This is a genomic window from Terriglobus saanensis SP1PR4 (assembly GCF_000179915.2).
Taxonomy (GTDB): domain Bacteria; phylum Acidobacteriota; class Terriglobia; order Terriglobales; family Acidobacteriaceae; genus Terriglobus; species Terriglobus saanensis.
Map to the genome: position 1 here is coordinate 4,361,897 of NC_014963.1, position 57,671 is coordinate 4,419,567.

The 57,671-nt window shown below is 56.1% G+C and carries 46 protein-coding genes and 1 tRNA gene (2 of these 47 running past the window's edge); 26 read left to right on the plus strand and 21 right to left on the minus strand.

Annotated elements, in window-relative coordinates; translation table 11 throughout:
* The 3 genes from ACIPR4_RS17980 to ACIPR4_RS17990 all read right to left on the minus strand — a co-directional run.
* Positions 1 to 416, minus strand: the 5' end (the start) of a protein-coding gene (locus ACIPR4_RS17980; RefSeq protein ID WP_013570093.1) for a hypothetical protein. It extends 772 nt beyond the left edge of the window; 416 of the gene's 1,188 nt are visible here — the first part of the coding sequence; the start codon lies at positions 414 to 416; its stop codon lies off the left edge, out of view.
* A gap of 253 nt (positions 417 to 669) precedes the next feature.
* Positions 670 to 1,248 (minus strand): TetR/AcrR family transcriptional regulator, encoded by a 579-nt coding sequence (locus ACIPR4_RS22280; protein WP_013570094.1) that lies wholly within the window; start codon positions 1,246 to 1,248, stop codon positions 670 to 672.
* 194 nt (positions 1,249 to 1,442) lie between these two features.
* Complete coding sequence (locus ACIPR4_RS17990; protein ID WP_049781156.1) at positions 1,443 to 2,357, minus strand: AraC family transcriptional regulator; 915 nt, start codon at positions 2,355 to 2,357, stop codon at positions 1,443 to 1,445.
* Positions 2,358 to 2,552: 195 nt separating this feature from the next.
* Here ACIPR4_RS17990 and ACIPR4_RS17995 point away from each other — a divergent pair, with 195 nt between their 5' ends.
* The 3 genes from ACIPR4_RS17995 to ACIPR4_RS18005 all read left to right on the plus strand — a co-directional run bounded on the left by ACIPR4_RS17995 (position 2,553) and on the right by ACIPR4_RS18005 (position 5,490).
* Positions 2,553 to 3,299 (plus strand): SDR family oxidoreductase, encoded by a 747-nt coding sequence (locus ACIPR4_RS17995; protein ID WP_013570096.1) that lies wholly within the window; start codon positions 2,553 to 2,555, stop codon positions 3,297 to 3,299.
* A gap of 324 nt (positions 3,300 to 3,623) precedes the next feature.
* The gene (locus ACIPR4_RS18000; protein WP_013570098.1) at positions 3,624 to 3,863 is read left to right on the plus strand and encodes a TetR/AcrR family transcriptional regulator; all 240 of its coding nucleotides are present in this window, start codon (positions 3,624 to 3,626) and stop codon (positions 3,861 to 3,863) included.
* A 211-nt stretch (positions 3,864 to 4,074) separates the two neighbouring features.
* On the plus strand, positions 4,075 to 5,490 hold the full coding sequence (locus ACIPR4_RS18005) for a flavin monoamine oxidase family protein (RefSeq protein ID WP_013570099.1): 1,416 nt from the start codon (positions 4,075 to 4,077) through the stop codon (positions 5,488 to 5,490).
* A 524-nt stretch (positions 5,491 to 6,014) separates the two neighbouring features.
* On the opposite strand, the gene ACIPR4_RS18010 is transcribed toward ACIPR4_RS18005, so the two are convergent.
* Together ACIPR4_RS18010 and ACIPR4_RS18015 are read right to left on the minus strand one after the other, a co-directional pair.
* Positions 6,015 to 6,407, minus strand: a complete 393-nt coding sequence (locus ACIPR4_RS18010; protein ID WP_013570100.1) for a YciI family protein — start codon at positions 6,405 to 6,407, stop codon at positions 6,015 to 6,017.
* 85 nt (positions 6,408 to 6,492) lie between these two features.
* A complete protein-coding gene (locus tag ACIPR4_RS18015) occupies positions 6,493 to 6,741 on the minus strand; it encodes a hypothetical protein (RefSeq protein ID WP_041586184.1) in 249 nt (82 codons plus the stop codon).
* Between the two features lie 144 nt (positions 6,742 to 6,885).
* Here ACIPR4_RS18015 and ACIPR4_RS18020 point away from each other — a divergent pair, with 144 nt between their 5' ends.
* Together ACIPR4_RS18020 and ACIPR4_RS18025 are read left to right on the plus strand one after the other, a co-directional pair.
* Complete coding sequence (locus ACIPR4_RS18020) at positions 6,886 to 8,190, plus strand: glycosyltransferase (RefSeq protein WP_013570101.1); 1,305 nt, start codon at positions 6,886 to 6,888, stop codon at positions 8,188 to 8,190.
* A 128-nt stretch (positions 8,191 to 8,318) separates the two neighbouring features.
* On the plus strand, positions 8,319 to 9,632 hold the full coding sequence (locus ACIPR4_RS18025) for a glycosyltransferase (RefSeq protein WP_013570102.1): 1,314 nt from the start codon (positions 8,319 to 8,321) through the stop codon (positions 9,630 to 9,632).
* Between the two features lie 512 nt (positions 9,633 to 10,144).
* Here ACIPR4_RS18025 and ACIPR4_RS18030 read toward each other — a convergent pair.
* From ACIPR4_RS18030 to ACIPR4_RS21885, 8 genes are all read right to left on the minus strand, one after another.
* Positions 10,145 to 12,505, minus strand: coding sequence for a prolyl oligopeptidase family serine peptidase (locus ACIPR4_RS18030; RefSeq protein WP_013570103.1), 2,361 nt, complete (start codon positions 12,503 to 12,505; stop codon positions 10,145 to 10,147).
* Between the two features lie 57 nt (positions 12,506 to 12,562).
* On the minus strand, positions 12,563 to 15,679 hold the full coding sequence (locus ACIPR4_RS18035; protein ID WP_013570104.1) for a TonB-dependent receptor: 3,117 nt from the start codon (positions 15,677 to 15,679) through the stop codon (positions 12,563 to 12,565).
* An 89-nt stretch (positions 15,680 to 15,768) separates the two neighbouring features.
* Positions 15,769 to 17,058 carry an anti-sigma factor gene (locus ACIPR4_RS18040; RefSeq protein ID WP_013570105.1) on the minus strand — a complete coding sequence of 430 codons (1,290 nt, stop codon included), beginning with the start codon at positions 17,056 to 17,058 and terminating at the stop codon, positions 15,769 to 15,771.
* The gene (locus ACIPR4_RS18045; RefSeq protein WP_013570106.1) at positions 17,055 to 17,717 is read right to left on the minus strand and encodes an RNA polymerase sigma factor; all 663 of its coding nucleotides are present in this window, start codon (positions 17,715 to 17,717) and stop codon (positions 17,055 to 17,057) included. The genes ACIPR4_RS18040 and ACIPR4_RS18045 overlap by 4 nt, the downstream gene beginning before the upstream one ends.
* Positions 17,718 to 18,129: 412 nt before the next feature.
* Positions 18,130 to 20,448 carry a prolyl oligopeptidase family serine peptidase gene (locus tag ACIPR4_RS18050; RefSeq protein WP_013570107.1) on the minus strand — a complete coding sequence of 773 codons (2,319 nt, stop codon included), beginning with the start codon at positions 20,446 to 20,448 and terminating at the stop codon, positions 18,130 to 18,132.
* Between the two features lie 16 nt (positions 20,449 to 20,464).
* Positions 20,465 to 23,566, minus strand: coding sequence for a TonB-dependent receptor (locus ACIPR4_RS18055; protein WP_013570108.1), 3,102 nt, complete (start codon positions 23,564 to 23,566; stop codon positions 20,465 to 20,467).
* Positions 23,567 to 23,664: 98 nt separating this feature from the next.
* Positions 23,665 to 24,777, minus strand: a complete 1,113-nt coding sequence (locus tag ACIPR4_RS18060; protein ID WP_144312481.1) for a hypothetical protein — start codon at positions 24,775 to 24,777, stop codon at positions 23,665 to 23,667.
* Positions 24,778 to 24,944: 167 nt separating this feature from the next.
* Positions 24,945 to 25,496 (minus strand): RNA polymerase sigma factor, encoded by a 552-nt coding sequence (locus tag ACIPR4_RS21885; RefSeq protein WP_049781011.1) that lies wholly within the window; start codon positions 25,494 to 25,496, stop codon positions 24,945 to 24,947.
* Positions 25,497 to 26,019: 523 nt separating this feature from the next.
* Between ACIPR4_RS21885 and ACIPR4_RS18070 the strand changes: the two genes are divergently transcribed.
* Positions 26,020 to 26,355, plus strand: coding sequence for a hypothetical protein (locus ACIPR4_RS18070; protein WP_013570111.1), 336 nt, complete (start codon positions 26,020 to 26,022; stop codon positions 26,353 to 26,355).
* 100 nt (positions 26,356 to 26,455) lie between these two features.
* Here the strand turns inward: ACIPR4_RS18070 and ACIPR4_RS18075 are convergent, their stop codons facing one another.
* The 4 genes from ACIPR4_RS18075 to ACIPR4_RS18090 form a co-directional block, all read right to left on the minus strand.
* Positions 26,456 to 26,890, minus strand: a complete 435-nt coding sequence (locus tag ACIPR4_RS18075) for a GNAT family N-acetyltransferase (RefSeq protein WP_013570112.1) — start codon at positions 26,888 to 26,890, stop codon at positions 26,456 to 26,458.
* A gap of 136 nt (positions 26,891 to 27,026) precedes the next feature.
* Positions 27,027 to 27,971: a DMT family transporter gene (locus ACIPR4_RS18080; RefSeq protein WP_245536379.1), complete on the minus strand. Its 945-nt coding sequence runs from the start codon at positions 27,969 to 27,971 to the stop codon at positions 27,027 to 27,029.
* Entirely contained in the window at positions 27,968 to 29,398 is a 1,431-nt protein-coding gene (locus tag ACIPR4_RS18085; RefSeq protein WP_013570114.1) for a GHMP family kinase ATP-binding protein, read from the minus strand. The genes ACIPR4_RS18080 and ACIPR4_RS18085 overlap by 4 nt, the downstream gene beginning before the upstream one ends.
* Before the next feature lie 58 nt (positions 29,399 to 29,456).
* Positions 29,457 to 30,356, minus strand: a complete 900-nt coding sequence (locus ACIPR4_RS18090; RefSeq protein WP_013570115.1) for a DeoR/GlpR family DNA-binding transcription regulator — start codon at positions 30,354 to 30,356, stop codon at positions 29,457 to 29,459.
* A gap of 151 nt (positions 30,357 to 30,507) precedes the next feature.
* Here ACIPR4_RS18090 and ACIPR4_RS18095 point away from each other — a divergent pair, with 151 nt between their 5' ends.
* From ACIPR4_RS18095 to ACIPR4_RS23560, 3 genes are all read left to right on the plus strand, one after another.
* On the plus strand, positions 30,508 to 33,891 hold the full coding sequence (locus ACIPR4_RS18095; protein ID WP_013570116.1) for a TonB-dependent receptor: 3,384 nt from the start codon (positions 30,508 to 30,510) through the stop codon (positions 33,889 to 33,891).
* A 47-nt stretch (positions 33,892 to 33,938) separates the two neighbouring features.
* Positions 33,939 to 34,778 (plus strand): glycerophosphodiester phosphodiesterase, encoded by an 840-nt coding sequence (locus ACIPR4_RS18100; RefSeq protein WP_013570117.1) that lies wholly within the window; start codon positions 33,939 to 33,941, stop codon positions 34,776 to 34,778.
* Positions 34,779 to 34,877: 99 nt separating this feature from the next.
* A complete protein-coding gene (locus ACIPR4_RS23560) occupies positions 34,878 to 35,024 on the plus strand; it encodes a hypothetical protein (RefSeq protein WP_083812006.1) in 147 nt (48 codons plus the stop codon).
* A 963-nt stretch (positions 35,025 to 35,987) separates the two neighbouring features.
* Here the strand turns inward: ACIPR4_RS23560 and ACIPR4_RS18105 are convergent.
* Positions 35,988 to 36,063: transfer RNA gene (locus ACIPR4_RS18105), tRNA-Ala, on the minus strand.
* 80 nt (positions 36,064 to 36,143) lie between these two features.
* Between ACIPR4_RS18105 and ACIPR4_RS18110 the strand changes: the two genes are divergently transcribed.
* The 8 genes from ACIPR4_RS18110 to ACIPR4_RS18145 all read left to right on the plus strand — a co-directional run bounded on the left by ACIPR4_RS18110 (position 36,144) and on the right by ACIPR4_RS18145 (position 44,834).
* Positions 36,144 to 36,641 carry a hypothetical protein gene (locus ACIPR4_RS18110; protein WP_013570118.1) on the plus strand — a complete coding sequence of 166 codons (498 nt, stop codon included), beginning with the start codon at positions 36,144 to 36,146 and terminating at the stop codon, positions 36,639 to 36,641.
* On the plus strand, positions 36,638 to 37,867 hold the full coding sequence (locus ACIPR4_RS18115) for a cation:proton antiporter (protein ID WP_013570119.1): 1,230 nt from the start codon (positions 36,638 to 36,640) through the stop codon (positions 37,865 to 37,867). Before ACIPR4_RS18110 ends, ACIPR4_RS18115 begins: the two co-directional genes overlap by 4 nt.
* 170 nt (positions 37,868 to 38,037) lie before the next feature.
* Positions 38,038 to 38,997 carry a sulfate adenylyltransferase subunit CysD gene (gene cysD / locus ACIPR4_RS18120; protein ID WP_013570120.1) on the plus strand — a complete coding sequence of 320 codons (960 nt, stop codon included), beginning with the start codon at positions 38,038 to 38,040 and terminating at the stop codon, positions 38,995 to 38,997.
* Positions 38,998 to 40,632 carry a sulfate adenylyltransferase subunit CysN gene (cysN, locus tag ACIPR4_RS18125; protein ID WP_013570121.1) on the plus strand — a complete coding sequence of 545 codons (1,635 nt, stop codon included), beginning with the start codon at positions 38,998 to 39,000 and terminating at the stop codon, positions 40,630 to 40,632.
* The gene (locus ACIPR4_RS18130; protein WP_013570122.1) at positions 40,629 to 41,396 is read left to right on the plus strand and encodes a phosphoadenylyl-sulfate reductase; all 768 of its coding nucleotides are present in this window, start codon (positions 40,629 to 40,631) and stop codon (positions 41,394 to 41,396) included. Before cysN ends, ACIPR4_RS18130 begins: the two co-directional genes overlap by 4 nt.
* Before the next feature lie 337 nt (positions 41,397 to 41,733).
* Entirely contained in the window at positions 41,734 to 43,149 is a 1,416-nt protein-coding gene (locus tag ACIPR4_RS18135; RefSeq protein ID WP_013570123.1) for a pyridoxal phosphate-dependent decarboxylase family protein, read from the plus strand.
* Positions 43,150 to 43,194: 45 nt separating this feature from the next.
* The gene (locus tag ACIPR4_RS18140; RefSeq protein ID WP_013570124.1) at positions 43,195 to 44,271 is read left to right on the plus strand and encodes an XdhC family protein; all 1,077 of its coding nucleotides are present in this window, start codon (positions 43,195 to 43,197) and stop codon (positions 44,269 to 44,271) included.
* Positions 44,268 to 44,834, plus strand: coding sequence for a nucleotidyltransferase family protein (locus ACIPR4_RS18145; RefSeq protein WP_013570125.1), 567 nt, complete (start codon positions 44,268 to 44,270; stop codon positions 44,832 to 44,834). Before ACIPR4_RS18140 ends, ACIPR4_RS18145 begins: the two co-directional genes overlap by 4 nt.
* On the opposite strand, the gene ACIPR4_RS18150 is transcribed toward ACIPR4_RS18145, so the two are convergent.
* A complete protein-coding gene (locus ACIPR4_RS18150) occupies positions 44,831 to 46,264 on the minus strand; it encodes an MFS transporter (RefSeq protein ID WP_013570126.1) in 1,434 nt (477 codons plus the stop codon). The genes ACIPR4_RS18145 and ACIPR4_RS18150 overlap by 4 nt on opposite strands.
* A gap of 55 nt (positions 46,265 to 46,319) precedes the next feature.
* Between ACIPR4_RS18150 and ACIPR4_RS18155 the strand changes: the two genes are divergently transcribed.
* The 6 genes from ACIPR4_RS18155 to ACIPR4_RS18180 all read left to right on the plus strand — a co-directional run bounded on the left by ACIPR4_RS18155 (position 46,320) and on the right by ACIPR4_RS18180 (position 52,250).
* The gene (locus ACIPR4_RS18155) at positions 46,320 to 46,931 is read left to right on the plus strand and encodes a TetR/AcrR family transcriptional regulator (RefSeq protein ID WP_013570127.1); all 612 of its coding nucleotides are present in this window, start codon (positions 46,320 to 46,322) and stop codon (positions 46,929 to 46,931) included.
* A gap of 169 nt (positions 46,932 to 47,100) precedes the next feature.
* Entirely contained in the window at positions 47,101 to 48,651 is a 1,551-nt protein-coding gene (gene crtI / locus ACIPR4_RS18160; protein ID WP_245536380.1) for a phytoene desaturase family protein, read from the plus strand.
* 104 nt (positions 48,652 to 48,755) lie between these two features.
* Positions 48,756 to 50,258, plus strand: coding sequence for a phytoene desaturase family protein (locus ACIPR4_RS18165; protein WP_013570129.1), 1,503 nt, complete (start codon positions 48,756 to 48,758; stop codon positions 50,256 to 50,258).
* 83 nt (positions 50,259 to 50,341) lie between these two features.
* A complete protein-coding gene (locus ACIPR4_RS18170; protein ID WP_245536381.1) occupies positions 50,342 to 50,869 on the plus strand; it encodes an RNA polymerase sigma factor in 528 nt (175 codons plus the stop codon).
* Complete coding sequence (locus ACIPR4_RS18175; RefSeq protein WP_013570131.1) at positions 50,866 to 51,471, plus strand: hypothetical protein; 606 nt, start codon at positions 50,866 to 50,868, stop codon at positions 51,469 to 51,471. The genes ACIPR4_RS18170 and ACIPR4_RS18175 overlap by 4 nt, the downstream gene beginning before the upstream one ends.
* A gap of 32 nt (positions 51,472 to 51,503) precedes the next feature.
* Entirely contained in the window at positions 51,504 to 52,250 is a 747-nt protein-coding gene (locus ACIPR4_RS18180; protein ID WP_013570132.1) for a hypothetical protein, read from the plus strand.
* Here the strand turns inward: ACIPR4_RS18180 and ACIPR4_RS18185 are convergent.
* Positions 52,214 to 53,200 carry an acyltransferase family protein gene (locus ACIPR4_RS18185; protein ID WP_013570133.1) on the minus strand — a complete coding sequence of 329 codons (987 nt, stop codon included), beginning with the start codon at positions 53,198 to 53,200 and terminating at the stop codon, positions 52,214 to 52,216. The genes ACIPR4_RS18180 and ACIPR4_RS18185 overlap by 37 nt on opposite strands.
* Before the next feature lie 101 nt (positions 53,201 to 53,301).
* Here ACIPR4_RS18185 and ACIPR4_RS18190 point away from each other — a divergent pair, with 101 nt between their 5' ends.
* Positions 53,302 to 54,426 (plus strand): SGNH/GDSL hydrolase family protein, encoded by a 1,125-nt coding sequence (locus tag ACIPR4_RS18190; RefSeq protein WP_013570134.1) that lies wholly within the window; start codon positions 53,302 to 53,304, stop codon positions 54,424 to 54,426.
* Between the two features lie 16 nt (positions 54,427 to 54,442).
* Here ACIPR4_RS18190 and ACIPR4_RS21890 read toward each other — a convergent pair whose 3' ends face one another.
* On the minus strand, positions 54,443 to 56,419 hold the full coding sequence (locus ACIPR4_RS21890) for a putative bifunctional diguanylate cyclase/phosphodiesterase (protein WP_013570135.1): 1,977 nt from the start codon (positions 56,417 to 56,419) through the stop codon (positions 54,443 to 54,445).
* A gap of 303 nt (positions 56,420 to 56,722) precedes the next feature.
* Between ACIPR4_RS21890 and ACIPR4_RS18200 the strand changes: the two genes are divergently transcribed.
* Positions 56,723 to 57,052 (plus strand): PadR family transcriptional regulator, encoded by a 330-nt coding sequence (locus tag ACIPR4_RS18200; protein WP_013570136.1) that lies wholly within the window; start codon positions 56,723 to 56,725, stop codon positions 57,050 to 57,052.
* Positions 57,053 to 57,063: 11 nt separating this feature from the next.
* Positions 57,064 to 57,671: the start of an ABC transporter permease gene (locus ACIPR4_RS18205; protein ID WP_013570137.1), read on the plus strand. It continues 2,110 nt past the right edge of the window; only the first 608 of its 2,718 coding nucleotides appear in the window; it begins with the start codon at positions 57,064 to 57,066; its stop codon lies off the right edge, out of view.

Consider the following 57,671-nt stretch of genomic DNA (forward strand, 5'->3'; position numbering starts at 1 on the left):
CCGGCCCGCGACTTAAAGGTAGCGCTCTCGTCGGGAACGTCGGAGAGTTGGTGCACTGTCACCTTCGATGATGAAAGGTCAAATGGGTGGATCTCGCCGGTAAGCGAGACGCGCACAATCGCGGGCTCCAGGCGGTCGCCATTGCGCACGCCGACTGACAAGTAAGGCTCGCGCGTTACGGGATGGACGGCCATGCCGTTCATCAAAAGGCTTTTCGCCGTTACGCCCAGCGCCGCTGCGATCTTTTCGTCAATCGACTCGAAGAGGAAGGGGTCTAGCGAGGCTGGAGCCTGGCCGCGTTCCGTCTCGAAGGCAAAGACGGCTCCGAGCTTGCTGTCGCCTACGAAGAGGACCCCGTCGGGGTTGAAGGTAAGAGCCCCCGCCGATTGTGGGATGACTTGGTTGCTGGTGTTCATGATAGTCTCCATCGATCCGTCCGCTCACGGCGGGAGTGAGATTGAATTAGAAGAGATCGCTCCTGATTGGGAGTCAGGCCGCGACGGTGGTCATGCCGGAGGAAAGTAAGCCGGGTATTGAAGAACCGACTTGTGTCAACACTTCGATCCCCGGCCACATGTGTCGCAACGATAATGACTGGAATCTTGCTATCTAATTTTTCCAATGTTTTCGCCCTTTCTAGAACGAACGTTCAAGTTTAGAACAAATGAATTAACTCAGTGCGGCCAGCGTGACTGACACCACGTTATCGATCATTGCTTTAGAGGGTCGCGTCTTCGCCATGAGCCGAAGACCGAAAAAGGCATTGACCAGGAACTGCGCCAGCGCAGAAACAGAAGATGAATTCTTGAGTTCGCGAGCGTCCCTCGCTTGCACCAAACAGAGCTCGAACACTTCTTCCAGCCCATCGCGCCCAATCCGAACTCTCTCTGCGACGGCCTCGTCCGAACTCCCCAGCTCCGCAGCGGAGTTCGCGGCAAAGCATCCGCGCGCATCACAGACCGTCTGGGAAGCACAACTTTTAAAAATCGCTCGGATAAGCGGTAAGCCGCCTTTGGGGTGCTTCTTTGTGAGCTCGCTTAGATGGTGCCCGCCCAACGACTGATACCGCATGAGGCTTTGCAGAAACAGCTCATGCTTCGATCCAAAGGTGTCATAGAGGCTTTGGCGCTGGACACCGGTTGCTTCAACCAGCTCTTGAATGGAAGTCGCTTCGTAGCCGTGCTCCCAGAACAGGTGCATGGCGGCATCCAGAGCCTCTTCTTGATCGAACTCCTTTGTGCGTGCCATTGCACCATTATACCTTTTTTCTGGAACGGACGGTCAAGTAAGAGGTAAATGAACCACATTCTTGCCGGTATTAATACGGGTCGATGAGCGTATTAGCGATTTTTCGTCGATCCAGGCTCGTTCCTGCCGAATAGCATGTTGACGGAGACCAATTCCAAATCTCACTCGCAGAATGGAAAAAATCGTCGACGGCCCTAAGCCTGTGCCGTCCGGAAAGTTGAGGCATCCCGCCGCGGTGATCTTCCGAAGGTGCGGGAGTACTCGCGGCTAAACTGTGACGGACTTGCGTATCCCACATCAAAGGCGGCTGTTTCAACATTCGCGTCACCGAACATCATCATCCGTCGTGCTTCCAGAAGTCGAAGCTGCTTCTGATACTGAAGCGGAGCCATCGATGTAGCGGCTTTGAACTGCCGAAAGAAAGTCGTCGGACTCATGTGCGCGGCTCGGGCCAGATCTTCGATGCGGAGTGATTCGCGAAAGCGGTCGCGGAGCAGATGAATGGTCTGCATGAGGTTGCGATCGTGCTCCCCCCCGCCCAGCAAGAGCGTCTGCGCCCCGCACGGACTGTTCAGCAGCCAGTAGCATAGCTCGCGCATGATGGCCGGATACAGAGCCTTGATGGCCTTGGGTCTGTTCAGGAGCTGGACCGCGCGCAGAGCACAATCTACGAGTTCGTCATTCATCTCCAGAACGAACGCAACGCACGCCTTATCCTTTATTCGTGCCGGCTGCTCCAACTGAATGTCGTCCGCTACCGTTTGCAACATTTCCAGATCAAGCTCGAGCACAAGCCCCAGATAAGGCTGGGTGCTGCTCGCGGCAAATGCTGTGCCACGGGCCGGCATATCGACTGTTACCACCAGGGCCTGTCCGGCGCTGAAGTCGTAGCGCTTCTTACCGAAGGTCGCGAACTTGCTTCCCTGAACCGTTATGCAGAGGGCTGGCTTAATCAAGCACTGCATAGGTTGCTTCATTGGGTCGGAACGACGAATAAAAAGACCCTCGATCGGAGTGGTCGTCTGGTTTCTCGCAGCGGCTGTTTCGGTATACCGATGCAGGCAGGTTGCGAGCTCTGACAGCTTCGCGGACTGGGTATGTAGCTTCATCTCTACCACCGTATTGTATCTGGAAGGATTAGGCATGTTTCTGGAAGTGCCAGGCATTCACGTAGCCCGGTGCAGAGACGTACCTTTCTCCATAGAGATGAACTACTCGAAGTAGCGCACCTTCAAGAGGTCGGTTTGGGATTTTTACAGACACCGGCTCGACCTCAACATGAGCGGACATAAAGGAATAGAACAATGAAGCTGACAGGCAATACGGTTTTCATCACAGGCGGGGGATCAGGCATCGGACGCGGTATTGCGGAGGCTCTCCACAATCTCGGCAACAAGGTCATCATCTCTGGCCGGCGGAAAAACCTTCTAGAGGAAGTGACTAAGGCCAACCCAGGCATGCGGTCGCTGGAACTCGATCTTGAGAACCCCTCCAGCATCGCGTTCGTTTCACAGACACTCATCGAACGGTATCCAGACCTGAACGTTGTCTTCAACAACGCTGGCATCATGGAGTTTGATGATGCAGCGGCCATCCTCGACGAAAACTTGCTGACTTCCACAATCACAACGAATCTACTTGGTCCAATTCGGATGACGTCGGCGTTGATCGAACACCTCAAGAAGCAGAACGAAGCAGCGGTTCTCTACACAACCTCATGGTTGGCCTTCACTCCGTTCGCTCTTACTGCGGTGTATTGCGCGACAAAGGCTGCGATGCACTCCTATGCGTTATCCCAGCGCTACATGCTGCGCGGAACCTCGGTGCGAGTCATCGAAATTGTTCCGCCCTGGACCCAGACCGACATGTTGAACAGCACGAAAGAACCTCGTGCGATGCCGCTGCAAGAGTTCCTCAACGAAACCATGCGGCTTCTGGGCACCGACACCGACGAAGTTGTGGTCGAAGGGGCAAAGAGAGTGCGCAATAATGCAGGCCCGAACGAACACCCCTATGTCATCGAGTTCAACAACTGGCTGTCTGGAGTGTAGGAGTTCGGCGTTCTCTCGCCATACTTCGTGAAGCGGTTTTGTCCCACTGGAATCAGGCACAATGCCAGAAATCCCAACACGCACGCGACGAGCAGATAAAGCATCCGCAACTCCATCCCCTCAACCAAAGAGGAGAACCCAAGAACCGCATAACTCCTTCCGGGCACTTTAGCCCGATACAAAACCCTGTCTCAAGGACAGTGCGATTCGGATGCAAGAGACACGCGAAGCGAGTTATCTTCGGGGTGGGTGTGCAGCGTGAAGAATGTGGTTCATTTACCTCTTACTTGACCGTCCGTTCCAGAAAAAAGGTATAATGGTGCAATGGCACGCACAAAGGAGTTCGATCAAGAAGAGGCTCTGGATGCCGCCATGCACCTGTTCTGGGAGCACGGCTACGAAGCGACTTCCATTCAAGAGCTGGTTGAAGCAACCGGTGTCCAGCGCCAAAGCCTCTATGACACCTTTGGATCGAAGCATGAGCTGTTTCTGCAAAGCCTCATGCGGTATCAGTCGTTGGGCGGGCACCATCTAAGCGAGCTTGTCGATTACCGCCACGCATGATCGGATCGTTCCCCAACTTTACTCACAGCAACTCGCCGATCTGACACGCGGCGCTCAACGGGCCGAGATTGATTCTGGCCCTCTCTCATTCCTGGAACAGCCGGCTCAATTGGCTACTACCATCGCGACTTTCTTGGATTCTTCTCGAATCTGATCGCAATAACCCAACGATGATCTTGCATGAAATTCGTTGACGAGGAGTCTTGATTTGATGAACCGACGCGCTTTCCTTGCAGCATTGTCAGCCGCAGCCTTAGCTCCGAGAGCCAATGCTGCCTTTGCCTCTGTCGCTCCCCGGCGAAAAAAAGTGGTTATCGTTGGCGGAGGGATGGCTGGCCTTTCCTGCGCATACGAGTTGCGGAAATACAACTTCGATATTGTCGTCCTCGAAGGCCAGGGGCGCGCGGGAGGCAGAGTTCAAACTCTGCGCGAAGGACTGTATCCAGGCCTTTCGGCCGAAACAGGAGCGACGAGGATTCCGGATACTCACGAATTCACGCTCTCCTACGTGCGTGAATTCGGGCTGACGCTGGAACCTTTTCATAACGGCGATTTCGCAGACGTCGTTCATCTTCACGGAAAAAACTATGTTGGCGATCACAACCCCGAACCGGATTGGCCGCTGCAACTGACTGCTGAGGAGCGCCGCCTGGGCCGCAAAGGTTTGGCCGAACGTTACATGGCCGGCCCATTGCAATCACTAGTAAAAGGCGATGAAAATTCGCTCAACGTGCCGAAGGCCATTCTGGAGCAGGATAACGCCACGCTTGGTGATTACCTGAAGAAACAAGGTCTTTCTCCGGACGCCATCGAGCTTCTGACTCTGGGTGGGGATACCACCGTGAGTGCTGGATTGCTTTTTCTGGTTGAACTCAATGAGCAAATATCTCGCCAGTATTTCCATATCGCCGGCGGCAACGATCAGCTTCCGGCGGCGCTGGCAAACCAGGTTGGCGGAGCTATCCGGTATGGATGCAAAGTGGTAAGCCTCGGGCAGGATGACGGTGGCGCCTGGGCGGTGATTGAAAATGCAGAAGGCCACGAGACCGTTCGCGGGGATCATATTGTATGCACGCTTCCGTTCTCGGTAGCTAAAAATCTCTTCTCTGACGCGCATCTTCCGCTCGATAAGCAACGCGCCATTCGGGAACTGAACTACCTTCCGGTCAATAAGACCTTCCTTCAAATGCGGAACCAGTTCTGGAAAAAGAACGGCCAAAGCGGATTCGCTAATACCGATCTGCTCTCTGAGCGCTTCTGGGCGATGGGGTCGGGATCCCCCGACCAGCGAGGTCTTCTGTGGTCCTATGTCATCGGATCGAAGGCCGCGAAGCTGGACCAAATGGATATGCAGAGCCGCATAAAACAAACACTCGCGGATGCGGAAAGCGTGTTCCCTGGAGCCGACGAACACTTTGAAGGGGCTCGAACAAAGAGCTGGGGTCAGGACCCGTGGCACCTTGGCGGTCTTTCGGCATTCGCTCCCGGTCAACTCAGCTCTATTCCGGTGAACGCACGCAGGGAAGGCAGAATCTTTTTTGCAGGAGAGCACACGTCCCGCTGGAACGGCTGGATACAGGGCGCCATTGAATCGGCGCATCGGGTGGTGAAGGAAATACGCGCGTGAGTAAGAAGAGCTTGCGAAAGGCTAGGTTTCGCATCCGGAGATTTTATTAGATGCATCAAGGGCCACATCCCTTCCGATGTGGCCCTTTCTTTCTCTTTATTTGATCGATTCGACAACGCCACAGGCTTTGGATCGGTACCCGAACAGTTCTATTTCCCGATGCAGAAGGTCAACAACATCAGAAACTTCATAACAGTCCCTTTCATCTATGAGAGTTCATCTCTCTGTTGAGAAAGGTACGTCTCTGTACCGGGCCGGGTGAATGCCGGACATACGGAAGCAGATGCTGGAGCAAACTTGATGACCACTCCGATCGAAAGTCTATCCATTCGCCGTTCAAACCCGATCGAAGACTGGACCACCATTGCTACAGATAAACTTGACATGCCCGTCGATACACTCAAATCTCGGAACCAGTCGAAAACAAAGAAAACACGATTTTCGAGATCTGCGCGCAGCGTGACACTACATCTTCGAGGCCCTAAAGCCGACCCTGGATCCTGTCGAACAAAGCCTCAGCGCGCCTACTCAAGAACCATGCGCCCATCGGAAAAACTGATATGTAAGTTCAACGACCCTTCATTAATTAACCAAGGACGAATCGTGAAGCTTCGAGCCCCGCATTGATGCATCGGATCCAGTGCCGCTAGGCGATTTGCATCAGCAAGCGAGGTAGCCCGTATTACAAACATTCCGTCTCCCTCCCAATGCTTCTCGTCATCGGCCCAATGTGGGCCAGCGGCGACCAGAATCCCATCTCGCTCGATTTGACACTGGTGCTTAAGATGCCGAGGGAGATTTTCCATAACTGGTTCGATGCCATTGGTGGGTTTTGAAAAAATAACATAAAACTGCTTCTGAAGCATACCTTTGCTTGCTTCAAGCACTTGCTCACGTGTTATGAGTGGACTGTTCATAATTTAGCTCCGATCTGAGTCGTGACTAGAAACGACTCGGTTGCAAAGTTCAGGTTCGAAGCACCGGGTTCAAACTGCCAACCGCTCAGAACTCAAGCGAGATGGAGTTCGACGATGCCTGCCTCGCCATGGACGTTTTGCGTGAGGTTGCTTTGGTGAGCCGCGTCTTCGCGATGAGTTGAAGACCGAAAAAAGCATTGACCAGGAACGGCGCCAATGCAGAAACAGAAGATGAATCCAACACTTGTTCAAGCCCCTCGCGCCCAATCCGAACTCTCTCTGCGACGGCCTCGTTCGAGGGCCTTTCCAGATCGAACTCTTCTGTTCGTGCCATTGCACCGTTATACTATTTTATGGAACGAACGGTCAAATAAGAGGTAAATGAACCACATTCTTCACGCCGCCACACACCAACCCCGAAGATAACCCGCTTCGTGTGTCTCTTGGCATCCGAATCGCACTGTAGAGGAAATTTTTTATGGCAGAAATTCTCGTTGCTGTAACTCCCGTCCCAGGCCACGTCAATCCGATGTTAGCGGTTGCGCGACATCTCTCCGAGAACGGACACTCCGTTACCTTTCTTTCCGGTTCGGTCTTTCGTGAGCAGGTTGTGGCTGCAGGCATTCGATTTGTCTCCCTCTCGGGCATAGCCAACTTCAATTACAAGCGCATGGATGAGGAGTTTCCAGAGAGGGCTGCTGCGAATGAGAAACCAGGTCCTAATGCGCTGAATATTGACTGTATCTGCACCGGGATCAACCCGATTCCCGACCAACACGAGGCGATCCAAAAGATTCTTTTCGAGGGTCGAGTGGACCTCATTGTCACCGAAGTCTGGTTCTGGGGGTGCTTCCCGATGTTGCTTGGGCCCAGAGAGGCACGGCCTCCTGTCATCTCCCTTGGGGTCATACCGCTTATCGTGAGTAGTCGCGACGTATCTCCGTTTTCGGGACCGGGCACGGGGCCAGAGGGACTCTTACGCAACCAGCAGGAGACACAGGATTTCTACAAGATGATGCAGCCCGCGACGGCGCGTTTCAACGAAGTCCTGCGCTCCTGCGGAGCACCAGACCTGCCTGAGTTCTTTTTCGATTGCGCTGCCCATCTTCCCGATCGTTTTTTGGCCTTGACCGCGGAAGCGCTGGAATATCCACGGAACGATCTGAAGAAGAGTATCCAGTTCATCGGCAATCTGGTGCCGAAGGCTTCCGCGAATGCCCCCTTGCCCGCATGGTGGGGATCTCTGGATCGAACGAAACCCGTGGTGCTTGTGACGCAGGGCACGGTCGCAAATGGGGATGTCAGCCAGTTGATCGAACCTGCGATCGAAGCCCTGGCGAATGAAGAGATGACGGTGATCGTCGCCGCAGGGCGTCCAGACCTGGAGGTCATCCGCCTGCCCAGGGGCGGGAAGCCGAAGAACACGGAGATTGAACACTTTCTCCCCTTCGGAAAGGTTCTGCCAAAGGTGGATGTCTTCGTCACCAACGGTGGTTTCGGTTCCATCAACATGGCGCTCAGTGAGGGTGTGCCGATGGTGGTGGCCGGAGATACGGAAGAGAAGGTTTTTACGTCAGCCCGCGTTGCCTGGACGGAGACTGGAATCAATCTGAAAACAGGACGTCCCACCAGTGATCAGATCCGCAGCGCGGTCCTCAGTGTTCTTGCGGAGGGAAAGTACAAGAGGAACGCCCAAAGACTGCAGAAGGAGTTCGCACGCTACGATGCCTTGCGCTCGATCTCGGACGCGGTAAACGATGTCCTCTCTCAGAAGGCCGGTTGACCTTCTGAGAGAGTGCTGGCTCAAGCTAAAGCAGACGGTCAGGATCCCTGATCCAAGTATCCATCTCACGAGGAGACTCTTCATCGAAACCTAATAACGCATAACCAGCATTCATCGGGAGAAACAAATTGAAGGTCGCTTTTGTATCAGTTCCTGTTCCAGGACATCTTAATCCAACGTCCACTCTCGCCAGGAGGTTCCAGGCACGCGGACACGACGTCGTATTCGTCAGCATGTCTCCCACTGAACCATTTGCACGTGCGGCTGGAATGCCTTTTCTGCCCTATGCGGATAATTTGATTGATTCCAAAAAGATGAGGGCGAAGTTAAGCAGGTCGGTGGGAATCGAGGCTCTTTCCATCGTTTGGAGCGCGTTGGCCGACATGCTCCCCGGTTCCATCGACGATCTTTTTCGGGTGATCAAAGAAGCTCGCATCGATGCCTTGGTGATCGATGAAGGGCAGTTTGGATTAGGAGTTGTTCCTCTTCATCTAGGCATTCCTTATGTCAACATTTCAAATTCCTTTCATTTGGACTTCACTGGATATACCCCCTTGTGTATCTTCGATTGGCCACATGCATCAAGTCCTGGAGCGCTCGCCCGTAACCGCTCAGGGCTTGAACAGACGCGATACATCTTCGATCCCTGCAGAAACGCTGCACGAGCCTATGCGGAGCGAATCGGCCTGAAGCAGCGGATTGATTGGAATGATCCCTTTGCTCTAATTTCGAAATTGGCCTGGATCACACAATCACCCCAAGAGTTCGACTTTGAGAATCCTCAGTGGCCTTCGCAGTTCCACTACACGGGACCATTCCACGATGGAACTGGACGTATACCCACAGATTTCCCATGGGACCGCCTCACAGGAGAACCGCTGATCTACGCATCATTGGGAACAGTTCAGAACGGACTCGAATCGATCTTCAACACGATTGGAGAGGCTGCAGCACAATATCCGGAGACCCAGTTGGTGCTCTCTATCGGTCCATCTCTGGATCCAAAGAGTATCCATTCCCTTCCCTCGAATGCTCTTGTCGTGCGTTACGCACCGCAGCAGGAGCTTCTCAGCCGGGCGACGTTATGTATCACACACGCCGGTCTGAATACTACGCTCGAATGCCTGACGCATGGCGTTCCCATGGTCGCTATCCCGGTTACGAATGACCAGCCTGGGAATGCAGCTAAGATTGCGCACACAAAGACCGGAGACTTTGTACCGGTTCAGAAGCTCTCCGTCTCTCGGTTATCGCGGCTGATCGGTCAGGTCATGGCGGATCCGACATATCGGCAGAATGCCATGCGCTTCAAAAAGATCATCGCCGACACCAATGGCCTGGAGAAGGCTGTCGATCTGTTGGAAAAGGCCTTCAAACTTTCATCAGGAAATAATCAGAAAATCACTCAGTCTTCAGACAGGGAGGCGTCGGTTCTTTTTTAACGAAATAAAAGAGGATGAAGTTTCTGTTGCAGGAGCGAGTGGAGCGTCAATGTTCCAAGAGAAACACGATGCGTCAATAGCCCTGGGCGGTCCTTGAGACAGGGTTTTCTATCGGGCCAAAGTGCCCGATAGGATTCACGCTGTTGTGGCCGTCAATAGTGAGGGTGCTCATGAACTATACTGAGCGCCTGGGCGCCGATGGGGATAGGAGGCGGACCGGCGGGAGTAGCTGTCCGATGCGATCTCTGACCTTGAGGATGCGCTGGCAAAGCAGGAGGCGGCTTTGCGCGAAGGTCTGCGCGCGGCCACCTTCAAGGCGAATCCAGCCGCACTCTTCCGCATCGGGATCGAACCGATGACCTCTTCCATGCCATTTTGGCAGCGGCACGCAACTAACTGAAAATGCACGCCATCAACCGCGCTGTAACGCAGCAGAATGCATAGATTTTCCCCGTTATTGGGCCCTCGCCCCACTTATTCCGTGGGCTGATCTGTGGTTACAAACCATTCTCTCACCGTGAAGTCGACTTAGAGGCGCGGTCTCGCAGATCACGTAGATGCTCCCAACGTTCATACTGCGGCTTTTTTGCGGGGTCGGAATCTTCATGGCCCTGAAGCCAAAAACGAAACCAATCGACATCCCCTTGTTGTGACTCCATTACGTCCACCGGCATGGTCACGACATGCGTGGCGTAGGGCATGAAAATCAAATCAACGGGTTTGCCCAGGGATCGAAGCCCCGCATAAGACTCCCAGTCGGAGAGCATGATCGACGGATCGTGCGTTTCTACTCGAAGCGGCGCAGCCACCTTCCGCAAATTGAAGATCGCATTCTCCTTCAGATAAGCCGCTTGACCATCGTCAAATGGATTTCCACCATAGTGCTGAGCCCACTGTGCCATGGCGCCGTTGTAAAGTGACCCATCGACGTTGTCGAAATAGCCCATAGGCCCATAGGTATAGCCGTTTGCAATTGTTGCCGCTGCAAATAACTTTGGATCTTGCGTTAGGGCATACATAACATTGTCACAGGTTCTGCTAAATCCAATGATCCCGACACGGCGCGGATCGATGAGGCCTTCGGATGCCAATTTAGCAATTACAGCCTCATATCCCGCCAATGCTGCGGAAGTTCCCTCTCTAAACGCGTCCTTTGGGGGTAGCCCTGGTTCGCCGGCCTGCAAGATCATTAGACCGTCTGCCGCCATGGCCTGAGCCGCAACGGCCGTTGGGTAGGTCCCGTCCACAATAAACAGGTTTTGAGAGTACGCCCGAGGCTCGATTACCAAAGGATATCTCTGCTTCGGGTCAAAGTGGGGTGGCTTAATCAGGACTCCCTTAACATCTCGACCGTACCGGTCTTTCCAGTTGTAGATTGCCGCTTCGCCAAAGGCTATCTCGCCAAATTGGGGGTTCGGATTCCATAGGAGCCTGGTGTCTGTAGAGCCAGAGATAGAAGCGTACACGGCTGGGGCGCTTACCAGGCTCTCTTTTAGAGTTACGGAGAGCGGAAAGACAGGAGCTTCGTTCGCGCCCGGGCTTCGGCTGGAGTCTTCCGTCAAGGCCCATCTGCCATCTATGAAATGGAAGCTTTCAGCAGGTGGCCCCAGTTCTGTGTAAGTGACACTCACCTCATCCGTCGATCTTCCCCAATGGACGTCCTGCACTTGCCATTTTTTTGAGTCAGAAAAGCTGGAATGTGTATATCCTGCGACCCGAGTCCACGTGTGATCGTGTAGATCGAAGCGAACAACTGTCGGCTGCTGCTTACGCCCTGTTCTCTCTTGATCCGGAATCCCTATTATCGGCAGGAACACATTGCACAATAGAACGTGTTCTCCATCCTTCGACCAAAGTATCTTTGTCGGTCCAACCCAATTGGCGTCTCTCCCGAGCGGCGCATCAAGAAGCCTAGAAGTTCTCCCGGTTTTGAGATCCACGAGCAAGAAGCTCTCTGGAATATCGGTGCCATAGGCTTGTTTCAATCTTTCGGGAGGCCAAACCATAATTCTTCCAGTGGTAGACCCTGGTTCATAGTTTGTCCATGCTTCGGGAACCGCTGAAACGGCCATTGCGACGATTGCATAGCGCCCATCGGGATCCACTGACAAAATCGTATCGCCATAGTGCGTATTCAAACGGACAGTCTCTTGCGATAAAGGATCCATGACGGGATGGACGTTTCCGTGCGCATACAACCACAGTTCATTCTGGTTGGGATAAGACGGACGCTTGTCCGGAAACATGAGGCTGTGTAAGCTCTGTCCGGTCCCAACCACCACACGCGGGAACGGTATAGCTTGCCACGGCACCGACACGGCATACGCAACAATCTGCCCTTTTTCCTGATATGTGATTACATTTTGATTATCCGTAGAGAGTTGTTGCAATCTCTTATTTTTCAGATCCAAGCGGTAGAGACGCCATGTCGCGTCGCCATTGCGACCTAAAAATAGCAGACTCCGACCATCAGCGGACCACCGCGGCGAAAGAATCGCGGCTTGAAGATCCTGCTGTTCACTATCATTGGCTCCCGAACGAGTGACCAACACCGTTGGCGCAGGAGCCGGAGAACGTGCATCGCCGGCGAGAAAAGCTTGCTCCGCCTTCACATCGAAGAGCCAGATCGTAGATTGCAAGAGATTCTTGTCTACCAGCCCCCGCGTTGTAACGACGAAGAATGACTTCCCATCCGGAGAAAACTTAGTGACATTTCGAGAAAGGTCCGGATAAGGATCCGTGAAGCGCTGCATCTCGATTGAATCTGTAACGGCGAACTTCCTGCCTTGGGCCGGGAGCGTTGCATGAACGCTTGCCAAGATACAAGCGACAAACGCCCCCACATACCCAGTCTTACAGTGCTTTGTATACATGCTCATCCTATTCATGATCGGCAGTGCCGTTGGTTTCGAGACGAAATCCGGGAAGAATCAAAAGAGGAGCTTGAGCGCAAACTGCATGGAACGGGAGCCTCCCTGCTGATACTGCGAGGCGACAGTGCCGAGACTTGAATTCAACATCTTGGTTGCCTGCCCGAACGTTGCATCGGTATACGTCGGGTCAATGTATCCGAAGTTTGGATGGTTGAAGAGATTGAATGTCTCCGCTCGAAACTGCAGAACGACCGCATCATGCAAATGGATGTCTCGTCGCGCGGCCAGATTGAACTGCGATGCTCCGAACCCGCGCACAAAATTGCGCGACGCATTTCCGGAAGCTCCTGTGGCGGGCAGGCTGAAAGCAGCCTTATTGATTGACTTACCGCCGGGGTATTGCGATCCGTACAGATAGATAGCTTGGCCCCGGACGATATTCAAGCCCCCGGAATATTGAGTACCGGACGTGGGATCGGTGAGAAGGCTGCCGCCGAGGGTGACGGGAAAAGCGGTACGCACATTAAGGCGTCCATCCAGCCCCCAACCGTTCAAAAATGCACCAATGAGTTTGTGCTTGGAGAGGGTAGGTAATTCCCAACTGACTCCGCCCTGAAAGTTGCTTCGCACGTCGTAGTCGGCATTCCCTCTTTGCAGCGGAAGAGCGGTCGAATTCGAACCATAGTCCAATGCGTGCGCCCACGTATAGGAGCCAAGTGCCTGGACACCCCTTACGACAGAACGCTGGAACTGCAGTTGAAGCGCCTGATAGTTTGAAGTGACGCCGGTATTGAAGTAGAAAACTTGTCCAAAGTTGGGATTCAATGCCGTCAGAGATTTCTGCTGAAGAACCGTGAGGCGCCTTCCATCCGCAGCCACATACGAGACAGTGATGGATTGCTTCGAACCGAGCGCTTGTTGGAGACTGACATTCCATTGCAAGGTGTATGGGAGTTGCAGATGCGTGGGGAACGCCGTGACCGTAGCGCTCGTGTAGGGAGCGTTGGCCGTTACAGGAAGATTGAGTTGACTTGGGGTAAAGGGAAGGAGTGCGCCGGAATATAGTTGCTGTGCCCGAAAACCGACGCCATCGTATCCCTGAGTGGCAATCTCATTCGCGGAATCAAAGAAGACACCGCCGCCAAATCGAACGACCGTTTGCATTCCCGGTTGATTGTGCGCGGTCCACGCCGCTCCAAGCCGTGGAGCGAAGTTATACCAGGAGGTTTTCCAGAGTGGCGTACCTTGTGGGGCGAGGGAGAGGGAGGAAGGAATATTGATGTTGCCAAGAAGGGTATAGGCGGCGTCTCCGTGCTCTTCCGTCGGAGGTGGATTCAATTCCCAGCGTAGCCCCAGCGAAAGGTTGAGCCTTGGATGCACACGCCATTCGTCTTGCGCGAAGAGAGCGGTCTGATTGAAGAGAGGCGTCGCGGGCAGGAAGCGGAAAACGTAGGGCGCGGCTGGCGCGCCACTCAGAATTTGTTGAGACGATGTGAAAACAGCATAGGTTTCCACGTTTGGAGGAGCGAGCACCGACTTAATGTGACGGAAGTCGACGCCAAATTTCAACGAATGCTGGCGGCTTAAGATACTGACCGTATCGACAGCGTTCCATTGTCGTTGCAGGGTGTTCGTTTTATAAGGGTAAAGAATCGGCGAGCCAATGGCGGCGATAGACAGGATGACGACGGGGTTCACTTGCTGGTAGGAGCCTGCGCCCATTGCAGAAGCTAAGTCGATGGGAGTTGCTCCTCCAAAGTTATCGAGAACGCCGAGTTGCTTTGAGTCCGATCGTGCATAGCCGAGCCTGAACTCATTCGTAAACCGATTGGAGAACTGACTGCTTGCGCCAAGTGTGTAGGTAGTGGCATTCCCTGTTGTAGTTGCTCGTGCGAAGTAAGGTCTGGAATCAGTCGAGCTCGGGGTGTCGCTAAATCGGAAGAAGAGTGCCAGTTTCGATCCAAACGTATGATCGAGGCGGATGCTTGTAGAGTCGATTTTGCTGGGAAGAGAAAATGGGGCGATGAATTGTGCCAGACTAGGGCTAGCGAGCGTTCCATAGTCCAGTCCGTTCGGCAACGGAAAGGCATTCAAAATGGGCTGCATGGTCGCTGTAGCCTGCTGCCTCATATATAAGTCGGGCACATATTGAATCGTCGCAGCCGTCGGCTGCGTGAGACGCAATCCCTCGTACGAAACGAAAAAGAAGCTGCGGTCCTGGCCGTTGTAAACACGCGGAATCCAGACTGGTCCGCCCAGCGTGCCGCCAAAATCATTCTGTCGAAGAGCCGGCGTCGGCTTACCATAGTGGCCATTGAACCAGTCATTGGCGTCGAAAAAGTTATTACGGAGGTAGTCGAAAGCCACTCCGTGAAAGCTATTCGTGCCGGACCGAGTGACCAGGGAAAACTGTCCGCCAGGGGATCTCCCATACGCAGCCGAGTAGGTCGAACTTTGGACCCGAAATTCCTGAAGCGCATCAACTGAAATCAGGGTCTGCGTTGTCCCCAGGGCAGTCGAACCGCCCAAAGTCCCGCCGACAGCAGCGCTGCTGACACCACCGCCATTACCCGAACTGATGTTGGCTGCAACCCCATCGACGGTGTAGTAATTGGATTGCGTGCGCTGGCCATCCACGCTGAAATCACCCCCCGTTCCCACTACCGACGTGCTCTGTGGGCTCTGGGTTACAACTCCTGGAGTCATCGAAATGAGGTCCTGAAAACTCCTCCCGTTCAAGGGAATATTTTCGGCGAACTTTCGATCAACAACGGTGCCGACCGTTGCGTCGGTCGTGTTCATTTGGAGAGCGGATGCATTGACTGTAACCGATTCCGCTGCAGAGCCGATCGCCATATGAAAGTTAAGCTGGACCACATCCTGCACGTGTAGGATCAGACCAGCCTCAATAATTCCCTTGAAGCCCTGCCTATCGACTTCAACCCTGTATGAGCCGGGGTTCAAACCAGAGAGAACATACTGGCCAGTATGATTCGTTGTGGTTCTTGCCTTGACTCCAGTCTGAGTATTGATCGCCATAATGGAGACACCGGCGATAACAGCTTTGGAGGGATCGTCTACGAGGCCGGTAATGGATGCACTTGTCGACTGCCCAAACGCGGAGGCAGAACACGCGAGTAGGGAGAGAATGAGCAGAGACCTGCAGATCTTCATGAAAACTCCTGGCAGAATGTAGCAGCTTAACCAGCTTTCGCCTGGAGAATGCGGTCTGTACCAGCTTCCACGAAAGATTTCTAATCTCTCTACGGATGGTTAGGGGCAAGCGTATGAAGGTACGCTTCGAGGAAAGGCTTTCCAGTGGGCTTGGCGCTTCCCCCCTTCGGTTCAACGGTCACAAAGACCGCATTGATTTGAGCGAGCACATCTGGGTTGTCGGACTTTAGCACCCATCGGCGATTGCTCTGGCTATCCAGATAGAAGATGCCGAGACTGATGGGCTTGCTCGAATTGCTGTCGGGTTTGCCCCAGGCCTGAAAAGCGTTCGCTTCGTGATAGCCAGGCTGGCTTGACAGGTCAAAGGCATAAAACATGAGCGATTTGCCCTTCGTATAAAAGACGCGTCCGAAAGGCTTACTCCTTTGACCGTCTTGCTGCACATCGAAGACGTCGGCGATATAAAGTTGGCGCGCACCCATTAGCTCGCGCACGTCTCGGTCCTGCGCGAGGAACTGTTCGCTGTTCGAGGCCGCTTTGTTCGTGACGGCAAGTGTTCCATTTAACCGACTGACATCGTTCTCAAGGCTGGCAACGCGAAGCAACGCGCCCTGGCGGTCCTGCCTTGCCTGGTCCAAATCTTGCCTAACCCGCTCCAATGATTTCGAGACATCTCCCAATTGCTGCTGTAGCTCATCACGCTGCTGTGTCGTGGCGAGCAGAGATGTTGACGCAGACTCATTCTTTTTGGAAAGATCATCTACCTGCGCAAGAAGCGACGTCTTAAGACGCGATAGATCTGTTATTTGTTTCTCCGCTTGAGCAGATCGTGACGTGATTTCATTGAGTGTTTTCTCTGCAGTTGACAGTTTCTCTCGCAGAACAACTTCTTCGGCATTCTGAATAGCTATTGGCGGCAGCGCGGCAGCGATCGGAATGGACCGGGGTGGAGTTATCGCGCTCTTGCGTCCAACCTCAAACGCACCTCCCACACAAATCAGCAATACGGCAGCAACAGCCGTCAGGAAGGCTGCGAAAGAGCTCCCGGTCCAATGTCTGGAAGAGATTCCCGAGGCACCATCAGGCAGGCTTGCGGGTTGCATTGCATGAATGGCCTTTATAAGTCGCTGCTCTCCCGCTTTCTCCCGCGCCGAGCCGAGGTTCTCGCCGCTCGATTCGGATTCAGGCGCCAGCTTTGCCATCCCGATATGCGCCAGACTGGTGTATTCCTCCAGTAACTCCGCGCATTGGCTACATCCCGCCAGGTGTGCATTCAGGTCCGCAAGCTCCTCTGTGCTCAGTTCCCCCGTGGTTGAAATAGCGCATAATTCCGCATACTTCTCGCTGCAATCGTACCGGTATGGCGTGCTGCTACTCATCGGCCACTCTTCTCATTCAGGAGCATGGCACGGCCTAACTGTCGTAGCCGCTCCAGTCCGCGGTAGTAATGATGGCGAGTGTTCTTCACATCGCCCCCTGATCGTTCAGCGATCTCAGCCAGTGTCAACCCTTCGAAGAAAAACAGCTCCATCGTCTCTCGCTGCTTCTCGCTCAGTTCGCTAAAAGCTGTTCGCAGTTGTTGGGCTGTCAGGCGCTCGATCACGTCTTTTTCTAAGTTACGCACTCCAGCTAGAGCATTCGCGTACTCGTGAACGTCTATACCACTGTAGAAATGCCTACGGTATAAATAGGCACGGCGATCAAAGGCGCGGCGGTACATCATCTGCACAAGCCAGGTTCTCGCTGAACCTTTTGACGGGTCGAAGGTGTTCTCCCTGCTGTGAAGGCGAAGAAAAACTTCCTGAACCAGATCCTCCGCTTCGCCTTCATCCCGAAGGATGCGGCAACCAATTGAAAAGGCTAGCCGGTTGTAACGGCGGAACAGGATCAGGAGTGCTTCTTCGTTCCGATTCCGGAGGCGCTCAAGAAGTTCTTCGTCCGTCAAGACGAACAACGGAGAGGCGTCGATCCTCTCAAGCGCAGCGGGCTTTCGCCCTATTAAAAGAGGAAGAGCGAGTACCCGTTCTGTTGCATCCATCGCCACACTTCACCGGACCCACGTTTCGCAGAACTCCGCTTGTTCACACGTGCCTCAAGGATTGTCCGGAAAGGCCCAAAAGTAAAGGGTTCGCTCCACTTTTGGTTGAAAATATATATCTTCTGAGGAAGGGTACAAATCTGCATTCCCGAACGAAACAGGCCTTTCAGTGTAAATCCGCTTTCGTAATTACTCCGTGGAGGACCATAGGCCGATTGCCTTGACAGAAAAACCCGATCCGCCGAAAACGGATTCAATTCCCAACCACAATCAGGCGCTGCGAGGGTCGCGTCACAGCCACATTTCGGGGCGCGCATTTCGCGCAAATGTTCTCACCTTTTTGTCGTGATCTGGGCCTTCGAGGTTAGGGTGCTCGGCTCTTGAGAGGAAACAGTGGAGATCCGGAAAGCATCTATTTTGCTTCCCCAACGATAGTCTTAGAGTCAGCATCTCGAAGTGCACGCAGATGTTCCCAGCGCTTGTACTGATCCGCGTCTTCGGCATTCGGACGTTCGTAATCCTTTAGCCAGAAGGTATACCAGTCCAGGTTCCTTTCGAGTGACCCTAGACGCGCAAGCGGGTCATCCGGTTGGTGAAATTCGAGCGGATAGTAGTACAACTCTACTGGTTTATGCAGGTGGCTGAGCCCAGTAAAGAGTTCGAATCTAGCCGCGAGGTTTACCGGGGGATTTCCTTTGTCTTCGTAGTGCTTTCCATAGCCCATCGCTTCCATCAGAAGAGGTGTGTGAATTTTCGGTATGTTGAACGAGATGGAGTACTCAAGCCAGTTCTTCAATGTATCGCCGTAGGGCGCGCCGCCAAACATGGCGTCCGCGCTCTTCAAGGAGCCCTCTGAGTGAATCAGCCAGTACTCACCCAGACTGTACTCTAGGTTGTCTGCCAGCGTTGCAGCAGCATATTTCGTGCGGCCATGCGTGAGTGCGAATTGGGTAAGCCAGCCTGAGTGGCTGAAACCAATGATGCCGACTCTCTTTGGGTCGATCAAACCCTGGCTGGCGAATTTTTCTACTGCCCTATCCCACAGATCAGCGTTGAAAGCTGGTTCTGCCAGTTGTCCCGGATAGCCCGTCGGAAAGTACGCTGACTCTTCCGCTTTTTTTGAGCCCGTCGTGTAGGTTCGAATCAAGTACATGATCCCGGCATTCGCCAGTGGTTGGGGCGCAAAGGAGGGCTCGTGATTCGTGCCGCTGTCACAGAAAAAGTTGGCGGCTGACGCATAGGAGTGGATTACAAGGGGATATGCCGTATGGGGGTCATACTGGGGTGGTATGAATAATAAGCCCGAAACGTGATATCCCGTAGATGTATCCCACTGCACTTCACGAATCGGCGCCAGGGTCAGGTGATCGAACTGTGGGTTGAGACTGATCTTCTGCTCCAAGACTTGATCCGCGAGGCGAAATACGAATAGTCCAGGCGGGGTCGATGGGTTTTCATAGTCTCCAACCACGACTTCGGCATTGCCGGCGATCGGTCCGTTGCGAAAGCTCAGCGCAGCTGGAAAGCCCGCACGTCCCACCTCCTTCCATTCGTCATTCACGTACCGCATACGAGACAGCATGTCGTCTGCAGTGCGGATCAGAAGATCGCCGTCAGGAGACCACGAAAGGGGTATTTCGATTGACCCGTGAACGACGGATCGCACGAGAGCAATCTTGCCGTTTGACGGCGTCACTTGGTATTGATGCACATTGTCGGGATACTTCCGGTTGTGCTTTACGTCTTCCTTTTCCCATTCAGATCCTACGGGGGCTTGAGCCATGATGACGAACGATTTGCTATCTGAAGACCAAAAGGGGAGGCTGTACTCCCACGGGCTCTCAAGAGGCAGCGTCGAGACGCTTGTATTGAGATCCATGACCGCGGTGAGTTGAATAACCCCAACGCTCGAATCGATGATCTGAGCCATCGGGCTCGCCTTCCATGCTGAAGACATTCCGCCTAGATCACTCATGAACGTAAAAGCCAGCGACTTACCATCCGGCGATAGATTCAAGCGAAGATCGATTAGATACGGTAACGACTCGATCGAGTTATTCATCCAGGGCATCTGGACTGCCAACCGTTTTGGGATCGTCCATCCAGAACCGGTCTTGCGCGTAACAAAGAGCTCTCTTTTCCGGTAGCGGGACACGTTTTGTTTTTCAAACGGGATACGGTATCCACGCGCCTCTTCGTAGTTAGTAGGCTTCGAGGCCGTCTGCACAGCTTCCCGATCTAGGGCAAATACCAGGGTGCGACCATCGTCCGAAATGCTGAATTCGGCTATATCTGTAACGGCTTTCGCTAAGACTGTAGTTTTGCCTGTCGCGAGAGTGACTTCCACGACGGAGATACGATCTTCCTGTTTTGCGAGGATCGCGATTGCATCCCCATTGTCGATCCAACGGAGTCCGGACATTCCCGCGCCCACCATGAGATGCCGCACTTCTACCTGGCTACCCGCAACTGGGACGATGTCGAGCATCACGTCGTTCTGGTCGGTCTGCAGGTTGGGTGAATGAACCAAGTAAGCAACTTTTTTGCCTGTCGGATCGAGTTGAATCGACGGATGAAAATCCTTCTCCAGAAAATGCCGGACCGTCACGCAATCAGAGGGCACAATTGCTCTTCGCTCCTGGCCATGCGTGGCCTTCGGTGAAGCGACCAAGTTGCCAACGAGGACAGCCATACTCCAAAAGACGAAGGAGAGCCTACTTACTAGTCTCATATCTTTTTCGGGTTTCCTAGAACTGGATTTTGAGGGCGAATTGCAGAGAGCGAGGGCCACCCTGCTGATACTGCGAGCTCAAGGTAGACAGGCTTTGATTCAGAGTTTTCGTAGCCTGTCCGAACGTCAGGTCTGTCAACGTCGAGTCGACCAATCCGAAAATGGGATGGTTCAGAAGATTGAACGCTTCGGCACGAAACTGAAGTGTGGAGCCTTTCACAAGCGGGAAAGTCCTGTGCAGAGCCAAGTTGACCTGTGTATCTCCGAAGCCGCGCACAAAATTGCGCCCAGCGTTCCCAAGGTTATTTGCAGCTGGTTTTTGAAAGGCAGCGGGGTTGACTCTTGTACCGCCAGGATACTGCGAGCCATAAAGATACAGAGGTTGGCCTTGCACCACGTTTAGATTGCCGTAGTAGTACTGGCCTGTAGCTGGGTTGGTTGTGAGGCTGCCTCGCAGAGTAATTGGGAAACTGCTTCGGGCCGTGAGTCGGCTGTCGACTCCCCACCCAGAAGCAAGGGCTCTTAGGCCCGCGTTACTATAGTTCGTGGGTAATTCCCAAGTAACGCCCCCCTGGAAGTTGTTGCGGAGATCGTAGTCAGAGTTGCCACGAACCAACGGCAGAGCAGCGTTAGCTGAACCGAAATCGAGTGAGTGGGACCATGTATAGGATGCAAGGACTTCGATTCCATGCGACACAGAGCGCTGAAACTGGGCTTGCAATGCCTGGTAGCTTGATGTCGGCCCACTCGTGATGAACTCGATGTATCCGAAATTAGGGTTCAGCTTAGCAATGGAACTCTGTTGCTCCTGAAGGAGCCGTCGGCCGTTCGATCCCACGTAGGACAAGGTAAAGCTTTGCGCTGCGCCAAGTGCTTGCTGGACACTCAAATTCCATTGGAGAGTGTAGGGCTGCTGCATGTGTTCTGGAAACGCGATCACGGTGCTCGTGTAGGGTGGTGTGGTGGAGGGTTCAAATGCTAGTTGCTGTGCTGTAGCCGGGAACGCGAAGCTCGTGTAGCTTTTGTTTGCATTGAATCCCAAGTACTCGAAGCCCAGCGCAGCGAGTTGGCTGCCGGTATCGAAGAAGACGCCGCCACCAGTTCGCAGTACAGTTTCCCATCCGTGCTGATTATGTGCCGTCCATGCAACTCCAAGACGGGGAGCTAAATTAAGCCAGCTGGTCCTCCAGAGTGGTGTTCCGCGGGGTGCCACCGTTAGCGAACCGGGATCGGCGCGATTGCCTTCCAAGGTGAAGGCGTCGTTGCCGTTCGCTCCCGTGGGTGGTGGGTTAACTTCCCAGCGAAGACCACCTGAAATTGTTAGTTGCGGCTTGACACTCCATTCATCTTGCACAAACGCCGCAGTTTCATTGAAGATTGGGGTCGACGGAAGTAGTTTCTCGAGGATCGCCAAGTCGGCGAGGTTGTTGATGATAGATGCTTGACCGTAGAAGATCCCCGAAACATATGGTGCCGCCGGATATAGTGGCGACTTGATATGGCGGTAGTCGTAACCAAACTTTAGCTGATGCTTCCCTAGACTGAGGCCAAACGTGTCAACCACATTCCACTGTCGCCCTTGATTCGCGCTAGAAGAGACGGACAAGTCGGCTTCCCCCGTACCTGCGAAGTAAAGATCGGCATCCGATGTTGACGGCCCAGACGGTACGTTTCCAAGCAGCGAACCGAAGTTGATCGGTGTCGCTCCACCGAATGAGTCGAGCGACGCAGTACTAGTAGCGTCATTGCGCGAGTAGCCGATGCGAAATTCGTTCGTTGCCTTATCCGTGAACTGGCTGGTTGCACCTATGGTGTAAGTCTGAGTCTTGAACGTGGTTACCGTGAGCGAAGAAAGGGTGCGCGAATTCGTCGAACTCGGTGTATCGCTGAAACGGAAAAACAAGTGGAGGCGCGATGTCAGGGTATCGTCCAGACGAACACTAGTGGAGTCGATTTTGCTCGGTAGAGAATACCCCTGAATGAATTGCGCTAGGCCGCTGCTATAGGTAATCCCTCCCGCCGAGGGCAGGGGGAAGGCATTCAGTATCGGCTGCAGCGCAGCAGGGGCAGCTTGGCGCAACGCAATGCTGGGCACATATTGGATTGTGGCTGCTTGCGGTTGAGTAAGTCGAAGTCCTTCGTACGAGACAAAGAAATAGCTCGGATACGCCTTGGCAAAACTCCCCGGCAAGAGCATTGGGCCGCCCAGCGTTCCACCAAAGTCATTCTGGCGGAGTGCACTAGGCGCAATGCCATAGTGATCGTTGAACCAGTTATTGGCGTCGAAATAATTGTTTCGGAGGTAATCAAACGCGCTACCGTGGAAGGCTTTCGTGCCCGAACGAGTCTGAAGAGAGAATTGGCCGCCAGGGCTTCTTCCATACTCCGCCGAATAGGAGGAACTCGAGACCCGAAACTCCTGAAGTGCGTCCACTGACACAAGGCTTTGCGTCGTCCCGAGTGCTGTGGTTGCGCCGATTGCTCCGCTCGTACCCGCCTGCGGCCCTCCGTTCGCTGCGCCGGAGGAAATATTCGCACTCACGCCATCGACCATGTAGTAGTTGCTCTCGGTGCGCTGGCCATTCACGCTGAAGTCCCCGCTTTGACCGGCAGCCTGAGAGGTTTGAGGGCTCTGCGTGACGACACCAGGTGTCATCGAGATAAGATCTTGAAAACTGCGGCCGTTGAGCGGAATGTTTTCTACGAACTTCCTGTCGACCACGGTGCTGACCGACCCGTCCCTAGTGTTCATGTTCACACCAGTTCCATCAACAGTGACTGACTCCGAGGTTGACCCGACCGCCATCTGGAAGTTGATCTGTAATGTGTCCTGCACATGGAGGAACATGTCGTCACGCAGGATTGTTTTGAACCCAGGTTTATCAACTTCCATTCGATAGTGACCCACGGACAAACCACCAATGTTATAGCTGCCGTCCTTGCCCGTTATGGCTTCAAATCGTCGGTCTGTGTCGGTATCAACTGCGACCACTTTGACGCCAGGGATAAAGGCCTTGCTTGAATCTTGGATAAAACCGGTCAGCGCTGCGTTACCACTCTGTGCGATAAGGGCGCTTGAAAAAAGAGACACGAGAAACAGGGCTGCGATGCGGCGCATGGACGTATTCTCCTGGAAGAGTTAGAGAGCAAGTGAGCGGCTATGCTCTCTAATACGGCCGCACTCATCGATCTGTACCAAAGCTCTTCAGAGAACTTCTAAGGATGATTCGCGTCCCGCCTCAGAGAGGCATACAGGAATGGCTTTCCGCTCGGCTTGTCCGCCTTTGGCTTCGGCTCCGCCGTTACAAAGATAGAATCGAGTTGAGCCAATTGCTGGGCGTTATCGACGCGCAAAGTCCAGCGCTTATTGGTTTCACTATCCATATAAAGTATGCCGAGATTGATCGGTTTCCGATCGTTGGCGCCAGTTCGTCCCCAAACCTGAAATGTGCTTGCGAGTTTGATGCCCTGCTCACGATCTAGATCATAGGCATAGAAGATCAGCGACTTCGTTTTCGTGTAAAACACACGCCCGAATGGTTTGCGGGAATGACCGGCTTGGTCCACATCCATGATGTCCGCGATATATAAATTCCGCGCGCCAATGAGGTCGCGGACATCCTTGTCGGAAGCTAGGTATTGCTCGTCTGTCTTGGCGTGCCTTTCTCTCTCGTCCAAGGCGGCATTGAGGCTTGTCACCTTCTCGTCAAGCGACGCCAGATGGAGCAAATCCTGTTTATGCTGATTGCGAAGGGCGTCCAACTCGTACTGAACGGTTTGATAAGAGGCTTGCGCATCCCTTAGCTTCGCGGCCGTTGCATCTCGCTCCTGTGTCAACGCGGCTACCTGAGCGTCCGATTGACTCTTGGATGTGGCGTCGGCAGCCGTCAGCGCATCCAGGCGGTCTTGCGCATCTTTGGCATCGGCGCGCAATTTGTCGGCTTCAGCCTTGCTTCCGGCAACTTGCTGCTCCATCTCGGATAGCCGCGCGTCCTCGACAGCGATGGCCGCATTGAGTCCTTGCTTCTCCGTGGCAGGTTGTTCAGTTCCCCTGGTGGAATCGGGTGGGGTGGATATCACAGTAATAGCACCGGCAAACGTACGCCTGTGCTCGCCTGCACGATAGGACGCGAAGGCTACTCCTAATAGAAGCGAAGCGGCGATGAGACCCTTCCACAGAGAACGATTGAATATTGTCGATGGGAAGGGTATGAGTTGCGGCTTCTGAGACTCAACGGTCTGCATCAAGCGCTCAAGGCCGGATAAATGATCGAACGGCGATTTCGATGCGATGGGGACGGGGACATAAGCTCCCGCGAGCGAGGGCATGCCTTCTGTAGCCAATGTCTCATATTGAACGAAGATCTCGCGGCAATCTGCGCAGCTTGCAAGGTGTGCAGATAGCTCTTCCGATTCCTGCGATGTCAATGCACCGGCGGTCGCGAGAGCGCACAACTCTTCATATCGCTCATGCTCGAAGTGAGGTAGGTTCCCGATCATCTCTCTTGGTTTTCCTTTAGGCTCTGCACGAAGGAATTCTTACGGAGCTTCTGCAAGCCGCGGTAGTAGAAGTGCCTGACGTTCTCGGAAGACTCATTCATGCGCTCGGCAATCTCCATAAGCTCAAGTCCTTCGAAGAAGTACAGCTCCAATGTGATCCGCTGCTTATCCGACAGTTCTTCAAAAGCTTGCTGAAGATGGACACGATTCAGTCTCGACACAATCTCGCGTTCCAAATTATCGTTCCCTGCTAATGTATCCGCGAGAAGTGTCACATCTGTACCAACATAAAAGTGCCGCCGGTGAAGAAAGCCTCTTCGGTCGATCGCCCGATGGTGCGCTATCTGCGCGATCCAGGCCTTAGCCATTCCTCGTGACGCATCGAACTGCCCGACTTTCTGGTGTACATAGAAAAAGACTTCTTGAACGATCTCCTCGGCTTCTCCGGCATCGCGAAGAACGCGAACGCCGATACTAAACACCAGGCGGGAATAGCGCCGAAACAGTTCCGCAAGCGCTTCCTTATGTCCGCCGAGTACTTGCGCCATCAAACTCTCGTCCGAGATGGGCCCGATATCAGGGCCTATCGGGATGACAACCGCAGGCGATCGTTTCTCTTCTGACCAGAGGGGCGACTGCGACAACGCGCGGCTTGGGGGAATGCTTAGCGGCACAGACGGTTCTCACAAAGTCAGACATGGACGACAAGGAAACGAGGCCTTCTATTCGATCAACGGTGGAGACGCTCTGCGCCCGTTAGTTAAAAAGTACCCCAGATTGCGCGCTCGGAAGTGAAGAATAAATTTCACTTCCGAGTTGGTACAGTTCGGCAGTTTCGTTCGTATTACTTTGTTGGAAGCTGTCTAATGGACACTTACACGACGTTCAGTCCTGAGGAATGACCTGAAGCCGGTACTCCCACATAAGCTGATTGTTGGGAGCCACTTTGCCAGTAAAAATCGATGCACGATTGCAGGAAACTGCCATCGTGCTCGCCGAACAGCTGCACTTCGGGCGACTCATCCGGTGGGGCGGCGCAACCACGACACTGACTAGTCGATGGAGACTTGCATGCATCGGTTTCAGCAAGAAAGTCTATTCAAGGTCGTGCGGAAACGCCGGCCCAACGTATGGGTGTTCCGTCGGTATGACTATATCTCCGGAAGCCGTGTATACAAGAAGCAAATCATCGGAAGCGTGTTGCAGCTGCCCAGTCGTCGCGAAGCCGAGAAAGCCGTGTTGGCCCTTCGCAGCTCGATCAATGTGAACAAGGGCGCGCCGCGCACAATCGGCGATCTCGCCGCACATTACCGATTGCATGAACTCACTAAAGAGAAGAAATCTTTCTCAACGATTGATAACCACCGCCTCTGTCGGCCTCAGTTGTCGACGGCGATCCGGCTTTGATTCCGGCAGCGCCGTTGTTCGACACGCTAGGCCGTTCGGAGTCCTAAGCTGCACCTCTGAAACGGGTGGGGAATCGCATCTTCACCGTAGTAGCTCCAATCTACCGGAGACGCTCCATATAACACTCTGGGCACGTTGCGAAACGGAAGTCGAGGTTGAGATAAAAAGCCTGGACATCGTGGGTGATCAGCGCGAAGCGCTTGATGTCTTTCAACTCCGGGTGTTCCAAAACACATCGGATCAACCAGGACCCCAAACCCTGACCCCTCCGATCTTCTGTAATGAAAACATCGCACAGGTAGGCGTATGTGACGCCATCGGTGATCACCCTCGCCAAACCGATCTGTTTATCCGCCTCAAGCAAAGAGAAGCACATGGAGTTTCGGAGCGCGCGGCCCAATGACTCGTGAGTCAAATTGTTCCACCACCGGGCTTGTGCGAGAAACTCAAATACTGCGTTCACATCGAGTAAATCGGGGTCTGTAGAGATGATGAAAGCACCTCTCTTCCGGCGAAAATAATTAACATTAGCCACGGAAATCCTTCGCATGAGAGCCGAGTATAACGCCCAAACATTACGTGAGATAGTCAACTTCGGGCGTCTTAGAGGTATGTGTTAAATATTAACATTGGCGACCCTTGGCAAGGGCGATTGCGGCCGCGCCAGGACCTTAGCCAACCGGTTCGGGCACATTCGGGGGGCCATCGAAGCGGAACAAGATGAGCGTGGCGAAGAGAATGATTGCCGACCCAAGAACGGCTTGGGGAGCCAGTCGTTCCTTCAGAACGCTGTAGGCCAGGGCCACTCCGAAGAGGGGGGTGAGATAGAGCGACGCCGATGCGATCACAACGTCGACCATCCTGAGCGCTCTCAGAAAGAAGACCATCGCCAGGCCATAGAGGAAGATGGCGAGATAAAGGAGTGCGGCCCACTGCATTGGCGCGAGCCGGGTTAGGTTGCTCAGGCAATGAGGATCAAAGACAAACAAAGCGGGCAGACTGAAGACCGTCGTGGAGAGATAACTGAAGAAGAGAATCTCCGGCCCTGAAAAGTATGCCAACAGGCGCTTCGAATAGACGTTGTAGAAGGCAGACCCAAAACAGCCGAGTGCGATCAGGATATTGCCCGCGAATTCGTGAATGTGGTGTGCCGAGCGGGCATGAAGGTGCGGAGGCGAGACAAGAAAAATTCCTGCCAGACCAAGCATAAGCACGACAACGCGAAGGATCGACATATGTTCGCGCAGCAGCCAAACTGCCAACAGGGCTCCAAAGATCGGAATCAACAGACTGAGAATCGCTCCGTTTGAAGCAGAAGACCAGGTGATGCCCAGCGTCATGCCGATCTGCGCGATCAACTGGCCGCCGATGCCAGCCAGAAAGAACTCGGTGCGGAATCTCCATGCTGCCCGGAATCTTAGCGCGGCATTTTTCTGAGCGCACAGGAGCGCCAAGGCCAAGAGGGTGATGAGGTAAAGAGGAAGGAGGGCGATCGCCACAGGACTGAGGGCCCCGGCCATGAGCTTCACCGCTACCCCTTGTCCGGCCCACAGTAGATTCGCAGCCATGAGGGGCAGCACCGTTGAAATCCGTCCGCTTTTTCGGGGCACGCTCACTGTTGCGTTCTCTTCGCAGGAGCAAGCTGCACGGTGCGAACACCGAAGGAGTCGGCTCCCGCAGAGCTGCCCTCAAAGAGATGAGGATCTGCGCCATGCTGCGCTGCGTACTCCCGCGCAATTGTTTCAACGACGTGCCGGTCTTCGACCCTTCCAAGGACGGCGACCACGCCCCCCGCTCCGCCGCCGGTCATCTTGGCGCCTGGAAGTCCGGCATCGAGTGCTCGGGCGACCAACTCATCGCAAGCATCAGACCCGAGGCCGCACTCGGTATAGGCGAAGTGGGACTGAAGAAGAAGTTCGCCCGCAAGACGTAAGGAGTTGCACGGTTCGCTCCACGGCGTCGCGAGCAGGGCAAAGAGCATCTGGACACGCAGGTTTTCTTCCGTGGCGTATCGAACCGCCGCCCGAACCGGATACTGTTCTGCCGGATCGATCCTGGTAAACGGATCCACATGTTCTCCAGCGCAGTCGAGGAACTCGCGTCCACTGAGAGATTCCGGCAACCAACGCTCGAACCGGTCACGAAACTGCGACGGTGCAAGCTGGGACAGATATCCGTTCCATCGTGAATCGGTCCACCTTGGTATCTTCGATCCGGGGTCCGGAGTTACCTCAATCCCCATGCGGCGACAGATCAACTTATATCCCATAAAGGCTGCCGCCCGTGCTTTTTCATATCCGACGCTGGCGGTTGAACGGGATTCCATCGAGTCAATTCCCCAGATACGAATACCTGGCGGCAAAGCTATGAGAGGAAATATCTGACAGGGTTGACAGAGCAAGGGAAGAAGACGGTTCTCCTCTCCGCACACTATCGCCGCTTGATCCATGATTCCGCATGCAGCGCCGGCTACGATGTTTTCGACCCACTGTCCCGCCGTGGCCAGGGTAACCCCGTGGAGGCTGACGCCCCACGCAGCCGACACCGCCTTCAGAGTCGCTATTTCAAGGGCGGCCGATGAGCTGACGCCTTTGTTCGGAGGAAGGTCCGATGCGATAAAGAGGTCTATTCCTCCGCCTTTACCGCATCCATAGGAGCTCATGAGGAAATAGATCGCGCCCAGAACGTAACATCCCCAACGCGATCCGGCCTGTTGTTCGCAAAGCATTCGCAGCGATTCAGGGTCGCGCAGGTCTACCATTCGGAATTCAAGACGCGGCACCCATCCGAACTGTAAGGCGCCGGGGTTCAGGATGCGGAGCGTCTGATCGGATCTCGTCTGAACCGCGACCCACACTGCCTCACGCAAAAGACTCTGTAGGACCATACCGCCGGTATAGTCGACGTTGCCACCCATCACATCCAGCCGACCTGGAGCTCGCGCGACCCAGATCGACTTTCCAGGCACAAAGAACTCCTGCGCCGCTACTGTAGCGATGACCTCGCATTCAAAGGATGCGTCTTCAGACGAGTTTTCTGCCATGGCTGGCATGCTGACATTAGCTTATCGAAGACTCCTTCGCAGAGGAGGAACGTGAGGCTCATTCGGCGACCTCAACCTCTGTGATCTGACGCAATCTCGCAAGATCGTCGTCTGAAATGCCTTTGTCAGTCACAATCAGGTCGCATTCGTGGATTCCGCAGAGGCGATAGGTGGCCTCGGTCCCGATTTTGCTGCTATCGACCACCAGAACTTTGCGCTTTCCCGCCTGAAGCAGTTCGTGCTGGGTGTCGGGGTCGTGAACCATGACGCCGCGTGTGAAAGAGATCGCAGCCGCTCCAAAGATGACTGTGCCCGCGAAGATCGAGGACAGGCTCTTTGCCACGGCATGTCCAATAAGGTCGTGACTACTGGCCCGATAGACCCCGCCGGTCAGTTCCACGCGAATACCTTCCGCCGAGGTCAGTTCCTCCAGAACCGCGAGGGAGAAGGTAAAAACAACAACATCACGCCGCGCGCGCAGTTCCCTGGCGACATATAAGGTAGTAGTTCCCGAATCCAGAACAACCGACTCACCGTCGGCTACAAGCGCGGATGCCGCAGCGCCAATGCTCCGTTTCGCGGCGGACATCTTCTGGAGACGCTCAAAAAAACTCCGTTCCGCTCCCCGCCAATGTTCGATCCTCGCCCCTCCAGGAATGCGGATGACCTGGCCGGATTCAACAAGTTTCTGCAAATCTCTGCGAACTGTCATCTGCGAAACGTGACACGCCTGAGCGATCTCGCTGATGCTGGCGGAGGTGTTTATTTTTAACATTTGAACAATCGAGTCGAGTCTCGATAATTCGGCAATCTCGTTCATCGCTACCCACTTCCAAGGACGGACTAGAAACAGTACCGCCATCTTACGGTATTTCCAAGCTATGGAGGCGGGAAGCGCACGGAAGGGGCTCTTGTCCATTTCTTCATCGAATTGTAATTTCATGTGAAAATTTATCATTTTAGCGCCAAAATTCGTCCCTTATTAACACAAGATTGCTACTTTCAATTCATCTCTGCTGCTCAGGCTTGGGCGCTCACATGATCTAGAGGCTTCGATCGCTCATGGTTCGCACATAACGCACGAAAGACTTTCATGTTTTGAGGTATCTATGAATCTTCTCTCCTTTGCATCTCTTGCCATTGGCCATCAACGACAACGTTGTACTGCCCCAGAACCTCATGGCAACGGCGACCGAGCGCTCTATCGAGTGATCGGTCTGGCCTTGCTCCTTATCTTTTTGCTTTCGGGTCGTCCGCTTCACACCCAGACCTTCTACGGTTCCATCAGCGGAGTCATCAAGGACCCCAGCGGTGCTGTGGTGCCCGGCGCTGCTGTCGTCGTGCGGGAAACGACCTCGACAACCGAATACAAAACCGTTACGAACAAGAGCGGAAGCTATCGTGTTTCATTTTTGAAGCCGGGAGCCTACGTCCTCCATGTTGGAAAGGATGGCTTTGCTCAGTTTGCCAGCGGCGAACTGAATCTCGTGCTCAACCAGGAACTCGTCGTCGATGGCGCATTGCGCGTCGGTGCGAACTCTGAGGTTGTGACGGTTACAGACGCAGGAAGTGCGCTCAACGATACCAACGCCCAGATCAGCGGAGAGTTCACCAACAGCGAACTGGTTGACCTGCCAGAGAGCACCGGCAGCAAGGGTGCCAACGAGTTTCTCATTACCAAGGCCTTTGCCGGTGCTTCCAGCACAAGTCAGGACTATTCCAACGTCAATAATCTCTCCCTCGGCGGGGGCAGGCCGGTCACGAACCCCATCATCATCGACGGTCTTCCAAGCAATATGGGAACCGATGGGACCTATGGTCTTATTCCCACCCCAGATTCGACTGAAGAACTTCAGGTGCTGACAGCGCCTTTCTCAGCGCAGTACGGGCAGAGTGGCGGCGGCGCAATTCTCACGACAACGAAGTCCGGCACGGATCGCTATCACGGTAGCGCCTTTGAGACCTATAACTCTCAGGACCTTATGGCACTGGGCTATTTCACGGCGCCGGGTACAGTCAAACCAGTCCAGTCTTTCAATTATTTTGGCGGATCCCTCGGAGGTCCCGTTCGGATCCCAAAGGTCTTCGACGGACGTAGCCGGCATTTGTACTTCTTTACCGACTGGGAAGACACGATCAACAACGCGGTCAGCACAGTGAATACCAACGTGCCTACCATGGCGGAGCGCAACGGAGATTTCTCCGGACTGTCACCTCAAAATTCGGCGACTCCTGTTACTGGGGATCCAAACACCACGGTTGTATCCTCCACGGGCAAGATTAGCCGGACGCCGTTTCCGGGAAATATCATCCCTCAATCTCGGCTCGATCCGGTCGGCCTCAAAATCCTTTCGTTCTATCCGCAACCGAACTGTTCGTTTTCGACATTCAACTACTGTCTTACACCTACGGCGCACAGTGGCTATCTCTACAATGCCGACCGCATCGACTACAACGCCTCTGACTATGACCACCTCTGGGCGAAGTTTTCGCGCGATGGGCCAAGAAATCAGCCCACTGTCCTCATCCCGAACGCTGCCAACAACTCTGCCTTTAACGGTTGGACCGACGATCACTACGAGATTTCCTGGAGCCATATCTTTTCGCCGCGCATCTCGAACGAGGCGCGCGTAGGGTACGTCTCAGAGGTGAACTTCAGCTCGCCATTGCCGACGGATGCAAGCTCAATCGGTCTGCAAGGCGTTCCCCTTAATCAGTTTCCTACCATCCAGACTTCACTGTTTCCGAACCTCGGCGCCGGGTCCTTCGCAAGGACAAGAGACGGCCACTATATCTTCAATGACGCAATGATTCTGCAAATGGGACATCACAGCCTTTCCATAGGCGGCGAATTTATGCGCTATGCCTATAGCTACTACACGCCCGGCGTTTTATCGGGGGCGTACAGCTTCACTGGGGTTTACACCGGTGCAACTGGGCAAGCTGGATTCGGTTTACCGGATCTTGAGCTTGGCCTAACGGCAGGTGCCCAGATCATGACGACGGATACCGTGTTCCATGAAAACCTGAACTACTTCGCCGGTTACCTTCAGGATGACTACAGGGTTTCGACGAAGCTGACCATCAATCTCGGCCTGCGGTATGAGTTCGATGGACCTTACTCCGAAGTCCACAACAACATGTACAGCTTCAACCCAAATATCATCGACCCGGCGACCCAAAAGCCGGGCGGCATTCAGTTCGCGGGATTCAACGGAGCTCCTCACAGCCTGATTGCGAACGTGTACACCGGCATTCTTCCACGTGTCGGTTTCAACTACCGTGCCTTTCCTAAAACAGTTGTCCGTGGCGGATACGGTATCTATGAGTTGCCGAGTATCGGTTACGGCACAACGGGGTTAACTTCGGCATCGACGGTGGCGGCCACTATCGTGAGCGCCAACCCTACCGTTACCCCAGCCTTTCAACTCTCCCACGGGGTCCCTCCCTACGGTCCCAACGTGGCTCCGAACGGTGAGCCGCTGATTCCATCCAGTCTTACGAACCCGAGCTTCAGCCCAGTGCAGCGTCAACTCACCGCCGTACTCCCTTATCTTCAGGAATGGCAGTTCGGCATCCAGCAGGACTTCGGCCATAACTGGATTCTGGATCTCGACTACGAAGGCAACCACGGCGTGCATCTGCCGACCGTACTGCCGACCAACCAGGTCAATCCGGCTGTAGGTCTGGGCAAAATCAACACGCAGAGCGCGCGCCCCTATCCGCAGTTCCTGACGGTGAGTTACCTGACCAATGGGGCAGCATCGGCTTACGCGGCCTTGCTCGCTACGTTGAGTCACCGCTGGAGCAACGGTATCTCGGTGCGTGCGGCCTATACCTGGGCGCATACGCTCGACGACGCAGATGGACCTGCGCGTGCTGACGCCGCTCCGATCCAGAACGTCTACAACCTGCACGCGCAGTGGGGAACCGCGATGACAAACATTCCTCAGCGCTTCTCTCTGTCGGCAGTGTACGCTCTACCGTTCGGTTCAGGAGGTCACTATCTCCGCCAAACTCCCGTCCTCTCTCAGGTGATCGGACATTGGAAGGTGAGCACCTTAGCGCAGTTCCAGAAGGGATACCCATACTTCATCACGCAGACAAACCAGTTGGGACTCTTCTCCGGCGGCCAGTACGTGACCCAGGTTGGAAATCCGAACCTGCCTCGCGGATCCCGCACCGTGCAGCAGTGGTTCAATCCGGCAGCCTTCGCCATCACACCACCGGGTGTTCTGGGGAACGCGCCAAGGGCTGCACTCTATGGTCCTGGACAAAATGTTTGGGATCTTAGCTTGATGCGCGATGTTCCCATCCATGAGCGGATGAAGTTTACCTTCCGCGTCGACGCCCACAACGCCTTCAACCATCCTCAGTTCTCCGGTCTCAATACCACGCTTACGACCGCGAATTTGGCTAATCATACCTTCGGCATGGTGACCGGCGCTCAAGACCCTCGTCTGTTGCTTCTCGTCGGTCGCTTTAGTTTCTAACCTCGACTACTTTCTCAACCACACGACCATTTCAAAGGACGAATATCTTGTTCAAACTCTCCGTAAGACTGCTCCTTGGTACTGCCCTCGTGGGCAACGCCGCTTTCGCCCAAACGACTTCAACTTCGTACGTCCCCGCAACCGCTTTGGCAGCAGGGCCAGGAAAAATCGTTGCTATCTCGCATCGCGGGGAGCATCTTCACCACCCCGAAAACACGATGCCTGCCTTCCAGGCCGCCATCGACGCAGGCGCTGACTACTTTGAACTGGATGTCCGCACCACTTCCGACGGAAAGTTTGTGATCATGCATGACAGCACACTGGATCGAACTACGAACGGCACGGGGGAAGTGCATAAACACACGTTCGATGAGATTCGCGCATTAGACGCAGGTGCCAAATTTTCCCCAGCCTTCGCCAACACCAAGGTGCCGACGCTCGATGAAGCGCTGGCCCTGGCTTATGGCAAAATCAATGTCTACGTCGATACAAAATCCGCGGATCCGCAGCAGCTCGTGGACACGATCGTCCAACATGACATGCAGGACCATGTCGTCATCTACGGCAACCCTTTCTTCCTTTATGACGTACATAAGATTCGTCCCACGCTACGCGTGATGCCGGAGGCAATCAGCCCCGACATCTGCAAGTATCTCGACCGGGCGATGCAGTTGCAGGTGATCGCCTTCGACGCAAACGACTTTAAGGATGCGACCATCGATGTTGCCAAACAGGCGCATGCTCAAATCTTTGTAGATCGTCTTGGCAATGCCGATACCCCGGAGGCCTGGCAAAAGGCAATCGACCAGGGAGCGAATGGCATTCAGACAAACCTGCCTGCTGAGCTGGCGGCTTATCTCCGCGAGCATAAACTTGCCACACACTGAGAAGCAGTTCTTCTCAGTATGGGGCAGGGAATACATTGAGAGCAGTACGGGCAAATGTCGTATCGCAGATACTGTTGATCGTCGTGGGAAACGACTCACCTGAGCAACCGCTCGGGTGAGTCACTACTTGCACTAGGCGTTGAGGCTCTGGAGCGCTTCATTCGGAAAGAGCCTCTGCGGCTCATCCACGAGTGCGTCTTTGGTGTCCTCGCGCTAGAAAGCGAGCCTATTGATCCGCGGCTGTGAACTGATTACTTGCTTGGCAATTGTGCAACAGCCTGCTGCACAATTGCCAAGCGCTCTCATAAAGGTCGGACGCGACAGAGACGGTTCGTACGCCCTTATATCAACGATGTAGATAAGTCTCTCGAAATGGATAAGGGTGCCGATGCTGAAGCGTCCTGAACCGACCGCCTAAACGGAACCGTTGCTGTCCATCGCTCCGGGAATTCGAGATCTGTGGCCAGCTGATGCAAGAGTCGTTTGTGAAAGTCATCCGCATTGATGAACGTTCCTGCTCATTCCGGAAAATGAAAGTTTGGGGGATGGATCTGGACACACCTGTCTCCAAAGCAAGAGTCCGTCTACCAGGTTCTCCGGGATATAGATGACTCCCAAACTCCTTCGAGTCTTCCCCAAGAGCGAATGCTGCCCTTATAGACAGTTCAGTGACCTTCAAAGAAAACTCTCGATCATTGAAACTTTGCCACTTCAAGGCAAACAGCTCGCTCGGACGAAGAGCGTTTGTCATGCCAAGCTCCAATAAAACACGATCACGAAGACATAGCAGATTGCCGAAGCTGACTTTTCAAGTGATCCGACGGACGATCGGGAGTCTTGCTCAAAGAAAGGTACGGTCAAAGATGTCCAAGGTGTGATGCGACATTCGCGAGCAGCAACTACTGCTGACATCTACATGCAAGAGATCCCGGAAAGCGTCCGAGCAACAGTAACATCGATCAACGACGAGTTGCGTGGGCACTTTCTTGTTCGTCCTAAATTCTCGATTAATCCCCAAAATTACCAGTTGACACCCGAAATAAGCCCCAAAAGGATGACCTCTTACCGAGTATGGAAGAGGTCATCGCTATCAACTTCTTTGAAATGAGCGCTTGCAGAAAGCTTTTGGTAGCAACTTGGTTGCAATTCCAGCTTTACATTGGAAAGCGCGCGATGTCTTCCCTGTAAGTATTTGATTTTTTTGATTTTTGGTGGACCTGATCGGGATCGAACCGATGACCTCTTCCATGCCATGGAAGCGCGCTCCCAGCTGCGCCACAGGCCCACTGCTCTCTATTCTCTCTGTTGAAGCCCTACGCGTCAACCATCGGCGAAGGAGAGGGAGAGCCGCTAAACTGATCTTTCATGCGCGTCCTCCCACTCTTCGACCCAAAAGCCACTCCACAGAGCTGGAATGAGCGCATGTCTCCCGGCGAATTTGCCGTCATTTTCTCCAATCTTCAACCCCTCGATCTCCCCAAATCGCCGGTCGCGGTCATCTTCTCTACGCTCTCCGAGGCCGAAGCCTATGTCACCGCGCAGGTAGAGGCGCTCCCTGCTCTTCGCTGCAGCATCTACGACGACAACGGTCTCGGGCGCGAGCCGATTCGCGTCATCGCCGGAGCCCAGGGGCACGACAGGAATGTGATCTCCTCGGGTTTCCGCCGCTGGGTCGGAGGCGCGCTCCTCCTCATCGGTCTTATCCTTGGCTTCATCGAGTGGCGCGCGGACTCCAAGCTAATGTGGGCAGGCACCCTCGGCTCGCGCATCGGCCCCATCGGCTTCATTCTGCTCATCACAGAGCTCGGCATCGTCCTGACCGACCGCCAGAAGCGCCGCAAAGAGCAGCAACCCCGGCCATGATGCTCGCGCACTTCCTTCTACAACTCGGCACATTGCTGTTCGTCACGTATACCTGCGGCTGGCTCTTCCAACGCATCGGCCAGCCACGTGTCGTCGGCGAAATCGCAGGCGGACTTCTTCTCGGCCCACTCGCCTTCGGTTACTTGTTTCCCGGTCTCTCCGCGTGGCTCTTCGCTCCCGCGACGATGCACCCGCTGGAGATCGCCAGCAACATTGGCCTCGTGCTTTTCCTCTTCGTGATCGGCGCGGAGTTGGATCTCTCGAAGATTCAGGAAAAACGCGCCGCAATGCTCGCCATCACGCTCGGCAGCGTCGGCCTGCCTTTCCTTTTGGGAATTGGAATCGCAGTCATTCTCTTTCCGCGTTTCGGCATGCCCAACGCCTCGCGCGTCGGGTTCACGCTCTTCGTCGGCATCGCGATGAGCATCACCGCTCTCCCCGTCCTCGCGCGCATCCTTAAGGATCGCGCAGAAGCAGGCCGTCCCCTCGACGCCGCCACAGCGGCCCATGCGCTTCTCGCCGCAGCGGCGAACGATCTCCTCGCCTGGTCCGCGCTCGCCCTTATACTCACGCTTGTTCGGGCGCACAGCAGCGTCATCGACGCGGTCCTCCATCTGCTCGTACTCTTTGCCTTCGTGGCCGTCATGCTCTTTGCCGTGAGGCCACTCCTCTCGCTCCTGGCAAAGCGCTACGCCGATGCTCCCGGTTGGATGTGGCTCCTCGGGCAGGTCGCCCTCGCCTTTCTGAGCGCTTCGATCACCGATGCCCTCGGCATCCACGCCTTCTTCGGAGCCTTCCTCGCAGGCCTATGCGTCCCTCGCACGCCGATCCGGGACGTTGCACAGCCGCATATGCTGCAGAAGTCGTTTCAACCGATCATCTCCGTAACCCTCCCGATCTTCTTTGCCATGACCGGCCTGCGCATGCAGCGAAGCATGTTTCAGACCGGTGGCCCTGCCTGGCTGGCCGTGATTCTCATTCTCGCCGTCACTGGCAAGATCATAGGTGCCGCCCTCTCCGCCCGTCTCAGCGGCATCTCCTGGCCCTCCGCGACGCAGATTGGCATTCTGATGAACACACGCGGCCTGGTCGAGCTCATCGTCCTGAACCTCGGCTATCGCGAAGGCATCCTCAGCGGCTCCCTCTTCACCCTCTTTGTGCTGATGGCGCTCATCACCACGGCCATGACCGTTCCGCTGCTGAACCTGTCGGAACGCCGCAGCTGAATCCACGCCAGCCTTGTTAGAATCAAATAACTGATGCGTAACGCCCTCCAGCACGCCTGTTGTCGCTGTCTCTGTTGTAAGAGCCGTTAGCTGATCCGCGCAGTGTGCCTAAAGCAAAAGTCTCCGAAACCGGCGACCGCATCTCCCAAACAAAACCCAGAAAGCCACCCATGACTGCTGTCGTGCATCCAGAAGCATCCGCCGAGGAAAACACTCAAGCCCTGCTCACACCGCAGAAGCTCGACCACCTCCGCGTGCTCGAGTCCGAGTCCATCTATATCCTGCGCGAAGCCGTGGCCGAGTTCGCCAAACCGGCGATGCTCTACTCCATCGGAAAAGACAGCTCCGTCATGCTGCGCCTGGCGCAAAAGGCCTTCTTCCCCGGCAAGATCCCCTTCCCTCTGCTTCATGTAGATACGAGCTATAAGTTCCCTGAAATGATTGCCTTCCGCGACGCCTACACCAAGGAGATCGGTGCGGATCTTATCGTCCACCGCAACGAAGAGGCGATTGCCAGCGGAGCGAGCCCCTGGAAGCTCGGTACGCAGAACTGCTGCGGCGCCCTGAAGACCCGCAGCCTGCTCGACGCCCTCGAAGCCGGTGGCTTTGACGCAGCCTTTGGCGGTGCACGCCGCGACGAGGAGAAATCCCGCGCCAAGGAGCGCGTCTACTCCTTCCGCGACGAACTCGGCCAGTGGGACCCCAAGAATCAGCGCCCCGAACTCTGGAGCCTCTATAACTCCCGCCTCCGCAAAGGCGAGAGCATTCGCGTTTTCCCGCTCTCGAACTGGACCGAACTCGACATCTGGCTTTACCTCTACTCCGAACAGATCCCCATTGTTCCCATGTACTTCGCCAAGGAGCGCATGGCTGTTCTCCGCGGCGAACAGGTAACGCTCGTCGACGAGACTACCCGCCTGCTTCCCGGCGAGACGCCCAAGCCGATCCTCAGCCGCATGCGCTCGCTTGGCTGCGCGCCTTGCACTGGAGCCATCCTCTCCGGCGCCACCACCATTCCCGAGATCATCCAGGAGCTCGTCACCTTCCGTCGCTCCGAACGCGAAAACCGCGCCATCGACCACGACGAAGAAGGCAGCATGGAACTCAAGAAACGCGAGGGCTACTTCTAAATGGCAACCCTCACCGCGACACCCGATTTCCAGACCTTCCTCGACGACCATCTCGACCGCGACCTGCTGCGCTTCACCACGGCAGGCTCCGTCGACGACGGCAAGAGCACGCTCATCGGTCGTCTCCTGCACGACACGAAGTCCGTCTATGAAGACCAGCTCATCGCCGTACAGAACTCGAAGGTGAACCGCGCTGGTGACAATAAAGCGGGCGGCAAGCGCATCGATCTTTCGCTTCTCACTGACGGCCTGCGCGCCGAGCGCGAGCAGGGCATCACTATCGACGTCGCATATCGCTACTTCGCTACTTCGAAGCGCAAGTTCATCATTGCGGACACCCCCGGCCACGAGCAGTACACGCGCAACATGGCCACAGGAGCCAGCACCGCCGACGTCGCCATCGTTCTCATCGACGGCAGCAAGGGTCTTCTTCCGCAGAGCCGCCGCCACACGTTCATCGCTTCGCTCCTGGCCATTCCGCACGTCGTCGCCGCCGTCAACAAGATGGACCTCGTCGGTTACAGCGAAGCGCGCTTCCGCGAGATCGAAGCCGACTTCCTCGCACTCACGCAGAAGCTCGGGATCAAGAACGTCACCATGATCCCGGTCTCCGCGCTCGAAGGCGACAACGTCGTGAACCACCTCGACAACACGCCCTGGTACAAAGGGCCGACGCTGCTCGACTACCTTGAGACTGTCCCGGTCCATGTCGAAGACAACAGCCTGCCCCTGCGCTTCCCTGTGCAACTGGTACAGCGCCCGGACCGCACCTTCCGTGGCTTCTCGGGCACCATCGCCTCCGGCACAGTGCATGCAGGACAGCATGTCGTCGCTCTGCCCTCGGGCAAGCGCACCACGGTCAAGCGCATCGTCACCTACGACGGAGATCTTCGCGCCGCCATCGCTGGCCAATCCGTCACGTTAGAACTGGCTGACGAAATCGATCTCTCCCGTGGCGAGATGCTCATCGCGCCCGATGCGCAGAATTTCTCCATCCCTCACACCGGCACACGCTTCTCTGCCAAGGTCGTATGGATGCACGAGCGCCCGCTGTCGCCGGGGCAGGTCTACCTCGTCAAACACACCACCCGCACGGTCCGCGCAACAGCCTCGAAGATCGCCTTCCGCGTCGACGTCAACACGCTGGAGCACTCCAACGCCGCCGACATCTCGCTGAACGAAATCGCCGAAGTCGAGTTCACCACCACGCTTCCGCTCTTCTTCGACGCCTATCGCACCAACCGTATCACCGGCGCGTTCATCCTGATCGACCCCATTACCAACGCCACCGTAGGCGCGGGCATGATCGATCGCGCACTCGAAGAGAACACAGAAGACACCGCCACCACGCATCTCTTTGCGTATCTTCCCGGAGAACCGTCGCTCGCCTTCCACGTCACGCATGAACTGGCGAACGCGGGCCACAACGCCATCCTGCTGGACGACGCACACATCACACATCTCCCGTCGGCCATCCGCGCCGCGAATCTCGCGGGAGCCATCGCCGTCAGCAGCAAGGCGCTCTCTGCGGAAGATCTCGCCAGCCTGCGTACATGGGCCACCATTCCCACGCTCGACACGGCCAAGTCCGCATCGCACCTCGCCGCAAGACTCTTCGAAGAGGAGAAGGCATGAACATGGAAACGTCTGAACTGACCGAACTCCATCTCACCGAACCCGCAGCCTACCAGGAGCTTGACCTCCACGCCGTCATCGACGGTGTGGACCTTGAAGCCCTGCAGCCGGAAGCCCTTCTGCAACACATCCTTTCGACGGCTCCGAACGCGCGTCCCTGCTTCACCTGCTCCTTCCAGACGGAGGACATGGTCGTCCTCGACTTCCTGCGCAAGGCGATCCCGGACATTCCCGTCATCTTCCTCGAAACCGGCTACCACTTCGCGGAGACCTACGCCTATCGCGACCAGATGGCCGCCGCCTGGAACCTGAATATCATCAACGCCACTGCCGCCGAAACGCGCGTGGAGCACGAGGCGAAGCGCGGCCTGCTATACATCGTGCAGCCCACCGACTGCTGCAACCTGCGCAAGGTCGCTCCGCTGATGGCTTCGCTTGAGCCTTATAACCTCTGGTTTACTGGCCTTCGCCGAGAGCAGTCGCCCACGCGCGCGAATCTGAAGAAGATCGAAGACCACCGCACCCCGAACGGTCATCATCTTCTGAAGACTTCGCTCCTCGCCGACTGGAACTGGCAGCAGGTCACGGACTACGCCCACGCCAACGCGGTTCCGGAGCTGCCGCTCTACGCCAAGGGCTATACCTCCATCGGCTGCGAGCCCTGCACCGCTATCTCCACCGATCCAACCAACGCCCGCGCGGGCCGCTGGGGCGGAAAAAAGCTGGAGTGCGGCATCCACACCTTCTCCGAAAAATCCGAGTAGCTTACCTGTACCCCATTCTTTCGCGCTCTTTGCGAAAGAATGGGGTCGCGCGGAGCGCACAAACCAGAGCTCAAGGGAGCGCAGATCTTTTCTGTTGTTTTAATTGTAGCGATTTGGAACAGGTAAATCGGCAGATTGGGATGGACTGTATTGCTCATCTTTTCAACCGTTTGCAAAGAAGATTTGTTTGGAGGGGCTTGACAGGTTTGGGAGGTTGGCTCTGGCGGTAGCTTGGCAAAGAAATCAGATCCCTACGCTGCGCTACGGGATGACAAAAAGGCACCCCTGGCTTCAGACCCTCTCGAACTGATCCGCCCGCTTCAACTATCCTTTCTCCATGCGTCACCCTTCCGAGGAACCCCTCAGCGCCGCTCTCCGCCACGCCCAACAATACCTCTCCACTTCCCATCCAGTCGCCGCAACGGCCACACTCAGCGAACTCCGCGCAAAGATCCACCTCCCTCTCAATGAAGAGAGCCTCGACCCCACACAGGTCATCGACGATCTCGTGCGCTCCGTGGAAGGCGGTCTCCACGACTCCGCCGGTCCACGTTTCTTCGGCTGGGTCATCGGTGGGTCACTGCCTGCCGCGCTCGCCGCAGACTGGCTCACCTCCGTCTGGGACCAGAACGCTGCGCTTTACGCCTGCGCGCCCGCCGCCGCGATTGTAGAAGAGGCCAGTGGAGCGTGGCTTAAACAACTTCTTCGCCTTCCCTCTTCGGTGTCCTTTGCCCTCGTCACCGGCTGCCAGATGGCGCACGTCACCTGCCTCATGGCCGCGCGACACGCCGTGCTCGCACGCAAGCAGTGGAACGTTGAACGCGATGGACTCACCGGCGCGCCCTCCATTCGCATCCTTACCAGTTCGGAGAAGCACGGCACCATCGTCCGCGCCGTCCAGATGCTTGGTCTTGGAGCCAACTCCATCGTCGCGCTTCCCGTAGACGACCACGGCCGGCTTCGCGCAGACGCTTTGGAAGCCGCACTCGCAACTTCGCCGGACCAACCTACCATCGTCGTTCTGCAGGCGGGCGACCTCAACATCGGCGCCTTCGATGACTTCAGCAGTCTCATTCCCATTGCAAAAAAGTTCGGCGCGTGGGTTCACATCGACGGCGCGTTCGGACTCTGGGCCAATGCCTCTCCAAAACTTCGTCATCTTCTAAACGGAGCCGAAGACGCCGACTCCTGGTCCACGGACGGCCACAAATGGCTGAACGTTCCGTATGACTGCGGCTACGCCTTCGTTGCCGACCGCGAAGCCCATCGCGCTTCACTCTCCTATGCCGCTTCGTACATCACTTACGACGATACGGCGCGCGATCAGGTGAATTGGAATCCCGAGTGGTCCCGCCGCGGACGCGGCTTTGCCACTTATGCCGCCCTGCGCCAACTTGGCGTCAACGGCGTGGCCGATCTTATTGACCGCACCTGCGATCACACACGTACCCTCGTCCTTGGTATGGGATCTCTTCCCGGCGCGGAAGTACTCGGGGTGCCGCAGATCAACCAGGGTCTCGTTCGCTTTCTCGATCCACACGATCCGGAAGACCCTGCACGCAACGACGCTTTCACCGATCGCATCCTCGCGGATGTACTTGCCGCTGGCGATGCCTTTTTCACCGGCACCACGTGGCACGGCCAACGGGCGATGCGCGTCAGTGTCTGTAATTGGCAGACCTCCGCGGCGGATGTCGAACTCGTCATCGCCTCTGTCACACGGACGTTACACGCCGCCAGACTCACACCCTAGAGAAGCCGCAGTAAACTGAGGCATGCACCTTCAGGACACAGGCCGATGAGTCTCCGCGAACGCCGGGAAATCCTCACCCTTGCCAGCGCAAACCAAGGCGCGCTCATCACGCTCGTCCGCACTTCGGGCTCGACTTACCGTCGCCCCGGCGCACGACTTTTCACCACGCCCGAAGGCACCTTCGCGGGCACGATCTCCGGTGGATGCCTGGAAGACGAGCTCCTTCGCAAAGCCTCGTGGAAGACAAAAGATGGTGCCGTTCTGGAGCACTACTCAACGGCCTTCGACGACACGGCAGAGATTCCCTACGGCCTCGGCTGCGGCGGCGAAGTGGACCTTCTGCTGGAACCGGCGAACACACCCGAGGCAGAGGCGCTGCTTGAAGCGCTTCGATCTTCTCTGGAAGACGAGCTCCAGCAGATCGCGACCCAGCTTCCCCAGAATAATCGCCCCTTCGCGCGCATTATCCTGAATGCAAATAAAGACGTCACCTTCGCCAGCGACCGTCTCGAAACCGAAGAGATCGTCGCCATGCGTACGCATCTTCTTACCGAAACGCCGAACAAAGATCTCTTCCTCGAAAGCCTGGAGCCACCACAGCGTGTCATCCTCTTCGGCGCTGGAGAAGACGCCAAACCCATCGTCCGCCTGGCACACGAGATGGGTTGGAACACCGTTGTCGTCGACCGTCGCATGCAGTACGCGCGCGCGGAGCGCTTTCCGCAGGCCCATACCGTGACAGGCCAGGTCGAAGTGCAACCGGCGGACTGTGTCGTTCTGATGACGCACTCCTACGAAGAAGATCGCCGTCTTCTTACCCAGTTGCTTACAGTGAAACCCAGGTACCTTGGTCTTCTTGGCGCAAGACATCGGTCCAGCCTGCTGCTTTGGGAAGCAGCCAACGCCGCGAACCTCACCCTCGCGGAAGCCTGTGCCCGTACCAGCGCCCCCACGGGTCTGGACCTTGGCGGAGATGGTCCTGAAGCCATCGCGCTTTCGATCCTGGCGGAGATTCAGTCCGTGGTCCATTCCCGCGACCGGCGACCGCGCATTCTCACGGAAGCGGACATCCTCGACCATCTTGCGGAAGCACCGCTGCGGAGCAAGTGTCCGACGCCATGAGTAACATCGCCGCCATCATCCTTGCAGCAGGATCCTCCTCACGCCTCGGCGAGCCCAAGCAACTCGTGGAATACTTCGGCGAACGCCTTCTCGACCGTGCCCTCCGCATCACACAACAGGCCAACGTTCAGAAGATCTATATCGTCCTCGGCGCGAACGCGGATCTCATCCAGGCAACCTGCAATCTCTCCGGTGCCATCGTCCTTTTGAACGAAGACTGGGCTACCGGCATGGCCAGCTCTATCCGTACCGGCATCGCGGCCTTGCCTGTCACGACGCAGCAGGCCCTCATCCTCACCTGCGATCAACCTGCCGCAAACGCCGATCATCTCGTTGCCCTGCTCACCATCGCCAGCAATCACAACACCAGTTCCGCTTCGACCTATGCAGGCAAGATCGGCACCCCCGCTGTCTTTGCCGAACGCGTCTTTCCCGCTCTGCTTCAGCTCGAAGGCGACGTCGGGGCCCGCACACTGCTGCAGGCCGAAGATATCGTCACCCTTCCGTTGCCCGACGGAGAGTTCGATATCGACACACCGGAAGATCTCGCCGCAATCAACTAACCAGCGGCGATGAGTTCCGCCGCTGCAACCTCTGCACTCTTCCGCGCCCACGCCGTCGCGGAGGCCCATCCAAGAAACAGCACAACTGCTCCGCATCCCGTCATGATCCACCAGATCGGATGTGTCGCCAGCGTGAAGCTGGATCCCCTGGTACGGCTCGCGTTCACTACCGTTCCCGCAATGGCCACACCCAAGGCTGCGCCTACCTGCCGCCCGGTGGAAGCAATCGCCGCCGCCACGCCCGCCTGCGCTAACGGCATTCCTTCCACCGCATTGTTGGTGATCGCCGAGTTGACCATCCCCAACCCCATTCCGAACAAAGCATAGGCCGTCAGCAACGAAATCAGCGGTGTACCAGGGTTGAGTTGCGTCATCAACAACGCACTCAGAAAAAAACCTGTACCCGCTGCGTAGAGCGAGGGCCGCCCCCCATACCGCCCCACCAGTCGCCCGCTCCACGGAGAAGACACCATCATCGCGAGCGCAAGCGGTAGTGTGCACAGGCCCGTATGGAACGCCGAGAACCCACGCACCTGCTGCAAATAAAGCGCATTGAGAAACAGGAAGGCCCCGAACGAGGAGAACGCACAGACACCAAGGATCGTCGCACTGCTGAACGGCACGCTGCGAAAGAACCGCAGATTCACCAGCGGTTCTTTGTGCCTCGACTCATAGAGCAGAAAACCGACAAACGCCGCTGCGGCCACAGCAAACAGCCCACGTATGAGAGGGGAGCCCCAACCTGCACGCGGCCCTTCGATGACCGCGTACGTCAACGTTGTCAGTCCCAGGAAGACCAGCCCCTGCCCCACTGGATCGAACGCACGCGCTCGCGCCGCCTTCGACTCCGGCACATAGATCGCCGCCAGAATAACGGCTGCAATTCCAATCGGCAGGTTAATCCAGAAGATCGAGCGCCAGCCCACGGCCTGCGTCAAAGCGCCACCCAGCAGAGGTCCCAGCGCAAACGCCATTCCTCCTACCGCCCCCCACACGCCCACCGCATGCCCCCGCGCCTTGGGTTCCGTAAAGACATTCGCAATGATCGAAAGCGCGACCGGATTGAGCATGGAAGCGCCCAAACCCTGCAGGGCACGATAGGCCACCAATTGATGGATCGTATGCGCCAGGCTGCAAAGCAGCGACCCCGCCAGAAACAGGCTCAGCCCAATCTGAAAGACGCGTCTGCGCCCGAATCGATCGGACATCGAACCCGAGAGCATGAGCAGACTCGCGACCACCAGCGTGTACGCGTCGAGAATCCATTGCAGTCCCGAAAGGCTCGCATGCAGGTCATGCTGAATCGATGGCAACGCCACATTGACGATCGTCACATCCATGCCTACGAGCAGCAGGCTCATGCAACAGATCCCCAGCACGAGATTCTGTCGCACAGGGACCGTGGTTTTCGAATCAAGGGCAAGGGCCATTGGATGTCTCCTCCAGAAGTCGAGGATTCCCTCGACTTCCCATTCCTTCTAATATATGAGGGTGCCCTCGACTTCTGCAAATCCAAGACGGCGTCCGCAGCAGAATCGCGCCGAGGTGCGTCGCGCCAGCTTTTTGCAGGCCGCCGAGCAACTCTTCGGCACCCTCGGCTACGAATCCGTCACGATGACCGCCATCGCCGAGCAGGCGCAGGCCTCCATCGGCACCCTCTACGACTACTTCCCGGATAAACCTGCGCTCGCCCTCGTCCTCATCACGCAGTACATGCATGAGGCAGAGGCGCACTGGGCAAAGTTCCTGCAGCAACCACCCGCCCGCGGCAAGGCTTCGATTGCCGACGTCTTCATCGAAGGCATCCTTGAGTTTGCACGTAACCGCCCCGCCTATCTCCCGCTCTTCGGCGCGCCGCTCGGCTTTACCCGCACCAAAGCCGACCGCGAACCTCTACGCAGAACCATCGCCGCCGCACTGCAGAACCTCAAGCCAGGCCTGCCAGCGGACCACGCTTTTCTCAACGCCCAGGTCATCGTCGAAATCATCAAAGGCATGCTTGGCGTCTATCGGCAGGCCACACCCAAAGACAGGGAAGCGGTCGTCACCGAGTTCAAGAAGGTCATGCGCCTCTATCTCACCGACACCCTCGGCTAGAAGCAGTTCGGCACTTCGCTCGGACTTTCACATCATCAAAAGTGTTGAACTGGATTTTCGTCGGCTCATGCTCCGGAAACAACTCTGCATGGGAGCGGGTGAAGCGAGCATCTGCGTCCACTTCCTGTGCGTCGGAAGAGATACCATTGCCGACACCGGGAGTTACAAGTTGTCCACGAAACAAGTCATTATCATCGGAGCGGGCCCTGGCGGTCTCGCGTCCGCTATGCTTCTCGCCTCTGCCGGAATCGACGTCACTATCGTAGAAAAACGCGACCACACGGGTGGCCGCACCTCCACGTTCAAGCAGGACGGCTTTTCCTTCGATTACGGCCCGACCTTCTTCCTCTATCCGCGCGTTCTGGAAGAGATCTACTCTGTAGCAGGCCGCAACCTGCGTGAAGAAGTGCCCATGCAGCAGCTCGATCCGCAATATCGGCTTCTCTTCGGGAACAAGAGCGGTGGTCCTCCCAGTGAACTACTCGCCACCGGTGATCAAGTGCGGATGGAAGCAGCCATCGCCGCCTTTTCTCCCGAGGATGCCAAAAACTTCCAGCGCTTTATGAGCGACAACCGCTCCAAGCTGGAGCGATTCCTTCCCTTTCTCGAATCGCCTTTCATGAACTGGCGCGATCTGGCGAAGCCCGAGATGCTTAAGCTTCTTCCGACGCTCGCCCCTTGGCGCTCGCTCGACGATGAGCTGAAGAAATACTTCAGCGATGAACGCATCCGCCTCGGCTTTTCCTTCCAGTCGAAGTACCTCGGTATGTCGCCCTTCCGCTGTCCCGGACTCTTCAGCATCCTCTCGTTCCTGGAATACGAGTACGGCGTCTTCCATCCCATCGGCGGCTGCGGAGCCATCACTCGCTCAATGACCCGCATCGCGAGAGAGATGGGCGTCCGCATCCTGCTGGCAGAAGAAGTCACCGGTATCACCTTCGAAGGACGCAAGGCCACAGGCGTCCTTACACCCAATCACGTGCTTACCGCCGACGCCGTCATCATGAACGCAGAATTCGCCGTCGCCGCGAAGCAGATGATCCCCGCGCACCTGCGCAAACGTTGGAGCGACCGCACCATCGACAAGAAGGACCACTCCTGTTCCACCTTTATGATGTATCTCGGCGTGGAAGGCATTGCGGAGAACGTTGCCCACCATACGATCTATCTCGCGGCGGACTACAAGCAAAACCTCCGCGACATCGAGCAGAACCACACCCTTTCTGCAGATCCTTCCATGTACGTGCAGAATGCCAGCGTCACCGACAGCACACTTGCACCCGAGGGCCACAGCACGCTCTACATCCTCGCGCCCGTGACCCACGGTTGCGACGGCGTGGACTGGAAACGCGATACTCCTGTCTTCCGCGAACAAGTCCTGGATCAGCTCCCTGCTCTCGGCCTGCGCAACGTGCGTGCGCGCATTCGCAGCGAACGTATCATGACGCCCGCAGGCTGGCAGAGCGAGTTCTCACTGCACAAAGGCGCGACCTTCAGCATGGCCCACAGCCTGCGCCAGATGCTCCACCTGCGTCCCAACAACCGCTTCGAAGAGACCGAGCGTCTCTATCTCGCTGGCGGCGGAACCCACCCCGGCAGCGGTCTTCCCGTCATCTTCGAATCCGCCCGCATCGCCACAAAGCTTCTTCTCGATGACCTCGGCGTCTCCGCAAAACACGCTACGTTGGACGCATCCAAACCACAGATTGCAACCGCATAGCCGATATTTTGTCATCCCGTAGCGAAGCGAAGGGATCTGCTTTTCCAAGAACGCAAAGCGTTCTCCATCGCGCAAAGCGCGACCAGCATCATCCAAGAGGAAGCATGCCAAAGCAAAACACAGCCATCATCGGCTCCGGCCTAGCAGGTCTCTCCGCCGCAGTTGTCCTCGCCGCACGAGGCCACTCCGTCTCGGTCTTCGAAAAGAACCCCTGGCTCGGTGGCAAAGCAGCCCAACTCTCCGAAGCAGGCTTCCGCTTCGACATGGGCCCGACCATCCTCATCCAACCTTCAGTCCTCCGCCGCATCTTCTCCGAAGCCAACCGCAATCTCGAAGACTACCTCGACATGGTCCGCCTCGACCCGGCGTGGCGCTGCTTCTTCGAAGACGGAACTGTCCTCGACCTCACCGACTCCACCGAAGAGATGTCCGCGACATTTAACCAGATCAAGCCCGGCATGGGCACAAAGTACGCCGAGCTCCTAGCACTCTCCGAAAAGCTGCACGAGATCTCCAACAACTTCTTCTTCTGGAAGCCCGTAGGCTCCATGATAGACACGCTTGATGTCAAAGGCGCCTTCGACATCAAGGTTCTCAAAGACGTGATGCAGATGCGCCTCGGCAAATCCGTCTCCGGCGTTATCCGGGAACATATCTCCGACCCCAACGCCGCGCAGATGCTCGATCACTTCGTGCAATACGTCGGTTCTTCACCCGACAACTCACCTGCCATCCTCTGCGCCATCGGCCACATGCAGACCTCCGAGGGCATCTGGTATCCGAAGGGCGGGACACGCGCCATCCCCGAAGCGCTCATCAAACTCGGTCGCGAACTCGGTGTGCAGTACCGTACCAGCGCCGATGTCTCAAAGATCGACACGCAGGAGCACAAGGTCACCGGACTCACGCTCACCACCGGCGAACATTTCGTCTTCGACGCCATCGTGAGTAACGAAGACGCCGTCCGCACCTACCGGGAGCTTCTTCCGCGCGAACACGGCACGCACTTCAACAACAAGCGTGAGTATGAGCCCGCATGCTCCGGCGTAGTTCTCTACCTCGGTCTGAACAAGCGGTACGACCATCTCGCCCATCACGACTTCGTCTTTTCCCGCGATCCACATGAGGAGTTCCATCATATCTACGATCTCGGCGAACCCGCACCGGACCCCACCTGTTATCTCGCCTCCACCACCGGCACGGAGTCAGAGACAGCGCCGCACGGTGGAGACGCGCTCTATGTTCTTGTCCACACGCCCTATCTGCGCCCGCATCACAACTGGAAAGAGATGTTTCCGGCCTACCGCCAGGTGATCCTCGACAAGCTCAAGCGCACCGCAGGCCTGCACGACATCGAAGACCGCATCGTCTTCGAGCATGCCCTCACACCGCAGGATATCCACGACCGCTACCGTGTTCTGAACGGAGCCATCTACGGCCTCTCTTCGCATGGCCTGTACCAGGGAGCCTTCAAGCCAAGCAACGTCTCCCGCGAGATCGAAGGCCTCTACCTCGCGGGCGGTGCAGCACATCCCGGCCCCGGCATGCCCATGGTGATGATGTCGGGCTGGATCGCCGCTGACGCCTTGGACCGCAGACACGCCTAAAACTTATTCGAGCGAAACCTGAACTCTCACGTCTGTCCTCATAGAAGGGACATATGGGGTCAATCGAGGGTTGGAGCTTGGCATTGTCACCCATACAGGAGGATGCGCGGTCGGAGATCGATCTCGCGGCCCTGGTACAGACATACTCCACGCTTCTCTTTCGCGTCGCGCACTCCATCCTGCGCAATCCAGCGGAAGCCGAAGACGTGGTGCAGGATGTCTTTGTCCGCGTCCTCCAGCATTGTCGCTCGCTTCCGGCTGTGCGAGACCTCCGCGTTTGGCTCGTGCGCATCGCCTGGAATCTTGCGCTCGACCGCACGCGGCGTGTGCGTCCGGAACAGTGGGACGAACTCTTCATCGAAAGCCTCGCTGGCAGCAATCTACCTGCCGATCAGGCCATGCAGGAAACGCAGCGCATGCAGGCCGTGCTGCGCGAGTTGGAGCGATTGCCCAAGGCAGAGCGCCACGCGCTCCTTTTATCTGCCATCGACGAACTTGGAACGGCAGAGATCGCGGAAGTCATGGGAAGAAGCGAATCCGCTGTGCGCGCCCTGCTCTTCCGCGCACGCACACGTTTGAAGGATCGACTTGAGAAAGGAGAAAGGAAATGAACCACTCGGAAGAAGCGGTCGACAAAATCCTTGCCGCTCTGCGGAACGCAGAGTCTCCTCCTGGCATGGAGCTTCGCATATTAAGAGAGCTCCAGCATCAGGAAGCCATCCGCTCTCAGCGTGGAAATTGGCCAACTTGGCTCTCTCTGCCGGGAGCAAGATCCCTCGCCTTCGGCACGGCGTTTGCAGGTCTATTCGTCGTGGTTTTGATGATCCCAACGCTCGTTCGGTTGAGACATCCTCGTCCCGCATCGCGGCAGACCGCCACCGCAACACCGCTACCTGCGCCGGCGAGATCAAACTCTCCAGCACAGCCCCCCTCTGCACCCCGCCTCCAATCGTCGCAAAAGCCGAAGGGACATAAAACAGCGATCGTCCATCCAGAAGACGCTCAAGCGCTCGAAGCGATGCGCGCGCCCAGTCAACCCGCACCTCCGCTTCCTTTGACGGAACAAGAGAAGCTTCTATTACGCATCGCGCATAAGGGAGATCCGCAACAACTCGCCATGCTCAACACGCAACTTCGTCTCCAGGAGGAAAAGGAAGAGAAAGCAGACTTCCAGAATTTCTTCGAACCTCCAGCCTCGGGAGAAAAACAATGAGCTCAAACTACAGCGCAAAAGGGAGACACAGGATGAAACTCGCAAAAGTACTTCTCGGAATCACACTGACGATGTTATGCACTGGTTACACAGTACAAGGACAAACGACGGCATCAGACGCCCGGCCCAATGCGGATTCTATCCGTACCTTCTATCTGACAAACGTCAGCCAGGTCCACGACGTGACCGAGATCACAACCGCCCTGCGAAACCTTCTCGATCCCGCAGACAAGGTCTACCTGGTGCCATCGGAGAACGCCATCTTTGTAAAAGGAACGCCTGCACAGCTTCTGATCGCGGAGAAGCTCATCAGCGACCTTGATCGCGTGAAGAAGACCTATCGCCTTACCTACACCATCACCGAGGTGGACGGAAATAAGCGCGTCGGCACACAACACTTCTCCGTCATCGTCGTCTCGGGTGGCCGGACCACACTCAAACAGGGCAGCAGGGTACCGCTTGTTACAGGGTCAACCAGCTCCCCAATGTCTTCGAACAGCAGCCAGGTGCAGTACGTCGATGTCGGTCTGAACATCGACGCTTCCCTGGATGAGTACGTCGATGGCATCAAAGGAATCAGACTGCGTACCAAAGTCGAACAATCCAGCATCGCGGAAGAGAAGTCGAGCGTGGGCCTGCAGGATCCAGTCATTCGGCAGACCCTGCTCGAGGGGACTTCTATCCTGATTCTGGATAAGCCGCTGGTTCTGGGCGGACTCGATCTTCCCGGCAGCACCAGGCATCAGGAGGTCGAAGTCGTCCTGGAACTCGCGCGATAGATCCACGTCACCGCACGGTGAAAGACCGCCGCACCAGAGAACCATGTGACCAGCGCAGCCAGAACTGCGCACAGGACCACCATCAACGCAGAGCAACCCATGTGCGAAAGTAGGCGCGCCTCCAGGATCTTCAGCACCAACGGATGCACGACCAGCATCGTCAGCGTCCTCTGGCCATACTTCGTGAAGCGATTCTGTCCCACGGGTATCAGGCACAACGCCAGGAACCCCAATGCGCAGGCGACGAATAGATGGAGCGCCCTAAACCCTATCCCCGCCGTTACCGAGGAGAATCCAAGGACTACATAACTCTGTGCCTCGTATATCGCCTGCAAAGGCGGCGGGAAAAACCACAACCCTATTCCCGCAGCCGCAAAGGTCGTCACAGCACTGACTTTGACGAAACGCGGAGTACGCGCCGCAACCCGCAGGACGCCTCTTCCGTAGAGATGCCCCGCAAAAAAGAGAGGAAACCAGGCCAGCGTGCGCGAAAGGCTGAACGCACGTCCGATGTGACTCTCACATCCCGCCAGCAGGGCAAGAGCCACAGAGACCGGAAGCGCCCACCGAACCCGGAGAAAAACCGGGAGCATCAGCTTCCACAGAACAAGGCTCAAAAGAAACCACAGAGCCCACCACGGCGTGACCAGGAAGCGCAGGAAGTTTCGCCGCATCTCTCCAACGAAGCAGAAATACACTGCCTGCGACACGATCAGGACGCAAAGGATTCCCAGCAGTGATCTCGGGGAAGGCTTTGCCTTGCTGGTGATTCCTGCCAGAAAGACCCATACCGGGACATGAAAACAATAGATCAGGAAGTAGACCGTGGACGCCACACGACAGGAGCCTGCCAGTGCGGACGGTTCCAGGATGTGCCCGTAGACCACCAGGAACATCATGCCGAGTTTGGCATTATCGAGAAAGGGAAGGCGTTCGTTTGGCTTCGTCATGCTTCATGCCGCTCAACAGGCCGGAAGCACTGGTATAACACGCGCCCTCTTCCTGCAGAGAAAGCTATCCTCCGACTCGTCTTGTGAGCTAACTTAGTTTCATGCCCCCTCTTCTTCGCCCGCTGGGATTTCTCTGGCTGGCCCTCGTCTTTTCAGGTTGTGGATCGTCCGGTAGCCCCATCTCCACGGACGTCTCCGTCGCGCCCGTAGTCACTCCTGCAAACCCGACCACTCCAACGAATCCCACCGCGTCCCCCATGCAGTACCACGCCTTCGGCGATTCCATCACGTCAGGTTTGACACTGAGTGCACCGCAAAGCCAGGCTTATCCCTTCCTGGTAAGTACGGCTAAAAACCTGGTTCTGACAAACCTGGGCGTCAGAGGAGATATGACGTGCGACCTGTTTCGCGACGCGATCTATCCGTATGCTGAAGAGCCTACGTCCACCGAAGTCCGTATCTCTTCCCTGATGATTGGGACCAACGACGTCGACATCAGGGGAAGCGGCTCCTATCTCAGGACCTTCAACATCTGCCATCGCGCGCTCATCGCATGGCTGGGCACTCCGCGCGAGAACAAGCTAAAAGCAGGAGACTCGGGAATCGACGTCTCCGGCGGATGCAACAACGCTCCGGACGCGACCGTCTTTGGCGGCCTCCTTTGCACCTCCGCAGGAACCATCACGGCCGCGCACCTTTCCACCTCCGGCAATCCCATCTACGTCTGGTACCAGATCGACGATTATGCGGGCACGAATGCGCGCTTCGAACTACTGATCGATGGTGTCTCGCAGGGATACTTCGCTACAGCCCCGGATGTTCCCATGTTCACCCAGCATCGAGGTACAACAGCGGTTGCACTCGCCCGCATTGCGGCAGCAGCGGGAGATCACCACATCGAGATAAAGACTCCGCTTGGTGGCATTGCCATCCAGGGAATCGGCTCGAATCCGTCGCGCACTCTGGCCTCGCCGCAGATCCTTCTTGTCGGAGATATTCCGAACCAACTCGCAAGTTCCCCTATAAGCTCAGCCTCAGGGCAGCTTCTCTACAGCACCGAAATTAAAGCAAACATAAAGCTCTTTGCGAGCGATGGAATGGACGTCCGATTTGTACCCGACCGAAGTTATATGTTCGGCACGTCCGCTGAGATGAACGATCCGCTGCACCCTAACATTCTGGGCCAGCAACATCTGGCTTCCGCGTTTCTCGCCGCGCTGCAATAGACGAAATAGCGGCCTTCTACTCGAGCTTGGTCGTCACCACTCCATCGAACACTACTGGAGCTGCATCCACCAGGGTATTGGCTGCAGCCAAAGACAGAGGTCTTCCAAACCAGTAGCCCTGCCCCTGATCGCACCCAGCCTCATGGACAGCTTTTGCCTGCGCGGCTGTCTCCACACCCTCCGCGGTGATGGTCAGTCCCAGCGTTCTTCCCATCGCCACGATTGTCTTTACAATGGCTGACGCCTTGGGGTCGAGCTGCATCTCGATCACAAACGACCGGTCGATCTTGATCGCATCGAAGGGAAACTTCAGGAGATACGTCAGACTGGAATACCCCGTACCGAAGTCGTCCAGGGCAATCGAAATTCCCAGCGCCCGAAGACGCACCAGCTGGTCGAGTGCTGCGTCCGTATCCTTGAGCCACAGACTCTCCGTCACCTCCAACTCCAGGCGCGCAGGGTCAAGCCCGGACGTCTTCAGCGCTTGTTCGACAACCTCAACAATGTCGCCATTGCGGAACTGTACCGGAGACAGATTGACGGCGATCTTCAACGGCTTGCTCCACGCTGCGGCTGTTTTGCATGCGGTCTCCAGGACCCACGCTCCCATGGGAACGATGAGTTGGGACTCTTCTGCAATCGGAATGAAGTCCGCGGGCGACTTCGGAGCCCAGCCCGCTGGCCAACGCAGGAGCGTTTCGAACCCCACCAGATGGTGGTCATGAAAACTGAAGAGGGGCTGGTAGGCCAGCTGAAATAAGTTGACCTCCAGGGCATGTCGCAGCTGCACCTCGAGCTGTCGGCGCTCGCGGAGCTTCGCGTCCATCCCCGCTTCAAAGAAGCACACCGTATTGCGTCCGCTGTTCTTCGCCTTGTACAGCGCCGCTTCGGCACAGGAGAGCAGCTGGTCCCAGTCATCCGCATCGGCCGGCGCAATCGCAACACCAATGCTCGCGGAACAACTCACGAGCATACCGGCAAGATTGTACGGTTCACAGAGAACGTTCATAAATCGATCGGCGATGGAGATCGCTCCGGAGGGCTGCGCGATGCCTACCTGCAGAACAACAAACTCGTCTCCACCAAGTCTCCCCGCCGTGTCCTCGGCTCGAACCGTCGATTTGAGCCTTCTCGCAACTTCTCTTAAAACCTCATCTCCGGCTTCGTGTCCAAAGCTGTCGTTGACACCCTTCAATCGATCCACGTCGATCAGCAGGACGGCCAGAAAGCTCTTGTTCCGTCGGCTCCAAGCCAGCGCAGTCTTCGCGGCTTCTTCCAGGTGCCTCCGATTCGCAACGCCCGTCAAACTGTCGTGCGCCGCGACAAACAGGAGTTCGGCCTGCGCTTTCCGGTAGTCCCTCATCTTCCGATAGACCATCCATCCCGGAATGCCGCCCGCCAGCAAAAAGCCCACGGCAATAATGCCCTCTGTAAATAAAAACGACCGTAAATAGAGCGCGTGCGTGCTCGTCTGATCGAGATAGGCTTCAAAGACTCCAATCACTGCCCCATCCCGCTGAATGGGAACATACGATGCGGCAAAGTAGCGCGGGTTTTCAGGCGAGGTGCCGATGCCAGATTCAGTAAAGGTCGAACCGGAGAGAATCTCACGGGCGATTTCCGCACCATGACGCTGCGCAATCGTCACCGGGACCAACGGCTTCCCTATCTGATCGGAGACGAAGACCAGCTCCCCGGTACGGCTCCACACCTTGTACCGATAGACTCCCCCGGCTTCCGAGGCGAGTTTAAGGAGATACTTTGTCTTTTCCGAAGGTGGCTCGCCGGCGATCATGGCCGGAAGATCCTCGGCATGGTTTACAAGAGTCCAGACCCACACCTTTGCCGCCGATTCCGCCTCCGATTGCAGCGTTCGCGTCGCAACGACCCGGCTCAACTGCATCCCACCCAGGGCAAGCAGACTCACGAGCACGGCCAGCAACAAGATGCGGCCAGTGTCCGTGGGAACGAATCGGGTCGAGCGAGTGTCCAAGGAGACGCTCCAAACGCTATCGTCGCGTAGCTAATACTACGCCCGCAACCGGCCCAACCGGTCTCCAAACGTATCCTGTATCAACAGGGAATTTGCCTTCAATAAAATTCGGCTTCGCCGAACTCAAATCTCTGCCTCCCGCTGCTCCAAATCTGCCTCGTCAAAAATGAGGGCTTCCATGGCGATGGAGGAGCAATCACGGTATCTATTCTTAAATTTTCTCTTGACATAGTCTGTCTATGCCACTACCGTCACTTCCATAGATGAACTATGCCAGTTCGTCTTCCCTATCGGAGGCCGACTTTGGATCGCGACGAAATTCCCCCCGGAACCCTGTATCTCCTCATCCTCAAGACCCTCGCGCTCCGCGGTGAGTTACACGGTTATGAGATCGCCAGCTCCATACAGCAGACCTCCGAAGAGATCCTGCAGGTGGAAGAAGGCTCGCTCTACCCCGCCCTGCAACGCATGCTGATCAAAGGTTGGGTCAAGGCGGAGTGGGGCGTTACTGCGGGCAATCGCCGCGCGCGCTACTACAAACTCACTCTCGCAGGCCGCAAACAACTAGCGCTGGAACTCGATCGTTTTGAGCGCGTCATCGGAGCCATCACACGTGTCATCCAGACTGCATGACGAGGTAAATCATGAACTCGCCCCTTGAGTTTCTTCGCCGTATCCGCATGCTTCTTCAGCGCCGTCAGTTTCAAGCCGATCTGGACGAAGAGATGCGTCTGCACCTCGAACTCCGCACGGAGCAACAGGCGGAGACGGGTCTTACTCACCAGGCGGCACGGCACGTTGCATATCGAAGGTTCGGCAATCCAACCGCGATCAAGGAGAAGAGTCATAGGACCTGGGGATGGGAATGGCTTGAGAGCTTTGTGAACGATGTCCACTACGGCGTGCGTTCCATGCTGCGCAGCCCTGTCCTCACCCTCGTGGCGCTGCTTTCGCTCGGTCTGGGCATCGGCGCCAACACCGCCATCTTCAGTTTCATGGACGCGGTCATGCTGCGCTCACTACCCGTGAAGGATCCCCACGATCTCTTCCTCTTTGGCACCGGCGCCTGGGCTGGCATCACGGACAGCATTGGCAGCACCGAACTCTACTCCTATCCCTTCTATCGCGCGATGCAGAAACAGAATGCCGTCTTCAGCGATGTCGGTGCCGCTCTCAGCATGCTCAATGAAGTTCACGGAACAGTGGAAGGCCGCAATGAAACCGAGCGCATGCACGTACAACTCGTCACCGG

Coding starts and splice junctions, on each gene's coding strand:
- ACIPR4_RS22280 (WP_013570094.1), bottom strand. CDS start 1,248: ATGGCACGCACAAAGGAGTTCGATCAAGAAGAGGCTCTGGATGCCGCC.
- ACIPR4_RS17990 (WP_049781156.1), bottom strand. CDS start 2,357: ATGAAGCTACATACCCAGTCCGCGAAGCTGTCAGAGCTCGCAACCTGC.
- ACIPR4_RS17995 (WP_013570096.1), top strand. CDS start 2,553: ATGAAGCTGACAGGCAATACGGTTTTCATCACAGGCGGGGGATCAGGC.
- ACIPR4_RS18000 (WP_013570098.1), top strand. CDS start 3,624: ATGGCACGCACAAAGGAGTTCGATCAAGAAGAGGCTCTGGATGCCGCC.
- ACIPR4_RS18005 (WP_013570099.1), top strand. CDS start 4,075: ATGAACCGACGCGCTTTCCTTGCAGCATTGTCAGCCGCAGCCTTAGCT.
- ACIPR4_RS18010 (WP_013570100.1), bottom strand. CDS start 6,407: ATGAACAGTCCACTCATAACACGTGAGCAAGTGCTTGAAGCAAGCAAA.
- ACIPR4_RS18015 (WP_041586184.1), bottom strand. CDS start 6,741: ATGGCACGAACAGAAGAGTTCGATCTGGAAAGGCCCTCGAACGAGGCC.
- ACIPR4_RS18020 (WP_013570101.1), top strand. CDS start 6,886: ATGGCAGAAATTCTCGTTGCTGTAACTCCCGTCCCAGGCCACGTCAAT.
- ACIPR4_RS18030 (WP_013570103.1), bottom strand. CDS start 12,505: ATGTATACAAAGCACTGTAAGACTGGGTATGTGGGGGCGTTTGTCGCT.
- ACIPR4_RS18035 (WP_013570104.1), bottom strand. CDS start 15,679: ATGAAGATCTGCAGGTCTCTGCTCATTCTCTCCCTACTCGCGTGTTCT.
- ACIPR4_RS18040 (WP_013570105.1), bottom strand. CDS start 17,058: ATGAGTAGCAGCACGCCATACCGGTACGATTGCAGCGAGAAGTATGCG.
- ACIPR4_RS18045 (WP_013570106.1), bottom strand. CDS start 17,717: ATGGATGCAACAGAACGGGTACTCGCTCTTCCTCTTTTAATAGGGCGA.
- ACIPR4_RS18050 (WP_013570107.1), bottom strand. CDS start 20,448: ATGAGACTAGTAAGTAGGCTCTCCTTCGTCTTTTGGAGTATGGCTGTC.
- ACIPR4_RS18055 (WP_013570108.1), bottom strand. CDS start 23,566: ATGCGCCGCATCGCAGCCCTGTTTCTCGTGTCTCTTTTTTCAAGCGCC.
- ACIPR4_RS18060 (WP_144312481.1), bottom strand. CDS start 24,777: ATGCCCTCGCTCGCGGGAGCTTATGTCCCCGTCCCCATCGCATCGAAA.
- ACIPR4_RS21885 (WP_049781011.1), bottom strand. CDS start 25,496: ATGGCGCAAGTACTCGGCGGACATAAGGAAGCGCTTGCGGAACTGTTT.
- ACIPR4_RS18070 (WP_013570111.1), top strand. CDS start 26,020: ATGCATCGGTTTCAGCAAGAAAGTCTATTCAAGGTCGTGCGGAAACGC.
- ACIPR4_RS18085 (WP_013570114.1), bottom strand. CDS start 29,398: ATGGCAGAAAACTCGTCTGAAGACGCATCCTTTGAATGCGAGGTCATC.
- ACIPR4_RS18090 (WP_013570115.1), bottom strand. CDS start 30,356: ATGATAAATTTTCACATGAAATTACAATTCGATGAAGAAATGGACAAG.
- ACIPR4_RS18095 (WP_013570116.1), top strand. CDS start 30,508: ATGAATCTTCTCTCCTTTGCATCTCTTGCCATTGGCCATCAACGACAA.
- ACIPR4_RS18110 (WP_013570118.1), top strand. CDS start 36,144: ATGCGCGTCCTCCCACTCTTCGACCCAAAAGCCACTCCACAGAGCTGG.
- ACIPR4_RS18115 (WP_013570119.1), top strand. CDS start 36,638: ATGATGCTCGCGCACTTCCTTCTACAACTCGGCACATTGCTGTTCGTC.
- cysD (WP_013570120.1), top strand. CDS start 38,038: ATGACTGCTGTCGTGCATCCAGAAGCATCCGCCGAGGAAAACACTCAA.
- cysN (WP_013570121.1), top strand. CDS start 38,998: ATGGCAACCCTCACCGCGACACCCGATTTCCAGACCTTCCTCGACGAC.
- ACIPR4_RS18130 (WP_013570122.1), top strand. CDS start 40,629: ATGAACATGGAAACGTCTGAACTGACCGAACTCCATCTCACCGAACCC.
- ACIPR4_RS18135 (WP_013570123.1), top strand. CDS start 41,734: ATGCGTCACCCTTCCGAGGAACCCCTCAGCGCCGCTCTCCGCCACGCC.
- ACIPR4_RS18140 (WP_013570124.1), top strand. CDS start 43,195: ATGAGTCTCCGCGAACGCCGGGAAATCCTCACCCTTGCCAGCGCAAAC.
- ACIPR4_RS18145 (WP_013570125.1), top strand. CDS start 44,268: ATGAGTAACATCGCCGCCATCATCCTTGCAGCAGGATCCTCCTCACGC.
- ACIPR4_RS18150 (WP_013570126.1), bottom strand. CDS start 46,264: ATGGCCCTTGCCCTTGATTCGAAAACCACGGTCCCTGTGCGACAGAAT.
- ACIPR4_RS18155 (WP_013570127.1), top strand. CDS start 46,320: ATGAGGGTGCCCTCGACTTCTGCAAATCCAAGACGGCGTCCGCAGCAG.
- ACIPR4_RS18165 (WP_013570129.1), top strand. CDS start 48,756: ATGCCAAAGCAAAACACAGCCATCATCGGCTCCGGCCTAGCAGGTCTC.
- ACIPR4_RS18175 (WP_013570131.1), top strand. CDS start 50,866: ATGAACCACTCGGAAGAAGCGGTCGACAAAATCCTTGCCGCTCTGCGG.
- ACIPR4_RS18180 (WP_013570132.1), top strand. CDS start 51,504: ATGAAACTCGCAAAAGTACTTCTCGGAATCACACTGACGATGTTATGC.
- ACIPR4_RS18185 (WP_013570133.1), bottom strand. CDS start 53,200: ATGACGAAGCCAAACGAACGCCTTCCCTTTCTCGATAATGCCAAACTC.
- ACIPR4_RS18190 (WP_013570134.1), top strand. CDS start 53,302: ATGCCCCCTCTTCTTCGCCCGCTGGGATTTCTCTGGCTGGCCCTCGTC.